This window comes from Microbacterium sp. LWH13-1.2, from assembly GCF_038397735.1.
Lineage (GTDB): Bacteria > Actinomycetota > Actinomycetes > Actinomycetales > Microbacteriaceae > Microbacterium.
Window position 1 is genome coordinate 2,810,052 of record NZ_CP151635.1, and the last position, 56,744, is coordinate 2,866,795.

The 56,744-nt window shown below is 68.1% G+C and carries 48 protein-coding genes and 3 rRNA genes (2 of these 51 cut by a window edge); 21 read left to right on the forward strand and 30 right to left on the reverse strand.

What is annotated here, in order from left to right; translation table 11 throughout:
• Window positions 1-3, forward strand: the 3' portion of a protein-coding gene (locus MRBLWH13_RS13580; RefSeq protein ID WP_341955486.1) for an aspartate aminotransferase family protein. It extends 1,392 nt beyond the left edge of the window; only the last 3 of its 1,395 coding nucleotides appear in the window; its start codon lies off the left edge, out of view; it ends in the stop codon at window positions 1-3.
• Between the two features lie 15 nt (window positions 4-18).
• Here the strand turns inward: MRBLWH13_RS13580 and MRBLWH13_RS13585 are convergent, their stop codons facing one another.
• Entirely contained in the window at window positions 19-1,557 is a 1,539-nt protein-coding gene (locus MRBLWH13_RS13585; RefSeq protein ID WP_341955487.1) for a PucR family transcriptional regulator ligand-binding domain-containing protein, read from the reverse strand.
• A gap of 99 nt (window positions 1,558-1,656) precedes the next feature.
• Here MRBLWH13_RS13585 and MRBLWH13_RS13590 point away from each other — a divergent pair, with 99 nt between their 5' ends.
• Both MRBLWH13_RS13590 and MRBLWH13_RS13595 read left to right on the forward strand, forming a co-directional pair.
• Window positions 1,657-3,141, forward strand: coding sequence for a CoA-acylating methylmalonate-semialdehyde dehydrogenase (locus tag MRBLWH13_RS13590; protein WP_341955488.1), 1,485 nt, complete (start codon window positions 1,657-1,659; stop codon window positions 3,139-3,141).
• A 36-nt stretch (window positions 3,142-3,177) separates the two neighbouring features.
• On the forward strand, window positions 3,178-4,566 hold the full coding sequence (locus MRBLWH13_RS13595) for an aspartate aminotransferase family protein (RefSeq protein ID WP_341955489.1): 1,389 nt from the start codon (window positions 3,178-3,180) through the stop codon (window positions 4,564-4,566).
• 50 nt (window positions 4,567-4,616) lie between these two features.
• On the opposite strand, the gene MRBLWH13_RS13600 is transcribed toward MRBLWH13_RS13595, so the two are convergent.
• Genes MRBLWH13_RS13600 through MRBLWH13_RS13620 form a run of 5 tightly spaced genes read right to left on the reverse strand, consistent with a single transcriptional unit; the run spans window position 4,617 to window position 9,636 of the window.
• Window positions 4,617-5,345: a GntR family transcriptional regulator gene (locus MRBLWH13_RS13600; RefSeq protein WP_341955490.1), complete on the reverse strand. Its 729-nt coding sequence runs from the start codon at window positions 5,343-5,345 to the stop codon at window positions 4,617-4,619.
• A 33-nt stretch (window positions 5,346-5,378) separates the two neighbouring features.
• A complete protein-coding gene (locus tag MRBLWH13_RS13605) occupies window positions 5,379-6,158 on the reverse strand; it encodes a 3-oxoacyl-ACP reductase (protein WP_050722693.1) in 780 nt (259 codons plus the stop codon).
• Between the two features lie 31 nt (window positions 6,159-6,189).
• Window positions 6,190-7,551, reverse strand: coding sequence for an aldehyde dehydrogenase family protein (locus MRBLWH13_RS13610; protein WP_341955491.1), 1,362 nt, complete (start codon window positions 7,549-7,551; stop codon window positions 6,190-6,192).
• Complete coding sequence (locus MRBLWH13_RS13615; protein WP_341955492.1) at window positions 7,548-8,300, reverse strand: gamma-glutamyl-gamma-aminobutyrate hydrolase family protein; 753 nt, start codon at window positions 8,298-8,300, stop codon at window positions 7,548-7,550. The genes MRBLWH13_RS13610 and MRBLWH13_RS13615 overlap by 4 nt, the downstream gene beginning before the upstream one ends.
• Window positions 8,281-9,636 (reverse strand): glutamine synthetase family protein, encoded by a 1,356-nt coding sequence (locus MRBLWH13_RS13620; protein ID WP_341955493.1) that lies wholly within the window; start codon window positions 9,634-9,636, stop codon window positions 8,281-8,283. The genes MRBLWH13_RS13615 and MRBLWH13_RS13620 overlap by 20 nt, the downstream gene beginning before the upstream one ends.
• A 156-nt stretch (window positions 9,637-9,792) precedes the next feature.
• Here MRBLWH13_RS13620 and MRBLWH13_RS13625 point away from each other — a divergent pair, with 156 nt between their 5' ends.
• Window positions 9,793-11,340: an amino acid permease gene (locus MRBLWH13_RS13625; protein ID WP_341955494.1), complete on the forward strand. Its 1,548-nt coding sequence runs from the start codon at window positions 9,793-9,795 to the stop codon at window positions 11,338-11,340.
• Window positions 11,341-11,367: 27 nt separating this feature from the next.
• Here the strand turns inward: MRBLWH13_RS13625 and MRBLWH13_RS13630 are convergent, their stop codons facing one another.
• Window positions 11,368-11,640 carry a metal-sensitive transcriptional regulator gene (locus MRBLWH13_RS13630; protein ID WP_056517673.1) on the reverse strand — a complete coding sequence of 91 codons (273 nt, stop codon included), beginning with the start codon at window positions 11,638-11,640 and terminating at the stop codon, window positions 11,368-11,370.
• A 34-nt stretch (window positions 11,641-11,674) separates the two neighbouring features.
• Here MRBLWH13_RS13630 and MRBLWH13_RS13635 point away from each other — a divergent pair, with 34 nt between their 5' ends.
• The 3 genes from MRBLWH13_RS13635 (at window position 11,675) to MRBLWH13_RS13645 (ending at window position 14,290) form a co-directional block, all read left to right on the forward strand.
• Window positions 11,675-12,952, forward strand: a complete 1,278-nt coding sequence (locus tag MRBLWH13_RS13635) for a DUF445 family protein (RefSeq protein WP_341955495.1) — start codon at window positions 11,675-11,677, stop codon at window positions 12,950-12,952.
• A gap of 15 nt (window positions 12,953-12,967) precedes the next feature.
• Window positions 12,968-13,489, forward strand: coding sequence for an AAA family ATPase (locus tag MRBLWH13_RS13640; protein WP_341955496.1), 522 nt, complete (start codon window positions 12,968-12,970; stop codon window positions 13,487-13,489).
• A gap of 204 nt (window positions 13,490-13,693) precedes the next feature.
• On the forward strand, window positions 13,694-14,290 hold the full coding sequence (locus MRBLWH13_RS13645; RefSeq protein ID WP_341955497.1) for a hypothetical protein: 597 nt from the start codon (window positions 13,694-13,696) through the stop codon (window positions 14,288-14,290).
• An 8-nt stretch (window positions 14,291-14,298) separates the two neighbouring features.
• Here MRBLWH13_RS13645 and MRBLWH13_RS13650 read toward each other — a convergent pair whose 3' ends face one another.
• The 5 genes from MRBLWH13_RS13650 to hutH form a co-directional block, all read right to left on the reverse strand.
• Window positions 14,299-14,688 (reverse strand): hypothetical protein, encoded by a 390-nt coding sequence (locus MRBLWH13_RS13650; RefSeq protein ID WP_341955498.1) that lies wholly within the window; start codon window positions 14,686-14,688, stop codon window positions 14,299-14,301.
• Between the two features lie 102 nt (window positions 14,689-14,790).
• The gene (locus MRBLWH13_RS13655) at window positions 14,791-15,696 is read right to left on the reverse strand and encodes an arginase family protein (protein ID WP_341955499.1); all 906 of its coding nucleotides are present in this window, start codon (window positions 15,694-15,696) and stop codon (window positions 14,791-14,793) included.
• Window positions 15,677-16,897 (reverse strand): imidazolonepropionase, encoded by a 1,221-nt coding sequence (gene hutI, locus MRBLWH13_RS13660; protein ID WP_341955500.1) that lies wholly within the window; start codon window positions 16,895-16,897, stop codon window positions 15,677-15,679. The genes MRBLWH13_RS13655 and hutI overlap by 20 nt, the downstream gene beginning before the upstream one ends.
• Window positions 16,894-18,561, reverse strand: coding sequence for a urocanate hydratase (gene hutU / locus MRBLWH13_RS13665; RefSeq protein ID WP_341955501.1), 1,668 nt, complete (start codon window positions 18,559-18,561; stop codon window positions 16,894-16,896). The genes hutI and hutU overlap by 4 nt, the downstream gene beginning before the upstream one ends.
• Window positions 18,554-20,095: a histidine ammonia-lyase gene (gene hutH, locus MRBLWH13_RS13670; RefSeq protein ID WP_341955502.1), complete on the reverse strand. Its 1,542-nt coding sequence runs from the start codon at window positions 20,093-20,095 to the stop codon at window positions 18,554-18,556. The genes hutU and hutH overlap by 8 nt, the downstream gene beginning before the upstream one ends.
• A gap of 91 nt (window positions 20,096-20,186) precedes the next feature.
• On the opposite strand from hutH, the gene MRBLWH13_RS13675 reads away from it, so the two are divergent.
• Window positions 20,187-20,924, forward strand: a complete 738-nt coding sequence (locus MRBLWH13_RS13675; protein ID WP_341958320.1) for an IclR family transcriptional regulator — start codon at window positions 20,187-20,189, stop codon at window positions 20,922-20,924.
• 127 nt (window positions 20,925-21,051) lie between these two features.
• Here the strand turns inward: MRBLWH13_RS13675 and rrf are convergent.
• The 11 genes from rrf to MRBLWH13_RS13730 form a co-directional block, all read right to left on the reverse strand.
• Window positions 21,052-21,168, reverse strand: a 5S ribosomal RNA gene (gene rrf / locus MRBLWH13_RS13680).
• A gap of 106 nt (window positions 21,169-21,274) precedes the next feature.
• A 23S ribosomal RNA gene (locus tag MRBLWH13_RS13685) occupies window positions 21,275-24,378 on the reverse strand.
• A 407-nt stretch (window positions 24,379-24,785) separates the two neighbouring features.
• A 16S ribosomal RNA gene (locus tag MRBLWH13_RS13690) occupies window positions 24,786-26,310 on the reverse strand.
• The 16S, 23S and 5S rRNA genes sit together here, the layout of an rRNA operon.
• 595 nt (window positions 26,311-26,905) lie before the next feature.
• Window positions 26,906-28,111: an ornithine--oxo-acid transaminase gene (rocD, locus tag MRBLWH13_RS13695; protein ID WP_341955503.1), complete on the reverse strand. Its 1,206-nt coding sequence runs from the start codon at window positions 28,109-28,111 to the stop codon at window positions 26,906-26,908.
• Complete coding sequence (gene ddaH, locus MRBLWH13_RS13700; RefSeq protein WP_341955504.1) at window positions 28,108-28,995, reverse strand: dimethylargininase; 888 nt, start codon at window positions 28,993-28,995, stop codon at window positions 28,108-28,110. The genes rocD and ddaH overlap by 4 nt, the downstream gene beginning before the upstream one ends.
• A gap of 195 nt (window positions 28,996-29,190) precedes the next feature.
• Window positions 29,191-30,219: an NAD(P)-dependent alcohol dehydrogenase gene (locus MRBLWH13_RS13705; protein WP_341955505.1), complete on the reverse strand. Its 1,029-nt coding sequence runs from the start codon at window positions 30,217-30,219 to the stop codon at window positions 29,191-29,193.
• A gap of 1 nt (window position 30,220) precedes the next feature.
• Complete coding sequence (locus MRBLWH13_RS13710) at window positions 30,221-30,451, reverse strand: helix-turn-helix transcriptional regulator (RefSeq protein ID WP_056313994.1); 231 nt, start codon at window positions 30,449-30,451, stop codon at window positions 30,221-30,223.
• Window positions 30,451-30,885, reverse strand: coding sequence for a hypothetical protein (locus tag MRBLWH13_RS13715; protein ID WP_341955506.1), 435 nt, complete (start codon window positions 30,883-30,885; stop codon window positions 30,451-30,453). The genes MRBLWH13_RS13710 and MRBLWH13_RS13715 overlap by 1 nt, the downstream gene beginning before the upstream one ends.
• A gap of 96 nt (window positions 30,886-30,981) precedes the next feature.
• Complete coding sequence (locus MRBLWH13_RS13720) at window positions 30,982-34,677, reverse strand: proline dehydrogenase family protein (protein ID WP_341955507.1); 3,696 nt, start codon at window positions 34,675-34,677, stop codon at window positions 30,982-30,984.
• Window positions 34,678-34,726: 49 nt separating this feature from the next.
• On the reverse strand, window positions 34,727-35,551 hold the full coding sequence (locus tag MRBLWH13_RS13725) for an SDR family NAD(P)-dependent oxidoreductase (protein WP_341955508.1): 825 nt from the start codon (window positions 35,549-35,551) through the stop codon (window positions 34,727-34,729).
• A 4-nt stretch (window positions 35,552-35,555) separates the two neighbouring features.
• Window positions 35,556-36,116: an acyl-CoA thioesterase gene (locus tag MRBLWH13_RS13730; protein WP_341955509.1), complete on the reverse strand. Its 561-nt coding sequence runs from the start codon at window positions 36,114-36,116 to the stop codon at window positions 35,556-35,558.
• Window positions 36,117-36,246: 130 nt separating this feature from the next.
• Between MRBLWH13_RS13730 and MRBLWH13_RS13735 the strand changes: the two genes are divergently transcribed.
• Complete coding sequence (locus MRBLWH13_RS13735) at window positions 36,247-36,753, forward strand: GNAT family N-acetyltransferase (protein ID WP_056512657.1); 507 nt, start codon at window positions 36,247-36,249, stop codon at window positions 36,751-36,753.
• Between the two features lie 112 nt (window positions 36,754-36,865).
• Here the strand turns inward: MRBLWH13_RS13735 and MRBLWH13_RS13740 are convergent, their stop codons facing one another.
• From MRBLWH13_RS13740 to MRBLWH13_RS13750, 3 genes are read right to left on the reverse strand one after another with little or no spacing between them, the layout of a single operon-like run.
• Window positions 36,866-38,680 carry a cytochrome b/b6 domain-containing protein gene (locus MRBLWH13_RS13740; RefSeq protein WP_341955510.1) on the reverse strand — a complete coding sequence of 605 codons (1,815 nt, stop codon included), beginning with the start codon at window positions 38,678-38,680 and terminating at the stop codon, window positions 36,866-36,868.
• Window positions 38,681-38,682: 2 nt separating this feature from the next.
• Window positions 38,683-39,654, reverse strand: a complete 972-nt coding sequence (locus MRBLWH13_RS13745; protein WP_341955511.1) for an electron transfer flavoprotein subunit alpha/FixB family protein — start codon at window positions 39,652-39,654, stop codon at window positions 38,683-38,685.
• Between the two features lies 1 nt (window position 39,655).
• Window positions 39,656-40,432, reverse strand: a complete 777-nt coding sequence (locus tag MRBLWH13_RS13750) for an electron transfer flavoprotein subunit beta/FixA family protein (protein ID WP_341955512.1) — start codon at window positions 40,430-40,432, stop codon at window positions 39,656-39,658.
• Between the two features lie 130 nt (window positions 40,433-40,562).
• Between MRBLWH13_RS13750 and MRBLWH13_RS13755 the strand changes: the two genes are divergently transcribed.
• The 3 genes from MRBLWH13_RS13755 to MRBLWH13_RS13765 are packed head-to-tail and all read left to right on the forward strand — an operon-like array spanning window position 40,563 to window position 42,011.
• Window positions 40,563-41,099, forward strand: a complete 537-nt coding sequence (locus tag MRBLWH13_RS13755; RefSeq protein WP_341955513.1) for a MarR family transcriptional regulator — start codon at window positions 40,563-40,565, stop codon at window positions 41,097-41,099.
• A 1-nt stretch (window position 41,100) separates the two neighbouring features.
• Window positions 41,101-41,571 (forward strand): SRPBCC family protein, encoded by a 471-nt coding sequence (locus MRBLWH13_RS13760; RefSeq protein WP_341955514.1) that lies wholly within the window; start codon window positions 41,101-41,103, stop codon window positions 41,569-41,571.
• Complete coding sequence (locus tag MRBLWH13_RS13765) at window positions 41,568-42,011, forward strand: YdeI/OmpD-associated family protein (RefSeq protein WP_341955515.1); 444 nt, start codon at window positions 41,568-41,570, stop codon at window positions 42,009-42,011. Before MRBLWH13_RS13760 ends, MRBLWH13_RS13765 begins: the two co-directional genes overlap by 4 nt.
• 127 nt (window positions 42,012-42,138) lie before the next feature.
• Here MRBLWH13_RS13765 and MRBLWH13_RS13770 read toward each other — a convergent pair whose 3' ends face one another.
• The 4 genes from MRBLWH13_RS13770 to MRBLWH13_RS13785 are packed head-to-tail and all read right to left on the reverse strand — an operon-like array spanning window position 42,139 to window position 46,597.
• Window positions 42,139-42,915, reverse strand: a complete 777-nt coding sequence (locus MRBLWH13_RS13770; RefSeq protein ID WP_341955516.1) for an enoyl-CoA hydratase — start codon at window positions 42,913-42,915, stop codon at window positions 42,139-42,141.
• 45 nt (window positions 42,916-42,960) lie between these two features.
• Window positions 42,961-43,863: a 3-hydroxyisobutyrate dehydrogenase gene (gene mmsB, locus MRBLWH13_RS13775; RefSeq protein ID WP_341955517.1), complete on the reverse strand. Its 903-nt coding sequence runs from the start codon at window positions 43,861-43,863 to the stop codon at window positions 42,961-42,963.
• Complete coding sequence (locus MRBLWH13_RS13780) at window positions 43,860-45,065, reverse strand: acyl-CoA dehydrogenase family protein (RefSeq protein WP_341955518.1); 1,206 nt, start codon at window positions 45,063-45,065, stop codon at window positions 43,860-43,862. The genes mmsB and MRBLWH13_RS13780 overlap by 4 nt, the downstream gene beginning before the upstream one ends.
• Window positions 45,066-45,094: 29 nt before the next feature.
• The gene (locus MRBLWH13_RS13785; RefSeq protein WP_341955519.1) at window positions 45,095-46,597 is read right to left on the reverse strand and encodes a CoA-acylating methylmalonate-semialdehyde dehydrogenase; all 1,503 of its coding nucleotides are present in this window, start codon (window positions 46,595-46,597) and stop codon (window positions 45,095-45,097) included.
• A 267-nt stretch (window positions 46,598-46,864) separates the two neighbouring features.
• Between MRBLWH13_RS13785 and MRBLWH13_RS13790 the strand changes: the two genes are divergently transcribed.
• From MRBLWH13_RS13790 to MRBLWH13_RS13830, 9 genes are all read left to right on the forward strand, one after another.
• Entirely contained in the window at window positions 46,865-47,674 is an 810-nt protein-coding gene (locus tag MRBLWH13_RS13790) for an ATP-binding cassette domain-containing protein (RefSeq protein WP_210095985.1), read from the forward strand.
• A 67-nt stretch (window positions 47,675-47,741) separates the two neighbouring features.
• Entirely contained in the window at window positions 47,742-48,821 is a 1,080-nt protein-coding gene (locus MRBLWH13_RS13795) for a substrate-binding domain-containing protein (RefSeq protein ID WP_341955520.1), read from the forward strand.
• A 40-nt stretch (window positions 48,822-48,861) separates the two neighbouring features.
• Window positions 48,862-49,872 carry an ABC transporter permease gene (locus MRBLWH13_RS13800; protein WP_341955521.1) on the forward strand — a complete coding sequence of 337 codons (1,011 nt, stop codon included), beginning with the start codon at window positions 48,862-48,864 and terminating at the stop codon, window positions 49,870-49,872.
• Complete coding sequence (locus tag MRBLWH13_RS13805) at window positions 49,869-50,870, forward strand: ABC transporter permease (protein ID WP_341955522.1); 1,002 nt, start codon at window positions 49,869-49,871, stop codon at window positions 50,868-50,870. The genes MRBLWH13_RS13800 and MRBLWH13_RS13805 overlap by 4 nt, the downstream gene beginning before the upstream one ends.
• The gene (locus MRBLWH13_RS13810; protein WP_341955523.1) at window positions 50,867-51,832 is read left to right on the forward strand and encodes an aldo/keto reductase; all 966 of its coding nucleotides are present in this window, start codon (window positions 50,867-50,869) and stop codon (window positions 51,830-51,832) included. Before MRBLWH13_RS13805 ends, MRBLWH13_RS13810 begins: the two co-directional genes overlap by 4 nt.
• A complete protein-coding gene (locus MRBLWH13_RS13815) occupies window positions 51,825-52,964 on the forward strand; it encodes a ThuA domain-containing protein (protein WP_341955524.1) in 1,140 nt (379 codons plus the stop codon). Before MRBLWH13_RS13810 ends, MRBLWH13_RS13815 begins: the two co-directional genes overlap by 8 nt.
• Complete coding sequence (locus MRBLWH13_RS13820; RefSeq protein WP_341955525.1) at window positions 52,957-53,958, forward strand: LacI family DNA-binding transcriptional regulator; 1,002 nt, start codon at window positions 52,957-52,959, stop codon at window positions 53,956-53,958. The genes MRBLWH13_RS13815 and MRBLWH13_RS13820 overlap by 8 nt, the downstream gene beginning before the upstream one ends.
• A 46-nt stretch (window positions 53,959-54,004) precedes the next feature.
• Window positions 54,005-56,089 carry a beta-galactosidase gene (locus tag MRBLWH13_RS13825; RefSeq protein ID WP_341955526.1) on the forward strand — a complete coding sequence of 695 codons (2,085 nt, stop codon included), beginning with the start codon at window positions 54,005-54,007 and terminating at the stop codon, window positions 56,087-56,089.
• On the forward strand, window positions 56,089-56,744 hold the 5' portion of the coding sequence (locus MRBLWH13_RS13830; RefSeq protein WP_341955527.1) for an aldo/keto reductase. 310 nt of this gene lie beyond the right edge of the window; only the first 656 of its 966 coding nucleotides appear in the window; the start codon lies at window positions 56,089-56,091; its stop codon lies off the right edge, out of view. The genes MRBLWH13_RS13825 and MRBLWH13_RS13830 overlap by 1 nt, the downstream gene beginning before the upstream one ends.

Sequence of the window (56,744 nt, forward strand, 5' to 3'; positions counted from 1 at the left end):
TGACCCAGCCGGATCGTCTCAGCCGGATGCCGCGGTGCGCCGCCTCGCCAGGAGTGCGAGGTGGAGCGCCGCGATCGTCTCGCCGTCGTCGAGATCGGCCCCCAGCAGATCGCCGATCAGCGTGAGGCGCTGGTAGAACACCGACCGCGACAGGTGGCTCGCCGCCGCTGCGGCCGATCGGTTGCCGGGGTGTGCGACGAGAGCGGCGAGCACATCGAGCAGGTCGCCGCGTCGCTCCCTGTCGTATCGGATCAGCGGCGCCAGCATCCGCTCGCTGTGCTCGTGCAGTCGGTGATCGTCGCGCAGCGTGGCGACGAGCCGTTCGAGCGGGCGGTCGTCGACACGATGCACTCGGGCTCCCGTCTCGGCCCGATCGCTGTCGGCCAGATCCCGCGCCGCGCGCAGAGAGCCGAGCAGACCGATCACGTCGTCGGCGACCGGCCCCACGAAGACCGCTCGGTCGGGGCCGGCGATGCGCAGCAGCACCTCGTCGGACAGCCCGGCGGATGCGGGCACCGACAGCAGCGCCACGTCATCGCCGTCGACGCGGGCGGCCATCGCCGCGAAGCCGGCCTGCCGCGCGCGATAGGCGAGCTCGCTGATCGAGCCGCTGCCCCGTGCCACGATCCCGTGGCAGTGGCGGCCTCGGAGCGCGAATCCTCCGGCGCGCAGCCGGGCGTCGATGTCCTCGGCCTTCGCGAAGCGCGCTCCGAGCAGGTCGTCGATCACATCACGCTGAGCCAGCAGCGACCATTCCGCATCGCCGCCGTCGGCGATGCATCCGAAGGCGAGGGCCGTCGCTCCCTGCTCGAGCACGGTCACGCGACCGGCGGGGTGTGGCGGACCCGGGAGCGCGAGGAGCGTGCCCCAGCGCACCCCGCGCGCCTGCACGGGCACCGGCTCCGCCGCACTGCGATTCTCGAGCACCTCGGCGATCGGCATCTCGAGCCCCTCGGCCGCGATCACCTCGCGCGCGAGGTTCTCGAGCACGACCGGGGCTCCGAGCGCTCGAGCGGTCTGGGAGACCACGACGTCGGCGGGAGCCCCTTGCAGGCTCAGCGCGGTGAAGAGCTCGTGCAGGTGCTGCCGTTCGCGCAGCGCCTGCGTCTGCGCGGCGATCAGCGCATGGTGCACGGCTTCGGTCACGGCGACGAACTTGACCTCGCGTGTGAGGGCGACGAGGGCCAGCCCCACTGTCGCGCAGACGTCGACGACCGGCTGCGGCACCGCCTGCCGAGCGGTCTTCAGCTCGAACACGATGCCGGCGATTCCCGCCCGATGCAGGCTCGACGCGAAGTCCCTCAGCTCGGCGTCGTCGACAGGCCACCCGGCGCCTGTGGTCAGCAGCAGCTCACCGCCGTCGAGCAGTCGCGCGACGCCTACGCTGTCGGAGACGTGCACCCAGCGCACCGCGGCGTCGAGCGCCGCACCGCCGACGAGCACGTCGGGCTCGCCCTGCTGCACGGCAGCCTCTGCGAGCACATCAGCCACCGTCAGGAAGACGGCGCCCGTCGGACGATCTGTCCGATTGTCGCCGATCTCGCTACGTTCTGACACCGCAGATGCTCCTTGCACTCTGTGATCATGGGAGGAAGCCAGCGTATCGCCACTCGGTCAGAGTGTTCGACGCGGATCTCACCCCCTCGAAGGAGTCCTGTGGACATCGTCCGTCACCTCATCAACGGAGCAGACACCGCCGACGCAGCACGCACGGGACAGGTGTTCGACCCGGCCACGGGTCAGGTCTCGAAGCAGGTCGCCTTCGCGTCCACCGCCGAGGTCGACCAGGCGATCGCCGCCGCGGCATCCGCTCTGCCCGCATGGCGCGAGACGAGCCTCATCAAGCGCGCCGACGTGTTCTTCCGCCTGCGTCAGCTGCTCAAGGAGCGCACGCCCGAGCTCGCGGCGATCGTCACCTCGGAGCACGGCAAGGTGCTCTCGGATGCCGCGGGCGAGGTGTCGCGCGGCATCGAGAACGTCGAGTTCGCCGCCGGTCTCGTGCACCTGCTGAAGGGCGAGCGCAGCGAGCAGGTCTCGCGTGGGGTCGACGTGCACTCGGTCAAGCAGCCCGTCGGCGTCGTCGCCGCTATCACCCCGTTCAACTTCCCGGTCATGGTGCCGCTGTGGATGGTCGCCTCGGCCATCGCCTGCGGCAACACGGTGGTGCTCAAGCCCAGCGAGAAGGACCCGTCGGCGTCGGTCTGGCTCGCCAAGCTCTTCCAGGAGGCGGGTCTTCCCGACGGCGTGCTCAACGTCGTGCACGGCGACAAGGAGGCCGTCGACGCCCTGCTCGAGTCGCCGCGCGTGAACGCGATCAGCTTCGTCGGCTCGACGCCGATCGCCCGGTCGATCTACCAGCGCGCGTCGACCGCGGGCAAGCGCGTCCAGGCGCTCGGCGGAGCGAAGAACCACATGGTCGTCATGCCGGATGCCGACATCGACGCCGCTGCCGACGCCGCAGTGTCGGCCGCCTACGGCTCGGCCGGAGAGCGCTGCATGGCCGTCTCGGTGCTGGTCGCTGTCGGCGACATCGCCGACGACCTGGTCGCCGCGATCGCCTCGCGCATCGAGGGCCTCACGATCGGCGCGGGCACGGATGCCGCGAGCGAGATGGGTCCGCTCATCACCCGCGAGCACCGCGACCGCGTCGCATCGTACGTCACCGGAGCCGCCGCAGAGGGCGCGACGGTCGTGGTCGACGGCACCACGAAGGAGTTCGACTCCGAGGGCTTCTTCATCGGGGTCAGCCTGATCGACCAGGTCGCTCCCGGCATGAAGGTGTACGACGACGAGATCTTCGGCCCGGTGCTCTCGGTGGTTCGCGTCGAGACCTACGCCGAGGCCGTCGAGCTCGTCAACGCGAACGCGTACGGCAACGGCACCGCGATCTTCACGCGGGACGGCGGCACCGCCCGCCAGTACGAGTTCGACATCGAGGTCGGCATGGTCGGCGTCAACGTGCCTATCCCCGTGCCGATCGGCGCCTACTCTTTCGGCGGCTGGAAGGACTCGCTGTTCGGCGACTCGCACATCTACGGCCCCGAGTCGGTGCACTTCTACACTCGGTCGAAGGTGGTCACCACCCGCTGGCCCGACCACACGCCCTCGCAGATCGACCTGGGCTTCCCGAGCAACCACTGAGCTCCCGAGCAGACACCGAGAACTGAGACACGAGACATGACGAACTACACCGACCGGCATGGCGCATCCCACCCGCTGCCTGCCCCCGAGGCCGAGGCGCAGGTGCGTGCAGACGACCGCGGCCACGTCTTCCACTCGTGGAGCGCGCAGGGCCTGATCGATCCGCTTCCCGTCGCCGCGGGTGAGGGCTCGACGTTCTGGGACTACGCCGGCAACGCCTACCTCGACTTCTCGAGCCAGCTGGTCAACCTGAACCTCGGGCACCAGCATCCCGATCTCGTGGCGGCGATCCAGCAGCAGGCCGGACGCCTCTCGACGATCCAGCCGGCGATGGCCAACGACGTGCGGGGCGAGCTCGCCCGGCTCATCGTCGAGGTCGCACCCGAGGGGTTCGAGAAGGTCTTCTTCACGAACGGCGGCGCCGAGGCCAACGAGTACGCGGTGCGGATGGCGCGTCAGTCGACAGGTCGCCACAAGGTGCTCTCGATGTACCGGAGCTACCACGGGTCGACCTCGACCGCGATCTCGCTGACGGGCGACCCGCGCCGGTGGGCGAACGGCACTCCCGACTCGGGCGCCGTGCGGTTCTTCGGACCCTACCTGTATCGCTCGCCGTTCCACGCCGAGACGCCGGAGCAGGAGTCCGAGCGCGCGCTCGCCCATCTCGAGCAGACGATCCAGCTCGAGGGCCCGCAGACCATCGCCGCGATCATCATCGAGACCGTGGTCGGAACCAACGGCGTGCTCGTGCCCCCGCCCGGCTACCTGCAGGGCGTGCGCGAACTGTGCGACCGCTACGGCATCGTCTACATCGCCGACGAGGTCATGGTCGGCTTCGGCCGGCTCGGCGAGTGGTTCGGCATCGACGCGTACGGAGGCCGCCCCGACCTCATCACCTTCGCGAAGGGTGTGAACTCGGGCTACGTGCCACTCGGCGGCGTCGTGATCTCGGAGCGCATCGCGAAGGCGTTCGACACCACGCCCTTCGCCGGCGGCCTGACGTACTCGGGCCACCCGCTCGCGTGCGCCGCGGGCGTCGCGACGTTCGAGGTGTTCCGCCGAGACGGCATCCTCGAGCGCGTGCGCGACCTCGGCGAGCGCATCGTCGAGCCGACGCTGCGCCGCTGGGTCGACACCCACCCGAGCGTCGGCGAGGTGCGCGGACGCGGCCTGTTCTGGGCCGTCGAGCTCGTGCGCGACAAAGAGACGCGCGAGCCGCTCGTGCCGTTCAACGCGAGCGGAGCGGATGCTGCGCCGGTCGCCGCCTTCGCCGCCGCCGCGAAGAAGGCCGGCGTCTGGCCGTTCACGCACTTCAATCGCATGCACGTGGCGCCGCCGCTCGTGATCAGCGAAGACGACCTGGTGCGCGGCCTCGCCGTGCTCGACGGCGCGCTGGCCGTGGCCGACGAGGCCGCCGCGAGCTGACAGCCCTGTGAGCTGACGGTGCCGTGAGGTGCAGCCGCTGCTGCGCGGGTTCAGACCAGGAAGCCGCGGAGCAGTGCCTCAGAGCCGGCGAGATGATCGCGCATCGCGTCCTCGGCGGCCTCGGGGCGGCCGGCGAGGATCGCGGTGACGATGCGCTCGTGCTGCTCGCCGGAGTGCTGGATGTTGCGCGGCATGAGGGGGAACGTGTCGAGCCAGGCGTTCACATCGGCTCGGTTCTCCGCCGCGAGCGCGACCAGCGAGGGGATGCCGGCGGCCTCGGCGATCGCGAGATGGAACAGGGTGTCCAGGCGGCGGTACTCGTCGGGTCCGGCCGGGAGCGCGGCTTCGTGGCGCGCCCACAGATCCGCCCTGATCGCCGCGTCCAGCGAACGGCTCGCGGCAGCCCGTGCGGCACCGGTCTCGAGCACACGGCGCAGCCCGAGCACGTCATCCAGCTCCGCCACGGTCACCCCGACGGACTCCGCGGGCTGCGGCAGCGGATCCGCGACGAACGTGCCGCCGTAGCGGCCGCGCCGCGCGATCAGGTAGCCGGCGTCGGCGAGCTCGCGGATCGCCTCGCGTACGGTGTCGCGGCTCACCTCGAACGAGGCGGCGAGCTCGCGCTCCGGGGGCAGCGACTCCCCCGGAGCGACCACGCCGAGACGGATCGTCTGCACCAGTCGCGCCACCGTGTCCTCCAGGGCGTTGCCCCGTCGCAGCGGCCGATAGACCGCGCGACGGACCTCCACCAGGTCGCCGTCCGCGGTGTGCTCGCTCATGCTCTCACCCTGTCACAGCGCGGTGTGCGGGTCTCACAGCGGGGTGACGTAGGCGTTGGTGATGCCGCCGTCGACGACGAAGGCGCTGGCGGTGATGAACGACGAGTCGTCCGAGGCGAGGAAGGCCACGGCGGCGGCCAGCTCCGACGGCTCCGCGAAGCGCCCCATCGGCACGTGCACGAGTCGGCGCTGTGCGCGCTCGGGGTCTTTGGCGAAGAGCTCCTGCAGCAGCGGGGTGTTGACGGGTCCGGGGCACAGAGCGTTCACGCGCACCCCCTGTCGGGCGAACTGCACACCGAGCTCGCGGGACATCGCGAGCACTCCCCCCTTCGACGCGGTGTAGCTGATCTGCGAGGTCGCAGACCCCAGCAGGGCGACGAAGGATGCGGTGTTGATGATCGATCCTCGGCCCGCCGGCACCATGTGACGAAGCGCTGCTCGGCTGCAGAGGTACACGCTCTTGAGGTTGACGTCCTGCACGCGATCCCAGGCCGGCAGCTCGGTCGTCTCGATCGAGTCGTCGTCCGCCGGTGAGATGCCCGCATTGTTGAAGGCGATGTCGATGCGGCCGAACTCCGCGGCGACGCCGTCGAAGAGCGCGTTGACCTTCGTCTCGTCGGCGACGTCGACGGGACGGAAGGCTCCGCCGACCTCGGCTGCCGCTTTCTCGCCCGTGGCGGGATCGACGTCGGCGATGACGACGAACGCGCCTTCTGCGGCGAAGCGCTGGGCCGTGGCGAACCCGATTCCGCTCGCGCCTCCGGTGATGATGGCGACGCGGTCCTTGAGGCGCTGGGTCAGATCGATGGTCATGTGTGTTCTCCGTTGCAGGGTGGGATGCGGGTCAGGATTCGTCGGTCGCGAAGAAGACGTTCTTCGTCTCGGTGAAGTGCTCGGCGGCATCCGGTCCGAGCTCCCGCCCGAGGCCTGAGGCCTTCATGCCGCCGAACGGCGTCGCGTATCGCACCGACGAGTGCGAGTTCACCGACAGCACGCCGCTCTGCACTCCGCGCGAGACACGCACGGCGCGGCCGAGGCTCTCGGTCCAGATCGAGCCGGCGAGGCCGTAGGCGGTGTCGTTCGCGAGGCGGATCGCATCGGCCTCGTCGTCGAACGGCATCACCGCGACGACCGGGCCGAACACCTCCTGCTGGGCGATGCGGTCGGACGGATCGGCGAGCACCACGGCGGGCGCGAACCAGAAGCCGTCGCCCTGGGGTGCGCTCCCCCGGAAGGCGATGTTCGCGTCGTCGAGGAACCCCGACACCGTGTCGCGGTGCGCCGCCGAGATGAGCGGCCCCATATCGGTGTCGGCGCTCGACGGGTCTCCTACTCGCCACGCAGCGACCGCCGGCTCGAGCAGTTCGAGGAATCGGTCGTACACCGATCGCTGCACCAGCAGCCGGCTGCGGGCACAGCAATCCTGACCCGCGTTGTCGAACACGGAGCCAGGAACCGCCGCGACGGCCTTCTCGAGGTCCGCGTCGGCGAAGACGATGTTGGCGCTCTTGCCACCGAGCTCCAGCGTGACGGGCTTGAGCGCTCGAGCGCATCCGGCCGCGACCTCGATGCCGACCTCGGTCGACCCGGTGAACACGACCTTGCGGACATCCGGATGCTCGACGAGCCGCTGTCCGACGACCGAACCCGACCCGGTGACGACCTCGAACAGCCCTTCGGGAAGACCCGCTTCGAGGGCGAGCTCACCGAGGCGGATGGCCGTGAGAGGGGTGAGCTCGGCGGGCTTCAGCACGACGGCGTTGCCCGCGGCGAGCGCCGGCGCGAACGCCCAGGCGGCGATGGTCATCGGGAAGTTCCACGGCACGATGACACCGACCACGCCGTAGGGGTCGTGGAAGGTGACGTCGAGTCCGCCGGCCACCGGGATCTGCCGGCCGGACAGCCGCTCGGGGTCGGCGGAGTAGTAGTTGAGCACCTGGGCGACGTGACCCGCCTCCCATCGGGCGGAACCGATCGGATGTCCGGAGTTCAGCACTTCGAGCTGGGCGAGCTCTTCGACCGCGGCCTCGACCGTGCGAGCGAACGCGCGGAGGGCATCGGCCCGAGCGACCGGGGCGAGCGCCGCCCACCGGCGCTGGGCCGCGATGGCACGCGCGATCGCGGCATCCGTCTCTGCGACGTCGGCACGCGCGATCTCGCGGATCGCTGCGCCGGTCGAGGGGTTGATGACTGTGAACGCGCTCATCGGGCGTCCTCCTTCCGCCGCGCGGCGAACGCGCGGGCCTGTGCGACGAGATCGGTGAAGAGCCGCCGATCCTCGGCGTTCTCCTCCGGGTGCCATTGGACGCCGACGATGTGGCCGGCCGAGGTGTCGACGAAGGCCTGCACGAGTCCGTCGTCGGAGTGCGCCGCCGCCACGAGACCGTCGCCGAGGCGACCGACGCCCTGGTGGTGGTAGCTGTGCACGCGCATCTCGGTCTCGCCGATGATCTCGGCGAGCGGAGTGTCGGTCGACACCTCGACGTCGTTCTCGGCGAAGACGCCGCCGCCGATGCGGTACTTCTCGGTGCCGAGTGATTCGGGCAGGTGCTGCTGCAGGGTGCCGCCGCGGGCGACGTTCACGAGCTGCAGACCGCGGCAGATCGCGAGCACCGGGATGCCACGGCGCTCCGCCGCCCGGAACAGGGCGAGCTCCCATGCATCACGGTCGACGCGGGCGGGGTCGGTGAGCGGATGCCGGTCCTCGCCGTACAGCTCGGGGGCGACGTCAGCACCGCCGGAGAGCACGAGGCCGTGCATGCCCGAGATCGCCGCGTCCGCGGCATCCGGGTCCTGGGGCGGAAGCAGAAGCGCGATACCGCCGACCGAGGTCACGCTCGTGAGGTACTGCTCGGGCAGGAAAGCCGCCCGCACATCCCACACTCCCTGCTGCGCGCGCTCCAGGTACGTCGTGACGCCGATCAGCGGCGCGGGGTCAGAGGCGCTCGAAGCCACGGATGCGCTCCCAGTCGGTGACGGCCGCGTCGTAGGCTTCCACCTCGATGCGGGCCTGGTTCAGGTAGTGCTCGACCACGTCGTCGCCGAAAGCGGCCCGCGCGATGGCCGACTCGCTGAAGAGCTTCGCCGCCTCGCGCAGGGTCGTCGGCAGATGGTCGACTCCCGCCTCATAGGCGTTGCCGGTGAACCGCTCGGGCAGCGGAAGCTCGTTCTCGATGCCGTGCAGACCGCCCGCGATGATCGCCGAGATCGCCAGGTACGGGTTCACGTCTCCCCCGGGCACGCGATTCTCGACGCGCAGACCCGAGCCCGACCCGACCACGCGCAGCGCGCACGTGCGGTTGTCGATGCCCCAGGCGACTCCCGTCGGGGCGAAGCTGCCCTTCGCGAACCGCTTGTACGAGTTGATGTTCGGCGCGAGCAGCAGCGTGAACTCGCGGAGCGTGGCGAGGATGCCGGCGATCCAGTGCTCCATCACCGGGCTGAAGCCGTGCTCGCCGTCTCCCGCCATGACGGGAGCGCCCGACTGGTCGCGCAGAGACAGGTGGATGTGGCAGCTGTTGCCCTCGCGCTCGTTGAACTTGGCCATGAACGTGAGCGCCTGGCCGTGCTGCTCGGCGATCTCCTTCGCCCCGTTCTTGTAGATCGCATGCTGGTCGGCGGTCTCTCGCACCTCGGCATAGCGGAAGGCGATCTCCTGCTGACCGAAGTTGCACTCGCCCTTCACGCCCTCGCAGTAGAGCCCTGCGCCGTCCATGCTGTTGCGGATGTCGCGCAGCAGCGGCTCCATGCGGGTCGAGGCGAGCAGGTTGTAGTCGACGTTGTAGTCGGTCGCGGGCGTCAGGCCCTCGTACTTGCGCGCCCAGGCGTCGCGGTAGGTGTTGTCGAAGACGATGAACTCGAGCTCCGTGCCCGAGTAGGCGGTCCAGCCGCGCTCGGCGAGGCGGTCGCGCTGGCGATCGAGGATCGCGCGGGGCGAGGGTCCGACCGGTTCGCCGTTCTGCCAGACGAGGTCGGCCATGACCAACGCGGTGCCGTCGAGCCACGGGATGTTGCGCATAGTCTCGACGTCGGGCTTGAGCACCATGTCGCCGTAGCCGCGGTCCCAGCCCGACATCGCGTAACCGTCGACCGTGTTCATGTCGACGTCGACCGACAGCAGGTAGTCGCAGGCCTCGGCTCCGTGAGCCAGGATGTCCTCCTGGAACAGCCGCGCCGACACGCGTTTGCCGACCAGCCGCCCCTGCGCATCCGCGAAGGCCACGATCACCGTGTCGATCTCGCCGGCGGCGATGCCGGCATCCAGCTGTTCGATGCTCAGGTTGCCCGACATCTGACGCTCCGTCCTCGTGCGGTGAAGCGATCGGCCGACCGGCTTCGCCATCAGAGTAGATCACCTTCGCGTTTAAAGGTAGACGAAACCACCATTGACTGTCACAATCGTCCGCAAGGTGCACCCGGCGCCTGCACGCATGCGAACGGAGAGCGGATGTCCCAGCAGAGCAATGAATCCCGCAAGGTCGCCGGAGCGACCTATACACGCGCCGGGAGTGACTATTTCGAGAAACGGACCCTGAAGAGGTCCGCCGGAGTCTGGGGTCTGTGGGGTCTCGCGGTCGCCGCGGTGATCTCGGGCGACTTCTCGGGCTGGAACTTCGGCATCGACTTCGCAGGCTTCGGCGGGATGCTCATCGCCTTCGCGATCCTCGTCGCGATGTACTACGGCATGATCTTCGCGATCGGCGAGATGGCGGCCGCGATGCCGCACACCGGGGGCGCGTACTCGTTCGCGCGCTCCGCAATGGGTCCATGGGGTGGCCTCGTCACCGGAGCCGCCGAGACCATCGAGTACGTCGCCACCACAGCGGTGATCGTCTACTTCTCGGCGTCGTATGCCAACGGCATCACGAGCGAGCTGCTCGGCCTCGAACTTCCCGGGTGGGCCTGGTACCTCATCCTCTACATCGTCTTCATCGCCCTGAACTCCGCGGGGGCTGCGATCTCATTCCGCTTCGCGATCGTCGTCTCGGTGATCTCGATCGGCATCATCCTGGTCTTCTCCGCGATGGCGATCTTCTCGGGTGCGTTCTCGTGGGATGCCCTGTGGGACATCGTCCCCGATGAGGGCCAGACCGCATTCCTCCCGCACGGCGTCCTGCCGATCCTGTTCGCTCTGCCGTTCGCGATGTGGTTCTTCCTCGGTATCGAAGAGCTGCCGCTCGCCGCCGAGGAGTCGCACAACCCGACCCGTGACATCCCGAAGGCGGGTTTCTGGGCCCGCGGCACGCTGATCGTCACCGGACTCCTGGTGCTGTTCCTCAACACCGGCGTGATCGGCGCCGAGGCCACCGGCACCGCGGGCGAACCTCTGCTCGATGGCTTCCGCGCGATCGTGGGCGACCAGCTCGCCGCCGTGCTGGCCCTGTTCGCCCTCATCGGCCTGCTCGCCTCGCTGCAGGGCATCATGTTCGCCTACGGACGCAACATGTACTCGCTGTCCCGCGCCGGGTACTACCCGCGCTTCCTCTCGCTCACCGGCAAGCGCCAGACGCCGTGGGTCGCCCTCACCGTGGGTGCCGCAATCGGCTTCGTCGCCCTGATCGTGCTCGACGTGCTCACCGCGGTCGACTCCGAGGGCGCGGGAACTGTCGCCGGTGCGATCGTGCTGAACATCGCGGTGTGGGGCGCGGTCGTCGCCTACGGACTGCAGCTCGTGTCGTTCATCATCCTGCGCAGGAAGTTCCCGAACGTCGCCCGTCCGTACGTCAGCCCGTGGGGCATCCCGGGTGCGGTCATCGCGCTCGTGATCGCCGCGCTGATCTTCGTCGGCTTCCTGCTGAACCCGACGTTCGGTCCCGCGATCATCGCGATCGCGATCGTCTACGCGATCATCCTGCTCGGGTTCGGACTGTTCTTCCGGCACCGCCTCGTGCTCTCCCCCGAAGAGGAGTACGCACTCTCCGGCGGCTCCCACGGCGACCCGCAGGCCGAGGGCTACGACGCCATGGAGGGCGAGGTCTTCGACGGGAAGCGGTGACGCGAGAGGAGCGCGACGGGACCTGCCCTACTTGCGGTCGAAGTCGAACGCCTTGAGAAGCTCGGCGACAGCCTTGTCGCGCTCCTCCCCGCCCTCGTCGAACATGTGCGTCACGTGAGTGCGCAGATGGTTCTCGAGCAGCAGACGGTTCAACGACTCCAGTGACCGCTGGATCGCGCGGGACTGCGTGATGATGTCCATGCAGTACTCCTCGTTCTCGATCATCCGCGCGACGCCGCGCATCTGACCCTCGAGGATGCTGGTGCGGTGCAGGGCGCGCTTCTTGATGTCTTCGATCACGCTTCGAGGGTAACGCGCGTGAAAGGATGACGTCATGCCGCGAACACCGATGGCGCTCCTGTCGCCCGCAGACCAGGTACGACTTCGCGCTCTTCGACGGATGAAGGCGGTGGCCCTCGGGGCACTGATCTTCATGGCGGTCGTGTTCGTGATCGCGTTCGCGTTCCAGGAGCGGCAGCCGTGGCTCGGCTACGTGCGTGCCGCCGCCGAGGGCGGAATGGTCGGCGCGCTCGCCGACTGGTTCGCGGTGACGGCGCTCTTCCGGCGCCCGCTCGGCCTGCCGATCCCGCACACGGCGATCATCCCGAATCGCAAGGACGAGATCGGCCGCACGCTGGGCGAGTTCGTCGAGACGAACTTCCTCGAGGCGAGCGTCGTGCGCACCAAGCTCGCCAGCACCGCGATCGCGAAGCGCGCCGGGGAGTGGCTGCGAGCGCCCGCCCACGCCGAGCGTGTCGGCGCGGAGGGCGCGACGATCGCGACCGCCGTGCTCAACGCTCTCAGCGACGACGACGTGCGCGACCTCATCACCGACCTGGCCCGTGAGCACCTCGTCTCCCCCGAGTGGGGCCCGCCCGCCGGTGCTTGGCTCGAGAAGATCGTCGAGGCGGATGCTCACCACGGAGCGGTCGACCTCGCGGCCGACAGCATCGCGCGCTGGCTGGACGCCAACGCCGAGTCGTTCTCGGGGCTCATCTCGCGGCGGCTCCCGGGGTGGGTGCCGAAGCTCGCGCACCGCTTCGTCGACGACACCGCCTACAACGAGGCCGTGAAGTTCGTGCGTGCGGTGCAGGCCGACCCGAAGCATCCCGCGCGCATCGCCGTCGACGGCTACCTCGCCCGCCTGGCCGACAGCCTGCAGAACGACCCGGAGACCAGGGCGAAGCTCGAGAACGCGAAGTCGTCGCTGTTCGACAGCCCTAGGGTCGGCGCCCTCGCCGCCGAGGCGTGGAACACCGCGAAGAACGGACTGCTCACCGCCCTCGCCGACCCCGAGAGCGGGCTGCGGGTGCGCGCGGCGCAGGCTCTGCAGGAGATCGGCGAGCGACTGACGACGGATGCCGCGCTGCAGCGCCGCGTCGACACGTGGGTGTCGGATGCGGCCGTGTTCCTCGTCGACCGCTACCGCCACGACATCGCGTCGATCATCACCGACACCGTCGAGCGATGGGACCCCGTCGAGACAACCGAGAAGATCGAGCTCATGGTCGGCCGCGACCTGCAGTACATCCGCCTCAACGGCACGTTCGTCGGCGCGCTCGCGGGCCTCGCGATCTTCACCATCGCGCACCTGCTGATCCCCGGGGTCTGACGCGTGCGGATCGCGGTGTCGGGCACGCACGCGAGCGGCAAGAGCACGCTGATCTCCGAATTCCACGCAGCTCATCCCGAATACTCGGTGCTCGGCGACCCTTTCGACGACATCGAGTCGGAGGCGCCGACTGGCGCGGCCAGCTTCGTCGCGCAGCTCCGCGTCACGGTCTCCCGCCTGCGAGAGACTGCGGGCGAGGGCTCCGTCATCTCGGAACGCGGCCCTGTGGACTTCCTCGCCTACCTCACTGCGCTCGAGATGCTGGGGCGCGGTGACGGCGCCCTGCTCTCGCGGGCGCAGGAGCTGGTCGAGTCGTCGCTGACCCACATCGATCTGATCGCCGTCGTAGCGCTGGATGCGCGGCACCCGATCGACGTTCCCGACGACGAGGACCCGGAGCTCCGAGAAGCTATGGAGAGCGCCCTTCTCGATGCGCTCGACGACCTGGAACGTGCCGGTGATGGGCCGCCGATCGTGACGCTCACGGGGAGCCCGGGCGAGCGACTCACGCAGCTGGAGAAGGCTGCCGGCCTCTGAGGACCCGCCCCGCGGCCGAGAACTACGATCACTGCATGACCTCATCACCTCAGATCTGGATGATCACGGGCGCGTAGTCCGCCAGCCCCGCATCAGGCGCAGTTGCTAGGGTCCTCACCTATGGCCGCCGATGACGCATTCACCATTTCAGGCCACAGGCGCACGGGTGGGCGTTCTTGGCAGCGAGTCGTTGCCGCGCTGTCCATGCTCGTCAGCGGCATCATCGCCTTCATCCTCGCCAGCCCCGCCCTGGATCTCGTGCGGGAGCAGCTGCACCATAACTGCGGGATGCAGCCCCCAGGCTCCGAGGGAGCGGGCACCTGGATCTGCAGCGACGGGATCGGATACCTCGGCTTCGCAGGCATCCTCGCCATCGGGTGGCTCGCTGTCGTGCTCTCCGGTTGCCTCATCGCTCTGCTCGTCCGCCCCTCTCGACAGGCGCGTCCGGCGCTCGTGATCCTCGCAGCCCTGTCTACCGCGTGGGTTCTCGGGCTGACCTGGCACGGGTCGGCGACGCAGGTTCAGGATCAGTACGCACCCATGACGGGCACCGAGTACTGGCTCGAGGCGGTCGGCCCTGCGGCCCTCGTCAGCGTGCTCGGCATCGCGACGGGGCTGCTCAGCCTTCTGCCGGTCGGGCCGCTCTCGTGGGTTCTGGGAATCCTCGCGGCAGTCCTGCTGACCGTCGCGACGGTGTTGCAACCAGGGCTGAGCCTCAACATCATCCCGGCCGTGGGACTGCTCGCCGCAGCGACCGTCCGCGCGATCGGGGTCGCCACACGAGAGGGATCGTCCACCTGACGTTCCGGTCAGAGGAACAGGGGCAGCAAGGATCCGACGAGGCCGATCACGCCCACGCCGACGAAGACGCTCCCCAACGTCATGATGACCCGGCGCAGATGCGGCGGATCCCCCACACGAGCGCGCGCGGGATCGTTCGCACTGACGACCCCCGCAGCCCAGCCCTCATCCGGGGCCGCGAACTCGTCTCGCCGCAGCGGCCTCTCGTGAAAGTCGCCCCCGGCGAACCAGCGGGCGAACACGGAGCCGTCCCGCTCGACGATCGCGATCTCGATGCTGCGCCACGGGCCTTCGATCGCACGGATCAGCGTGGCCAGCAGGAGCAGCGGCAGCCCGATCCCCAACCCCACCCACGACAGCACCTCGCCGACGAGGGCGAGGGTGTCCACAGCATCCATGGCTCCATCGTAGAGTCGCCGGACTGCTCGGCCTGGCCGGTCTCCTGACCTTCGTGATGACGAAGTCGCGATGAACGTCAGGCGTCGCAGTCATCGCCGCGGTCAGCGCATGGCGAGGCCCGCGAGCATCTCGAGCACGCAGAGGGCCGCGAGCCTGACCGTGCGCATGTCATCGGTGTCGGCCGTCGCGTCGACCTCGGCGATGTCAGCGCTCACCACGCGAGGATCCGCGACGATCGAGCGGACGAGCGCGCGCAGCTCCCACGCGGCGAACCCGCCGGGAACGCTCGCCGGACACCCGGGCGCTGCGGCCCGATCGGCGGCGTCGACGTCGACATCGAGATGGATGCGGGCGTCCGCGCCGCTTCCCGCGATGCTCGTCGCCTCGGCGACCACGTCATCGATCCCGCGGCGCCGCACCTCGTCGAGCGTGATCACGCGGATGCCCCACTCGGCGGCGCGGGCCGCATAAGCGGCGGAGTTCGCGAAGTCCGCGATGCCGATCTGCACGATCCGTGTCGGGTCGATCCGCTCGCTGTCCGGGGCATCCTCGATCAGCCGCCGCACAGGTGAGCCGTTCGACACACCGTCGCGCAGGTCGAAGTGCGCATCGATCGTGATCAGCCCGGTGGCCCCGGCTCCCCGCGCGACCGGGTACGTCAGAGCGTTGTCGCCCCCGAGTGCGATCACGAGACGCGCGGATTCGGCGAGCTCGTGCACGCGTGCGACGCTCGCCGCGATGCCGGCCTCGCCGTCAGGCTCGACCACATCCCCGGCGTCGAGCACGCGCAGCGCCTCACCGAGATCGACGACCGGCGAACCCATGAGCGTGGCGCTGTACCGCGTCAGGGCCTCGCGGACCGCGGCGGGCGTCGCATGCGCACCTGTCGGCGACAGCGAGGTGCGCCACGTCGGAACCCCGAGCAGTACGGCATCCGCATCGTCGCCGACGGCGAAGGCAGGCCAGGATCCGGCGCGCGGCCAGAGGTCATCGTGCGAGAGGGCCATGGTTCTCCGTTCCTCGTGCCGTCGACGGTGCGGTGAAGACCGCGACACCGTCCTTCCAGACCCGATCGACGAGCGGAACCCCCGGTCGATACGCGAGATGGATTCGCGTGGGTGCCTTCAACAGCACGAGGTCTGCGCGCGCTCCCACCGCGATCACGCCGACGTCATCGCGTCGCAGCGCCCGAGCGCCTCCGGCGGTCGCCGCCCACACGGCCTCGGCGGGGGTCATGCCCATGTCGCGCACCGCGATCGCGATGCAGAACGGCATCGATGACGTGAAGCTCGAACCGGGGTTCGTGTCGCAGGCGAGTGCTACCGTGACGCCCGCATCGATCAGTCGTCGTGCGTCGGGATACGGCTGCCTGGTCGAGAACTCGACGCCCGGCAGCAGGGTGAGAACGGTGGTGGACCCGGCGAGCGCCGCGATGTCGCCGTCGGTCAGGTAGGTGCCGTGATCGATGGAGGCCGCGCCGCGCTCGACGGCGAGCCGCACCCCGTCGCCCGGGCCGAGCTGGCTCGCGTGCACTCGGGGAATGAGCCCCTTCGCGGCACCGGCCTCGAGCACCCGCCGCGACTGCTCGACCGAGAAGGCGCCGGTCTCGCAGAACACGTCGATCCACTTCGAATGCGGGGCACAGGCGTCGAGCATCGGCCCCGTGACCAGATCGACGTACTCGTCGGCACGGTCGGCGTACTCGGCCGGCACGACGTGCGCCCCGAGGAACGTGACCTCCGGCGTGACCTCGGCAGCCAGTCGCACGAGGCGCTCCTCATCCGCGACGCTCAGCCCGTATCCGCTCTTGATCTCGACCGTCGTGGTGCCCTGCGCGAGCAGCTCGTCCATGAACCCGCGCAGGCGGGCGCGCAGCTCGTCGTCGCTCGCCGCTGCCGTCGCGGCGACGGTCGAGCGGATGCCACCCGCGGCGTACTTCTGCCCCGCCATCCGCGCCTCGAATTCGGCGGCGCGGTCCCCGCCGAACACGAGGTGGCTGTGGCTGTCGACGAACCCGGGGATGACCGCGCGACCACCGGCGTCGATGATCTCGTCGGCCACGGGTGCGGCATCCGCCGAGCCGACCCAGGCGATCCGTCCGCCGTCGATCAGCACGGCCGCATCGTGCAGCGTGCCGAAGCGGTCTCCATCCGGTGAGCCGACGTTGGTGGTCAGCTCTCCGATGTTCGTGATCAGCGAGGTGCTCACAGCATCGGCACCTTCAGGCCGCGCTCGCGGGCGATGTCGCGAGCGTGCTCGTATCCGGCGTCGACGTGGCGCATGACTCCGGTGCCCGGGTCGTTCGTCAGCACGCGCTCGAGCTTCTCGGCGGCGAGCGCCGAACCGTCCGCGACGCTGACCTGGCCTGCATGGATCGAGCGGCCGATGCCGACGCCGCCGCCGTGGTGCAGCGACACCCACGACGCGCCGGATGCCGTGTTGAGCAGCGCGTTCAGCAGCGGCCAGTCGGCGATCGCATCCGATCCGTCCTTCATGGCCTCGGTCTCGCGGTACGGCGAGGCCACGGAACCGGAGTCGAGGTGGTCCCGACCGATCACGATCGGCGCCGACAGCTCACCGGAGGCGACCATCTCGTTGAACTTGAGGCCGGCGAGGTGGCGCTCCTTGTAGCCGAGCCAGCAGATGCGGGCAGGGAGTCCCTCGAAGTGCACGGTCGAGCCCGCCTTCTCGAGCCACCGGTGCAGCGCCTTGTCTTCGGGGAAGAGCTCGGCGATCGCACGGTCGGTTCTGTAGATGTCCTCCGGGTCACCCGAGAGAGCTGCCCAGCGGAAGGGTCCGCGCCCCTCTTCGAACTGCGGCCGGATGTATGCCGGAACGAAGCCGGGGAACTCGAAAGCCCGGTCGAAGCCGCCCAGCTGCGCCTCGGCCCGGATCGAGTTGCCGTAGTCGAAGACCGCGGCCCCGGCATCCTGGAACGCGACCATCGCCGCCACGTGCTGCGCCATCGACTCACGAGAGCGGCGGGTGAACTTCTCGGCATCCTGTTCGGCCTCGGCCTTCCAGTCGGCGACCGAGATGCCCACCGGCAGGTAGGCGAGCGGATCGTGAGCGCTGGTCTGGTCGGTGACGATGTCGATCGGAACGCCCCGGCGCAGCAGCTCGGGGAAGACCTCGGCCGCGTTGCCGACGACGCCGACCGAGAGCGCTTCGCCGGCCTGTTTCGCTGCGACGGCCCGGGCGACGGCCGCGTCGAGGTCGGTCGTGTACTCGTCGAGGTATCCGTGCTCTACCCGGCGTGCGAGGCGCGACTCGTCGACATCGACGATCAGCACGACGCCGTCGTTGAGCGTGACGGCGAGCGGCTGCGCGCCGCCCATGCCGCCGGCGCCGCCGGTGAGGGTCAGCGTGCCCTTGAGCGAGTCCCGTCCGAGCGAGCGGGCGACGGCCGCGAAGGTCTCATAGGTGCCCTGCAGAATGCCCTGGGTTCCGATGTAGATCCACGAACCCGCGGTCATCTGGCCGTACATGATCAGACCGAGCTCTTCGAGCTTGCGGAATTCGGGCCAGGTCGCCCAATCGCCCACGAGGTTCGAGTTGGCGATCAGCACGCGGGGTGCCCACTCGTGCGTACGGAAGACGCCGACCGGCTTGCCCGACTGCACGAGCAGCGTCTCGTCGGGCTCCAGTTCGTCGAGCGTGCGGACGATCGCGTCGTATGCCTCCCAGCTGCGCGCCGCCTTGCCGGTGCCGCCGTACACGACGAGGTCTTCGGGATGCTCGGCGACCTCGGGATCGAGGTTGTTCATGAGCATCCGCTTGGCCGCTTCCGCACCCCAGCTCTTGGCGGTGCGCTGGTTGCCGCGGGCGGCGCGGACCGTGCGGGGTCCGGCGGGTGTCGTGGTGTCAGTCATTCGCGTGCTCCTTTGCGATGCGGGCGACGGCGCCGGACTGCACGAGTGCGGTCACGGCCTCCATGTCTGGTGAGAGGAAGCGGTCGGGTCCGGGACCCGCGGCGACGGTGCGCACGAGATCGCGCACGGCGCCGGTCGCAGGCCCCGCCTGCAGCGGCGCGCGCAGGTCGAGGGCGCGGGCTCCGGTGAGGATCTCGATCGCGAGCACGCGGCCCAGTCCGTCGAGGGCGCGGCGGAGTTTGCGGGCCGCCGCCCACCCCATCGACACGTGGTCTTCCTGCATCGCCGACGACGGGATGGAGTCGACGGATGCCGGAACGGCGAGGCGCTTGAGCTCCGACACGATCCCCGCCGCGGCGTACTGCGCGATCATCAGACCCGAGTCGACACCGACCTCATCGGCGAGGAAGGGCGGCAGGCCGTGACTGCGCGCGGGGTCGAGGGCGCGGTCGGTTCGACGCTCCGAGATCGAGGCGACATCGGCGACCGAGATCGCGAGGAAGTCGAGGACAGCAGCGACCGGCGCTCCGTGGAAGTTGCCGTTGGACTCGATGCGGCCATCGACGGTGATCACGGGGTTGTCGATCACGCTCGCGAGTTCACGGTCGGCGATCATCGACGCATAGCCCATGGTGTCGCGCGCGGTTCCGTGCACCTGCGGCGAGCAGCGCAGCGAGTAGGCGTCCTGCACACGGCCGTCCTCCGGGCCCTTGTGACTGTGCACGATGGGCGAGTCGCCGAGGAACGACCGCAGGTGGGCTGCGGATACGGCTTGCCCCGCCTGCGGGCGCAGCGACATGAGATCGGCCGCGAACACGGCATCCGTGCCGAGCTGCGACTCAACCGACATCGCCGCGGCCATGTCGGCGGTGAGCAGCAGCGTCTCGAGATCGTGCAGCGCCAGGACGAGCATCCCGAGCATCCCGTCAGTGCCGTTGATGAGGGCGAGCCCCTCTTTCTCGACGAGGGTGAGCGGCTCGATGCCGGCGGCGGCCAGAGCATCGGATGCCGGGATGAGCGCTCCCTCGGCGTCACGGACGTCGCCCTCTCCCATCGTCGCGAGCGCGATATGCGCGAGCGGAGCGAGATCTCCGGAGCATCCGAGCGAACCGTATTCGCGCACGACCGGGGTGATGCCCGCGTTGAGCAGCCCCGCATACGTCTCGACCACCATGGGGCGAACACCCGTGCGGCCAGAGCAGAGCGTCTGCAGCCGAAGCAGCTGCAGGCCGCGCACGACCTCGCGCTCGACCTCGGCGCCGGTACCGGCGGCGTGCGACCGGATCAGGCTCGCCTGCAGTTGAAGGCGGCGGTCAGGTGCGATGAAGGTCGTCGCGAGTGCGCCGAAGCCGGTGGACACCCCGTAGTGCGGGTGCGGGTCGGCCGCGAGTCCGTCGATGACCCGCCGGGTCTCGGCGACCCTGACTAGGGCCTCGGAGCTGATGGTGACCGGGGCGCCATGGCGGGCGACCGCGACGACCTCGGCGTGGTTCAGGGGGGCATCGCCGACGAGGACGGAGGGCAGTTCGCTCATGTCTCGATTCCACACCCGACAGGTCGCGCGCGACAGGCGATCGTGCGATCCTGTGTCTGTGATCCCAGACACGAACGAGACCGTCGCCCAGGTGCCGGCGGCCCAGAACACCCTGCGGATCCTGAGCTATCTGGCGGGACGCCCTGCACCCGTCGCCGCCTCGGCGATCGCCCGCGAGCTCGAGCTGCCACGGTCGACGGTGTACCACCTGCTCACGACCCTCGCGGCGCACGGTTTCGTGTTGCACATGAGAGAGGATCGGCGCTGGGGCCTCGGCACCTCGGCTTTCGAGCTCGCCGGGGGATACGCCCGCCAGCAGCCGCTTGCGCGGATCGGGCGGCCGCTCGTCGCCGCTCTCTCGGATCGCCTCGGCGAGAGCACCCACCTGGCGGTGATGAGTGGCGGCGACGTGCTCTACATCGTCGAGGAGCGCGCGCCGCGGAGGCAGGCTCTCGTCACGGATGTCGGCGTCCGTCTGCCCGCGCATCTGACCGCCTCGGGGCGGGCGATGCTGGCTGCTCTCCCCCGCGAACAGGTCCGTGCGCTGTATCCGAGCGCATCAGCATTCCCGGACCGCACGGGACTCGGTCCGCGAAAGCCGGGTGAGCTGCGTGAGCTGCTGCGCATCGTGAGGGAACGCGGCTATGCGACCGAGGACAGCGAGGTGGCCGACGGACTGCGCAGCGTCGGCGCCGTCGTCCGCGATCACGCCGGTTGGCCTGTGGCCGCAGTCGCGGTGACCTGGGCGGGCGGTGAGCTCGATGAGCGCACTCTCGCAGATGCCGTGATCGAGACTGCCGCGGTGCTCGAGTCCCGCCTGAAACGCTGACGTGAAGGTCGGCCTGCGTCTGCCACGACATCGCGAGTGCACGTTGGCGTTCGGACGCGACAGCGTGCAAATGTACGTTAACGCAGAAAAGCCACCCAGCATTGGGTGGCTTTTCTGTGTAAAAGAAGTCCGGCGGTGTCCTACTCTCCCACAGGGTCCCCCCTGCAGTACCATCGGCGCTGTGAGGCTTAGCTTCCGGGTTCGGAATGTAACCGGGCGTTTCCCTCACGCTATGGCCGCCGAAACACTATAGATGTTTCAATCAAAACACATAACAAAGTCATTGTCATGCGGTTCTCGACCGTACATCGAGAACCACTCAGTGGACGCGTAGCACCAACAAACGGTGTGTTATCAAGTCATCGGCTTATTAGTACCAGTCAGCTGCATGCATTACTGCACTTCCACATCTGGCCTATCAACCCAGTAGTCTGGCTGGGAGCCTCTCACCCGAAGGTATGGAAATCTCATCTTGAGGCCGGCTTCCCGCTTAGATGCTTTCAGCGGTTATCCATCCCGAACGTAGCTAATCAGCGGTGCTCCTGGCGGAACAACTGACACACCAGAGGTTCGTCCAACCCGGTCCTCTCGTACTAGGGTCAGATCCTCTCAAATTTCCTACGCGCGCAGCGGATAGGGACCGAACTGTCTCACGACGTTCTAAACCCAGCTCGCGTACCGCTTTAATGGGCGAACAGCCCAACCCTTGGGACCTACTCCAGCCCCAGGATGCGACGAGCCGACATCGAGGTGCCAAACCATGCCGTCGATATGGACTCTTGGGCAAGATCAGCCTGTTATCCCCGAGGTACCTTTTATCCGTTGAGCGACAGCGCTTCCACAAGCCACTGCCGGATCACTAGTCCCGACTTTCGTCCCTGCTCGACCTGTCAGTCTCACAGTCAAGCTCCCTTGTGCACTTACACTCGACACCTGATTGCCAACCAGGTTGAGGGAACCTTTGGGCGCCTCCGTTACTTTTTGGGAGGCAACCGCCCCAGTTAAACTACCCACCAGGCACTGTCCCTGAACCGGATTACGGTTCGAAGTTAGATATCCAGAGTGACCAGAGTGGTATTTCAACAATGACTCCACATGAACTGGCGTCCATGCTTCACAGTCTCCCACCTATCCTACACAAGCCACACCGAACACCAATACCAAGCTGTAGTAAAGGTCACGGGGTCTTTCCGTCCTGCTGCGCGTAACGAGCATCTTTACTCGTAATGCAATTTCGCCGAGTTCGCGGTTGAGACAGTTGGGAAGTCGTTACGCCATTCGTGCAGGTCGGAACTTACCCGACAAGGAATTTCGCTACCTTAGGATGGTTATAGTTACCACCGCCGTTTACTGGGGCTTAAATTCTCAGCTTCGCCTTGCGGCTAACCGGTCCTCTTAACCTTCCAGCACCGGGCAGGCGTCAGTCCGTATACATCGTCTTGCGACTTGGCACGGACCTGTGTTTTTAGTAAACAGTCGCTACCCACTAGTCTCTGCGGCCTCCAAACGCTTTCGGAGCAAGTCCTAATACGTCGAAGGCCCCCCTTCTCCCGAAGTTACGGGGGCATTTTGCCGAGTTCCTTAACCACGATTCTCTCGATCTCCTTGGTATTCTCTACCTGACCACCTGAGTCGGTTTGGGGTACGGGCGGCTAGAACCTCGCGTCGATGCTTTTCTTGGCAGCATAGGATCATCCACTTTTTATCCGCATCGTGTCTCAGCCTATGTGAGAGACGGATTTGCCTATCTCTCGGCCTACGCACTTGCGCCAGGACAACCATCGCCTGGCTTGGACTACCTTCCTGCGTCACACCTGTTAATACGCTAACCGCACCAGAATGGGGTCGTGCGCTAGGCCCAGAGCGTCACCCCGAAGGGATCAGTCACTGGGATTCAGACACTTAGCACTACTGGATTAGCTTGGGCGGTTCTTCGCCGGTACGGGAATATCAACCCGTTGTCCATCGACTACGCCTGTCGGCCTCGCCTTAGGTCCCGACTTACCCAGGGAAGATTAGCTTGACCCTGGAACCCTTGGTCTTTCGGAGGACGTGTTTCTCACACGTCTTTCGCTACTCATGCCTGCATTCTCACTCGTGTAGCCTCCACGGCTGGTTTACACCGCCGCTTCGCTGGCCACACGACGCTCTCCTACCCATCAACACGGCTGGACCACGAAGGCCTACCAATAATGTCAATGCCACAACTTCGGTGGCGTGCTTGAGCCCCGTTACATTGTCGGCGCGGAATCACTTGACCAGTGAGCTATTACGCACTCTTTCAAGGGTGGCTGCTTCTAAGCCAACCTCCTGGTTGTCAAGGCAACTCCACATCCTTTCCCACTTAGCACGCGCTTTGGGACCTTAGTTGGTGGTCTGGGTTGTTTCCCTCTCGACTATGAAGCTTATCCCCCACAGTCTCACTGCTGCGCTCTCACTTACCGGCATTCGGAGTTTGGCTGACGTCAGTAACCTTGTAGGGCCCATCGGCCATCCAGTAGCTCTACCTCCGGCAAGAAACACGCAACGCTGCACCTAAATGCATTTCGGAGAGAACCAGCTATCACGAAGTTTGATTGGCCTTTCACCCCTATCCACAGCTCATCCCCTCAGTTTTCAACCTAAGTGGGTTCGGTCCTCCACGACGTCTTACCGTCGCTTCAACCTGGCCATGGATAGATCACTTCGCTTCGGGTCTAGGACATGCGACTGAATCGCCCTATTCAGACTCGCTTTCGCTACGGCTACCCCACACGGGTTAACCTCGCCACATATCGCTAACTCGCAGGCTCATTCTTCAAAAGGCACGCTGTCACAGCTACTAAGGCTGCTCCAACGGTTTGTAAGCAAACGGTTTCAGGTACTATTTCACTCCCCTCCCGGGGTACTTTTCACCTTTCCCTCACGGTACTTGTCCGCTATCGGTCATCTGGGAGTATTTAGGCTTATCAGGTGGTCCTGACAGATTCACACGGGATTTCACGGGCCCCGTGCTACTTGGGATACTCTTCGCGCCACGGTTGGCATTTCGACTACGGGGTTGGCACCCTCTATGACCGGCCTTTCAAGACCGTTCGTCTATACCATCGTGTAACGCCGCCATCTCGGCAGAGATGACTGAAAAGTCCCACAACCCCCAACGTGCAACGCCTGCCGGCTATCACACACGCTAGGTTTAGCCTGTTCCGGTTTCGCTCGCCACTACTAACGGAATCGCGGTTGCTTTCTCTTCCTGTGGGTACTGAGATGTTTCACTTCCCCACGTTCCCTCTACCCGCCCTATATATTCAGGCGGGAGTCACTAGGTCGGCACGCCGCCCAGCGGGGTTTCCCCATTCGGACACCCTCGGATCAAAACTTGCTTATCAGTTCCCCGAGGCTTATCGCAGATTGCTACGTCCTTCTTCGGCTCCAGATGCCAAGGCATCCACCGTTTGCTCTTAAAGACTTGAAATCACATGAGTTTGAATCAGAATCGACACCAGGCCCGAAAGCCTGGCATGAAATTGACTAATGATCTTTAAGATCATCTTGTGCAACCGACCGAAGCCGGCTGCAAGATGCTCGCGTCCACTGTGTAGTTCTCAAAGTACGGGCGGTACCCCTTCTCGCCACCCCACACGGGGGAAACAACAAGAGGCCCAGAGGTACAGAAACGATCCGAAGATCGCATCCGGTCCCTCAGGACCCAACAGCGTGCAGGTGCGACATCCGAAGCCCTCCCCGTTCCCACCGCAAGCGGTGTACTAAGAGAAACCTTCATCCTTCGCACCATGTCAAATGTTCCACCCATGAGCTCCCAGCGAAGAACGTATGCCTTCGAACTGGGTTCTGGACTCCGAAGAGTCAGATGCTCCTTAGAAAGGAGGTGATCCAGCCGCACCTTCCGGTACGGCTACCTTGTTACGACTTAGTCCTAATTACCGATCCCACCTTCGACGGCTCCCTCCACAAGGGTTAGGCCACCGGCTTCAGGTGTTACCGACTTTCATGACTTGACGGGCGGTGTGTACAAGACCCGGGAACGTATTCACCGCAGCGTTGCTGATCTGCGATTACTAGCGACTCCGACTTCATGAGGTCGAGTTGCAGACCTCAATCCGAACTGGGACCGGCTTTTTGGGATTCGCTCCACCTCGCGGTATTGCAGCCCTTTGTACCGGCCATTGTAGCATGCGTGAAGCCCAAGACATAAGGGGCATGATGATTTGACGTCATCCCCACCTTCCTCCGAGTTGACCCCGGCAGTATCCCATGAGTTCCCACCATTACGTGCTGGCAACATAGAACGAGGGTTGCGCTCGTTGCGGGACTTAACCCAACATCTCACGACACGAGCTGACGACAACCATGCACCACCTGTTTACGAGTGTCCAAAGAGTTGACCATTTCTGGCCCGTTCTCGTATATGTCAAGCCTTGGTAAGGTTCTTCGCGTTGCATCGAATTAATCCGCATGCTCCGCCGCTTGTGCGGGTCCCCGTCAATTCCTTTGAGTTTTAGCCTTGCGGCCGTACTCCCCAGGCGGGGAACTTAATGCGTTAGCTGCGTCACGGAATCCGTGGAATGGACCCCACAACTAGTTCCCAACGTTTACGGGGTGGACTACCAGGGTATCTAAGCCTGTTTGCTCCCCACCCTTTCGCTCCTCAGCGTCAGTTACGGCCCAGAGATCTGCCTTCGCCATCGGTGTTCCTCCTGATATCTGCGCATTCCACCGCTACACCAGGAATTCCAATCTCCCCTACCGCACTCTAGTCTGCCCGTACCCACTGCAGGCCGGAGGTTGAGCCTCCGGATTTCACAGCAGACGCGACAAACCGCCTACGAGCTCTTTACGCCCAATAATTCCGGATAACGCTTGCGCCCTACGTATTACCGCGGCTGCTGGCACGTAGTTAGCCGGCGCTTTTTCTGCAGGTACCGTCACTTTCGCTTCTTCCCTGCTAAAAGAGGTTTACAACCCGAAGGCCGTCATCCCTCACGCGGCGTTGCTGCATCAGGCTTGCGCCCATTGTGCAATATTCCCCACTGCTGCCTCCCGTAGGAGTCTGGGCCGTGTCTCAGTCCCAGTGTGGCCGGTCACCCTCTCAGGCCGGCTACCCGTCGACGCCTTGGTGAGCCATTACCTCACCAACAAGCTGATAGGCCGCGAGCCCATCCCCAACCAATAAATCTTTCCAGTAACTGACCATGCGGTCGCTACTCGTATCCAGTATTAGACGCCGTTTCCAGCGCTTATCCCAGAGTCAGGGGCAGGTTGCTCACGTGTTACTCACCCGTTCGCCACTGATCCCACAGAGCAAGCTCCGTGTTCACCGTTCGACTTGCATGTGTTAAGCACGCCGCCAGCGTTCATCCTGAGCCAGGATCAAACTCTCCGTAAAAAAGAAATGCATACGACACCGGGAAAACGGTGACGCAGCGAGTTTGATGCTGACCAAAGAGACAAATCATTGCTGACTTTATCCGTTGCCAACCCCACAAGGAGGTTGGTCTTTGATCCAAAGGAATCTCATCCAGCCGAAGCTGAATCGAGGTTATTTGGCATTTGACAAGTGCACGCTGTTGAGTTCTCAAGGATCGGATGCTCCCACGACCCAGTCATCACAACCAGGCCCGAAGGGCAACTTCTCTATCTTATCTGTGCCTTTCGGCCTGTCAAATCGACACGCCGTGAGGCTCAGAACCAGATCTGCAGCTCGGGGCTCAAGGCCGCCGAGGCAACTTCACTAGCTTATCCGTTGCGGAGTCGCTGTCAAATCGACCGTTTCTCCGAAGTGGAAGCTCCAGGTCAGACAGAAGTATGTCTGCGATCTGCTCCGAGGAGCTGATCGAGTGGAGGTGGTTCTCCGCTTGAGGGGGGTAAGGCTCTCGGCCTCTCCGCTTCCCTGTGGGGCGAACAAGTAATAAGTTACGTGGGTTCCGGGGTTCCGGCAAATCCGGACTGTCCGCCGGGCGTGTCGCCCGGCGGACAGGGGGTCAGACCCCGAGAACCAGCTTCAGCTGCTCGACTGCCCAGTCGAGTTCCGTCGCCCGGATGACCAGCGGCGGAGCGATGCGGATGGTCTGGCCGTGGGTGTCCTTGACGAGCACTCCACGGACCAAGAGCTTCTCGGCGATCTCGCGCCCGGTGCCCTTGGCGGGGTCGATGTCGACTCCGGCCCAGAGGCCGGCGATGCGCACCTCGGTGACACCGTGACCGATCAGGGGTTCGAGGCCGGCGGCCAGATGAGCACCCAGCGCACGAGCACGCTCCTGGAACTCCCCCGACTCGAGCATCTCGACGACGCGCAGACCGACGGCGGCGGCCAGCGGGTTTCCCCCGAACGTCGATCCATGCTCGCCGGGCCGGATGACACCGAGCACATCGGTGTTCCCCACCACTGCGGAGACGGGAAGGATCCCGCCGCCGAGCGCCTTGCCCAGCAGGTACAGGTCGGGCACGACACCCTCACGGTCGCACGCGAACGTCTCACCGACGCGGCCGAGACCCGACTGGATCTCGTCGGCGATGAACAGCACGTTCCTCTCGTCGCAGATCTCGCGGATGCGGCGCAGGTATCCCTCGGGCGGGATCACCACTCCGCCCTCGCCCTGGATGGGCTCGATCAGCACGGCGGCGGTGTCATCGGTGATCGCGGCGGCGACGGCATCCGCATCTCCGTAGGGGACAACGTCGAAGCCGGGGGTGTACGGACCGAAGTCTGCGCGCGCCTCGGGGTCGTCGCTGAAGCTGACGATCGTGGTGGTGCGTCCGTGGAAGTTCCCGGCGGCGACGATGATGCGCGCCTTGCCCTCGGCGATGCCCTTGACGCGGTATCCCCACGCGCGAGCGACCTTGATGCCGGTCTCGACCGCCTCGGCTCCCGTGTTCATCGGCAGCACCATGTCTTTGCCCGCGAGCGAGGCGAGCGCCGCGGCGAACGGTTCGAGTCGATCGCTCATGAAGGCGCGACTCGTGAGCGTGACCCGACCGAGCTGCTCGGTGAGGGCCGCCACGAGAGCCGGATGCCGGTGCCCAAAGTTGACCGCAGAGTAGGCGGCGAGAAGGTCGAGGTAGCGCTTGCCCTCGACATCCGTCACCCAGGCACCGTCAGCGCGCGCGATGTTGACCGGCAGCGGGTGGTAGTTGTGGGCGACGTGCGGCTCGGCCGCGACCTCGACGCCCGGCTCGACGGCGGTCATACCTCACCGCGCAGTTCGAGGGTGCAGCACTTGATCCCGCCGCCGCCGAGCAGCAGCTCGGACAGGTCGATCATGATCGGGTTGTAGCCGCGCTCGCGCAGCTGCGCCTCGAAGCCCTTGGCGCGAGGCGAGATGACCACGTTGTAGCCGTCGCTCGCCGAGTTGAGTCCGAACACCGAGCCGTCTTCATCCGACACGAGGATCGCGTCGGGGAAGCGCTCCTCGAGGATCGCTCGGCTCGCGTCGTCGAACGCGCCGGGGAGGTACGCGATGTTCGCGCGCTCGGGGCCGCCGTTCTCGATGCCCTGCACCGGATCGAGCACCGCGATGGCGGTGTCGAGGTGGTAGAAGCGCGGGTCGACGAGGTTGAGCGATACGACCTCGCGGCCGAAGACCTCGCCGACCTCGCGGTGGCTGTCACCCGTCGAGCGGAAGCCGGTGCCGGCGAGGATCACATCTCCCACGAGCAGGAAGTCGCCCTCGCCCTCGTTGACCTCTTCGGGGATCACCGTGTCGTAGCCGGCGCCGCGGAACCAGTCGGCGAAGGCCGGGGCCTCACCCTGACGCTCGACGAAGCGGAACTTCGGCACATAGGCGCGGCCGTCGATCAGGAACCCGCCGTTGGCCGTGTAGACCATGTCGGGGTATCCGGCGAGCGGTTCGATCAGCTCGACCTCATGACCGAGTTCGAGGTACAGGTCGTGCAGCTTCTGCCACTGCTCGACGGCCCGTGCAGTGTCGGTCGGCTTCGCCGGCTCCATCCACGGGTTGATCGAGTAGTTCACCGTGAAGTGCGACGGCTTGCACATCAGGTAGTGACGGTGGTGGGCGGTGCGCACCGGAGTGGCGGTCTCGGACGACGTCGCAGTGGTTTCGACAGACATGGGGCTCCTCGAACGGATGCGGCGGACGCTGTCCAGGGGCCCGGCGGTCCTTCGACCCGCGCCGCTCGGTGAGAGCCGGCGCCCAGGGAAGATGCGACTCGGGCACGCCAGCATCCATTCTGTCACCCGCCCCCTGGACGCCGCCAGAGCGCGACGCCGCCAGAGCGCGACGCCGCCAGAGCGCGACGCCGCCGATCATGCGCCGTGGACGACGACCTTGCCGACCGCGTGCCCGGCTTCGAGGTGGGCGAGGGCGGAAGAGGCACGGTCGAAGCCGTACTCGCGCTGGATCACCGGCGTGATCCGCCCCTCGGCGGTCAGCTCCAGCAGCTTCGCGAGGACCTCGGTGCGCGGCGTCGCCGCAAGCGGGCGGATGCGACGGGTCGATCCGATCGACAGGAACGCCGCCTTGAGCATCCGTGGAATGGGCCCCAGAACGTGCCCGCCGTCTCCTGTGACGAGCACAACCGCTCCACCGGCGACGACCAGACGCTGCAGCTCGCGCAATCCGGTTCCCCCGGCGATGTCGATCACCGCGTCGAAATGGCCGGCGGGCAGTGCAGACAGGGGCGAGTGACGGTGGTCGAGCGTGCGCACGGCGCCGAGGTGCTCGACGAGCCGGGAGTTGCGCTCCCCGCACGTCGCCCAGACCTCCGCCCCCCGCAGCGCCGCGAGCTGCACCGCGAACGTGCCGACTCCCCCGGAGGCGCCGATGACGAGCACCCTCGGGACAGCGTGCTCCGAGCGATGCCGCTCGATCCGGGCCTCGGAGTGGATGCCGATGCCGGCTCGATCCAGCGCCTGCCACGCCGTGCCCGCGGCGACCGGCAGACAGGCCGCGGTCACGGAGGTGACATCGGGAGGGATCGGCACGAGACGATCGGCGGGCACCGCGACGTGGGATGCGAGTCCGCCGCCGCCGACGAGCTCGCCGACGACCCGCTCTCCGAGCTCGGCACCGATCGCGTTCGGACCGACGGCGACCACGGTGCCGGCGACCTCCATTCCTCGCACCGGGTACTTGGGGCGCGTGAGACCGAAGACCGGGCGCACCAGCAGCGGATCGCCGAGCATCAGCCGCACGTCCCCCGCGTTGAGCGACGTCGCCTCGACGCGCAGCACCACCTCGCCGCGGCGCGGCACGGGCATCGGGATCCGCTCGAGCCGGAACCCGTCGGCGGAGCCGTAGGTCGCGCGCGCCCAGGCGGGCATCGTCTCGGTCATCTCAGGCATCCTTCGTCGAAGGTTCGGGGTAGTGGAACAGATCGTCGAGCCCGACGCCGAACGCGCGGGCGATCTGGAAAGCGAGCTCGAGCGACGGGGAGTACTTCTCCTGCTCGATCGCGATGAGCGTCTGCCGGGTCACGCCGATGCTGCGCGCGAGCTCGGCCTGAGTGAGACCGGCCCCCTCGCGATGAGCGCGGATGCGATTGGAGACGAGGGTGGGCTTGACCATCAGACCAGCCCCCGGCGGTAGGCGACGACTCGAGCGATGCTGCCGACCATGGCGGAGACGGCGAAGCCTGCGAACATCGTGTTGGCGATCCAGAAGACGTCGGCATCCACCGCGCACAGGGCGATCACGCCGAGCCCCGCGATCACGACGAAGGCCTGCTCGACGCGGCTGCCCATGCGGCTGATGTCTCGGTCGCGCACGTCGGACTTGCCGACTCCGTCAGGATCCTTCGCGCCGGCGATGATCCCCCAGACGATGCTGATCGTGATCGTGGCCACGATGCCGAGCCCGATCGTCCAGAGCATCAGCGGGAGCCAGTCGACCTCTGTCACCGGTCGTCCGGCGGCCTGCTGCAGCACGACGACGACGTACGCGGTGATCACGACCGCACCGACGAGCAGGCCTGACCAGGCGTTGCGCTCTTCGTAAGCCATGATGCCTCCCATGTAAAAGATTCTTGACATGAGAGTATGCCCGCGGCATCCGTCGTGTCAAGAATTCTTTACATCGTGAGCGATGCTGCGCAAGGCTCAGATGACCGCGGCGCTCCAGTCGTCGGGGTTGCCGTAGCGGTGGGCGGTGATCGCGATCGCCTGCTCGTGCACGAAAGGCAGCAGCTCGATGCGTCCGGCCGAGGTGACCTCGCCGTCGTACACCGCGAGGTCGGGATCGCCGTCGACCGCCACGGCGAGTGCCCGATGCAGCGCCGCGACCGCGTCACGCGAGCCGACGAGCCGCACCCGGCTCGGCCGAAGAGCGTCATCCGATGACGCGAACAGGTCGCCCGAGGCGTCTTCGCGCCGTCGCATCCTCTCGATCCACTCGTCGTCGGTCTCCATGTAGACGACCGCCCCGAGGGTGCCGAGCGCGCGGCGCACCTCGGACGGCAGCCCGACGGGCGTCGACAGCACGAAGCCGGCGCCGGCGCGCACCGCGGCGACGACGACGCGCAGCAGCTCCTGCCATCCGGCATCTGCAGTCGCCCTGATCGCGACGGGCACAGGACGATAGCGGAAGAGGTTGCGTTCGACGCCGAGGCGCGAGACGTCGCGCACCTGACCGAACTCTCGGTCCCACGCGAGCGCGTCCGACAGCGCCGAGCGACGCAGCCATTCGAACGCCTCGTAGTCGAGCGAGGGCTGCGCCGACTCGATCAGCTCGGTGATGCGGGAGTCGAGGCCGCGCAGGTGCAGCGTGCTCGACACGGGACCGGATCCGCTCGAACGCCAGGAGCCGAGCCCGATCAGATAGTTCGGTCCGCCGGCTTTGGTGCCCGGGCCGACCGATGAGCGCTTCCAGCCGCCGAACGGCTGGCGCTGCACGATCGCACCGGTGATACCGCGGTTCACGTAGAGGTTTCCGGCCTGCACGCGGTCGAGCCACAGCTCGAGCTCGTCCGGATCCTGCGTGTGCAGCCCCGCGGTCAGCCCGTAGGCGACGGCGTTCTGCATCTCGATCGCGCTCTCGAGCGTCGGCGCGTGCATGATCCCGAGCACCGGCCCGAAGAACTCCTCGGTGTGGAAGCGCGACCCCGGCTGCACTCCAACGCGGATGCCGGGCCGCCACAGCCGTCCGCTCGGATCGCCGGCCGACACCGCGGGTTCGATGAGCCACTGCTCCTCGCCCTCGAGCTCGGTGAGCGCCCAGGCGAGCTTGCCCTGCGGCCGCTCGATCACGGGTCCGACTTCGGCGAGCGGGTCGGTGGGCCAGCCGACGTGCAGCGAGCGCGTGGCGTCGGCGAGCTGACGGGCGAAGCGCTTAGAGCGACCGACCGGCCCGACGAGAATCGCCAAGGACGCGGCCGAGCACTTCTGCCCCGCATGCCCGAACGCGCTGCGCACCAGGTCGGCGACGGCCAGGTCGAGGTCCGCGGATGCGGTGATGATCATCGCGTTCTTGCCGCTGGTCTCGGCGAGCAGCGGAAGGTCGGGCCGCCACGAGCGGAAGAGCGCGGCAGTCTCCCAGGAGCCTGTGAGGATGACGCGGTCGACCGACTCGTGTGCGATCAGAGCCCGGCCGAGGTCGCCCTCCTCGATGTCGACGAGCGCGAGCACATCGCGCGGCACGCCGACCTCCCACAGCGTCTCGGCGATCACGGCGGCGCACCGCCGGGACTGAGGGGCGGGCTTGAAGACGACGCCGGAGCCTGCGGCGAGCGCGGCGAGCACTCCCCCGGCGGGGATCGCGAGGGGGAAGTTCCACGGCGGCGTGACGACGGTCACGCGCGCCGGTTCGAACGCGGCACCGGCGACGGCATCCAGCTCCCGCGCCTTGGCGGCGTAGTAGCGGGCGAAGTCGACGGCCTCACTCACCTCGACATCCGCCTCGGCGAAGACCTTGCCCGTCTCAGCGGCGGCGACCTCGATGAGTTCTCCGCGTCGACCTTCGAGTGCGGCTGCGGCCCGGAGCAGCACCTCGGCGCGCTCCGCGGCAGGGCGCGCGCCCCACTGCGCGCCGGCATCCCGCACTCCGGCGATCGTGCTCTCGAGCACAGCCGTGTCGTCGATGCGGGCGGCCCCGATCGTGGCGGCTCCCAGGGTCGAATCAGCGATCCGCGCATGGATCTCGCGCGCCCACTCGCGGTTGACCGCAAGCGACGGGTCGCTGTCGGGGGTGTTGGTGAAGCCGGGGGCGCCGCCGGCTCCCTCGTCCATCTCGCGCGGGGCGTAGACCGCGGTCTCGAGGAACGGCCCGCCCGAGTCATCCGACCCTCGCGAGATGCCGAGAACGGCCTTCGTCAGCTCCTCGTCGGGAGCGACGGCCACGGGGGCCGGGCGCACCGATTCGTGCACCGGGGCTTGACGATCCTGGGTGCGGAGCGCGCCGATCTGCAGAGTCGGCGACGTCGAGCGGTCGAGCGCATCGAGGAAGCGGTCGCGCTCACGCACGAACAGCGGCTCCTCGTCGCCGAGCCGGAACGCGGCAGAGAGGAAGTTGTCGTTCGATGCGTTCTCTTCGAGCCGACGCACCAGATAGCTGATCGCCACATCGAACTCGTCGGGCTTCACGACGGGCACGTAGAGCAGCACCTCGCCGACCTCGCGAGAGACGGCCTGCACCTGCCCCTGCGCCATGCCGAGCAGCATCTCGAACTCGATCGGCGGTTGTCCTGCTCCCCCGCCCGCCGCCGAGAGTCCGTGCAGACCGCGCTCGCCCGCCAGCAGCCACGCGTACGCGATGCCGAACAGGTTGTGCCCCGCGATGCCCAGGTGCACCGCCGCGATGTTCTCGGGGCGCAGCGCCCAGTCGAGGCAGCGCAGGTAGTTCGCGTCGGTGTCGAGCTTGCTGTCGTAGGTCGCCTGCTCCCACCCGTGCATATGCGCCTCCACGCGTTCCATCGCGAGGTTGGCGCCCTTGACGAGACGCACCTTGATCGGGGCGCCGCCGTGGTCGACGCGCTCCCGCGCCCAGGCGGTGAGCTCCTGCAGCGCGGGAAGGGCGTCTGGCAGGTAGGCCTGCAGCACTATGCCGGCCTCGAGGCCCTGCAGCCGCGGATCCTCGAGGATTCGCGTGAACACCGCGATCGTCAGGTCGAGGTCGCGGTACTCCTCCATGTCGAGGTTGATGAAGGTGCGGTCGGAGGCTGCGGTGAGGTACAGCGGCAGCAGCCGCTCGACCACGGCATCGACGACCTCGTCGAACGCCCACATGGAGATGTGACTGATGATGGCCGACACCTTGACCGAGACGTAGTCGACGTCGGGTCGACGGATCAGATCGTGGATGCCGTCGAGCCGCCGCTTCGCCTCGGCTTCGCCGAGCACTGCCTCACCGAGCAGGTTGAGGTTGAGTCGCGCACCGGATTCGCGGATCTCGGCGATGGCCGGTCCGAGCTTGGCGGGGCGGGCATCGACGACCAGGTGGCCGACCATGTCGCGCAGCACTCGGCGCGCGATGGGGACCACGGGGCTCGGCAGGATCTGCGCGACCCCGCCACCGAGGCGGACGGCAGAGCGCAGGTACCAGGGCAGGAAGTCGGGGACGATCGGCGCGATGCGGTGCAGCTGGGATGCCGCGGCCCCCAGGCTCTCGGGGCGCATGACGCCGTCGACGAAACCCAGCGTGAACGGCAGACCGTTGACATCCTGCAGCACACCGGCCAGCCGCTCGGCTGCCGGGTCGACGTCGGCGGCTGCGGCCTCGATCACCCAGCGGCGGGCGAGCTCGACGGCACGATCCGCGAGAGAGGCGGATTCGGGATCCGTGGAGGGCGTCGGGTCGGCCATGCTCTCAGCCTAGGACTGAGAGGCGGGCCCGGCCTTGAGCGACGGGCGCTCAGCGCGCGGCGATCATCTCGTCGTACCCCGTGCGGAAGGTCGGATACTCCAGCTCACCGAGGAACTCCCGCAGCAGATGTCCATCGAGAACCGTCCCCCCGCCGACCTCCGGATCGACGTGCGGCGGCACCGCGACCCCGAGACGACCGGAGATGTGCGCGGCCACGTCTCCGAGCAGCACCGGCTCGGTGTCGACCGCGTGGATCAGCGGCGGTGCCGAGTCGGCCCGCAGCATGGCCTCCAGCAGGCGCACGAGATCGGTCTCGTGGATGCGGTTCGTGCGACGGGTGTGATCGATCGGCGCCCCCTCGAGCACCCGGCGGATCAGGAAGTCGCGCCCGGGTCCGTAGATGCCGGCGGGGCGCACGATGCGCGCACCGAACAGCTCCATCGCCAGGTGCTCCCCCTCGAGCAGGTCGCCGCCGCGCTCGCTCGACACGGCAGGAGTATCGCGCTCGGTCAGCGGGGTCTCACCGGGGCGCCCCTCGAACACCCGGGTCGACGACACGAAGACGACACGCGACGGCATCGCCGGCAGTGCATCCGCGAGCCCGCGGAGCGCCGGCGGATAGATCGAGTCGCCCTCGGTGCTCGGCGGCAGCGTGATCACGACGGAGTCGAAGTCAGGCAATGCGCGGTCGAGCGGCTGTGACAGATCGGCCTCGATGGTCGGGAACGGCAGGTCGCCCGCATGGCGGCGCATGGCAGTGACGGGCGCACCCTGCGCCTGCAGACGCTGCCCGAGCCGCACGCCGAGCTTGCCGCATCCGACCAGCAGGGTCGCCCCCGGCGTGCGCGTCTCGAGACCCCAGGGATCGTTCACGGCCTCAGCTCCACACGCTCGGCGCGGAGCTGCGCACGGGAGGAAGAGCGGATGCCGCGGCCCAGTCGTGCACCCACGGGTCGATCTCGGGCACGCCCTCCGGCTTGCCGACGGCGGCGAACAGCTCTTCGTTGCTCACCGTGCCGCCGGTGCGGCGCAGCATCCGCGAGCGCACGATCACCCGTGCGTAGATCTCGCCGCCGACGACGGCACGGTGCTCGAGGAACACGGCCTTGTCGTCGTGTCCGATGAACCGGGACTGCACCTCGAACCGCTGCCAGAGCTGCAGGGACTTGCGGAAGGTCACGGTCTCGCTCGACACCACGGCGTACCAGCCGTGCTCGTTCATCGCGTCGAACAGTCCCGTGCGGATCAGCAGGTCCCAGCGGCCGAGGTCGAACAGCGACAGGTATCGGCCGTTGTTCATGTGGCGCAGGATGTCGATGTCGGTGGGGAGCGTCGTCAGTCTGATGCTGCTGACGGAGGCGGCGTCGAGCGTCTTGCCTCGGCGCACTCGGCGGCGGGCGGAGAGGATAACGAGGAGAGTGCGCCAGATCACGTTCACGAGGACTGATCGTAGCCATCGACGAACGGATCGCGAACATCGTTGTGCGAACCCTCCATCGACATATCGGCGCTGTGGGAACGCTTCCGCTCGATTTCCTGATCGCGGAGGCCGCGCGTAGAGTCGCGATATGAGCGCCGAAGCCCAGCCCGAAGTCATCGTCCGTCCGGTCCGTGATGTGGATGCGGAAGCCCTGGGTCGCGTGCACGCGCAGTGCTGGCACGAGACCTACGACCACCTGATCAGCAAGGCCGCGCTCGAGAAGGTCTCGCCTCGGCGCATGGCCGAGCTGTGGACGCACTGGGCCTCTCAGGGCCCCGAGTTCACGATGCGCGCCGCCCTCGTCGACGGAGAGATCGTCGGCTTCGTCGGCTCCGGACCCGCGCGCGACAAGGATGCACCCGCGTTCCGCGAGCTGTACTTCATCTACCTGCTCGATGCGTACCACTCGACCGGCATCGGCCAGAAGCTGTTCGACGCCGCGGTCGAGAAGGACGAGTCCCTCTACCTCTGGGTCGCGGACGACAACCCCCGCGCCCACCGCTTCTATACGCGCAACGGTTTCGCGCTCGACGGCGCCAGCCACACCGAGCCGTTCCTCGGCGAGACGCTGACCGAGGTCCGCTTCGTCCGCTGAGCCCGGCGCCTCGTGAACCTCGTGTTCACGATTCCGCATGAACGGCCCCCTGCCTCAGGCAGGGGGCCGTTTCGCTGGGGCCGGGAGAGATCTGTGCTGAATCGCGAACGGGTCAGCGGCCCGATACGGTGCCGAAGAGCTTGGCGATCGGCGCGATCACGAGCGGACGCGCCGCCACCCAGCCGAGGGCGATGACCACGACGGATGCCACGAACACCCAGAATCCTGTCCAGCCGACGGCATCCGACGAGGCGTACATGTGGTTGAGGTTGCGCAGGAATCCGGTGAGGAACACCAGGGCGACATGCCCGATGATGAACACCACGAAGTAGATCATGACCGGGAAGTGCAGCGCGCGGGCCCACTCGATCGGGTACGCCCTCGACAGACGCTCGGCCTTCTTCGGCCACATGCCCGACATGCGGAAGCCGGTCGCGGCCGCGAGCGGTGCCGCGATGAACACGGTCACGAAGTAGGCGAGCTGCTGCAGGCTGTTGTAGTTCACCCAGCCGTGCTCGGTCGGCCAGTCGAACGAGACGTACTGCAGCGCGGCCGAGAGCGCGTTGGGAATGACCTCCCAGCTCGTCGGCACGATGCGCACCCAGTGCCCGGTCACGAACAGCAGCACCACGAAGATCACGCCGTTCACGAGCCACAGGATGTCGAGCGCCTGGTGGAACCAGATCGTCAGACTGACCTTGCCCTTGGGGTCGCCCCGAGGGGTCCAGAATGCGGTCGGGCGCTTCTCGTTGCGGATGCGGAGTCCCGACCGGATGATCAGCACCATCAGGAACACGTTGAAGAAGTGCGCCCAGTTGACCCACGGCGCGAAGCCGGGCTCGACCGCGATGGCGGGCGTGTACTCGCCGGGGAACGCCGCGAGGAAGTCCTGCATGAACGGGAAGCTCAGCAGCGCCCGCACGAACGCCACGGCTGCCGCGGCCAGGACGCCGAGGGCCGCAGCCCCGAGCAGTCCGGCGATCGCCTGCGTCCACGGAGGACGAGGACGAGCGGATGCCGGAGCGGCCGCGGTGATGCGCCGAGGCGCACTGCCGTTCCACACCGTGCGCGGGGCAGGCAGCGGGATCGAGGGATCACCGAGAGCGAAGGATGCGGATGCCGGGGCCACAGCTGTGGAGGCAGCGGGCGCGCGGGTGACATCGGCGGAGGGTGCAGGCGCAGCGGGGCCGGTTGCGAGGGCATCGGCAGCGGCGGACTCGGAAGCGTCCGTTGCCACGGCGATCACCGGGACGGTACCGGCCGGCGGCCACGGATCTCCGCCCGCGACTCGCGGCAGGCCGCGGCGCACGGATCCGGTCGACCCGAGCGCGGGTGACGCCGCCTGCGCGACGGCGGCGACCTCGGTGGCAGCAGCCACAGAGGTGGCAGCCGCGGCCTCGCCGATCGAGGAGGCTGACGCCGACGGGGACGACTCGTGCTCGACGACCGGCCCCGAATCGGCCAGAGCCTTGGACGAGGGCGGAGCCATGCTGTGTGTCATCGCTGCCACAGCGGCAGCGCCCGTCGCAGTGCCTGCGGGAGGCCACGCCTCACCGCCGCGGACGCGGGGCAGGCCACGGCGGAGCGATGCGCCGGTCGCCGCGGGAGCCGTGTCGTCTTCTCGCTGCACTGTGCTCTCGACGGCCGAGGACTCGATGGCCGGAGATGTGATGTCCGGAGACTCGAAGACCGGGGACTGAGCGGCCGGGGACTGAGCGACCGGGGACTGAGCGACCGGGGACTGAGCGACCGGGGACTGAGCGGCCGGGGACTCGATGCTCGCGTGCCCGACGACCGGATCGGCACCCGCCGGGGCGTCGGGCGAAGGCGACGCGCCGCTCTCCGCGCCATCGATCGCGACCCCGGGGGGCCACGGCTCACCACCGTGCACACGCGGCAGCCCGCGCCTCAGCTTCCGCGTCGCCATGTCTACTTCTTCCGCGCCTCGAGGGCCGCGATCACCTGCGGGACGACCGTGAACAGGTCTCCCACGATGCCGAAGTCGGCGACGTCGAAGATCGGCGCCTCGCCGTCCTTGTTGATCGCCACGATGTTCTTCGCGGTCTGCATGCCGGCCCGGTGCTGGATCGCCCCCGAGATTCCGAGTGCGATGTAGAGCTGCGGCGACACCGAGACACCCGTCTGCCCGACCTGGTGGGACTGCGGGATGTAGCCGGCGTCGACCGCGGCGCGCGATGCGCCGACGGCGGCGCCGAGAGCATCCGCCAGCTCCTCGACGAGCACGAACTTCTCTTTGGAGGCGAGACCTCGTCCGCCCGACACCACCCGGGTCGCTCCGCGCAGCTCGGGGCGCGACGAGGTGGCCTCGACGGCTTCGACCGCACCGACGGTCGCTCCCGCGGCACCGGATGCCGCGACGCTCAGTGCTTCGACGGTCGGCGAGGCCACGGCCTCTGCGCGCGCGTCGACGGCGCCCTGACGCACCGTGATGACCGCGGCACCATAGGTGGGCGCGGAATCGACGAGGTATGCGCCGCCGTAGACCGAGTGGTGAGCGACGACGCCCTCGTCATCGCGCGAGACGCCGACGGCGTCGACCGACAGCGCGAGCTTCGCGCGCACCGCGAGACGGCCGGCGACGTCGCGACCGGAGATGGAGTTCGAGATCAGCACGGCATCCGGGCGGACCTGCTCGAAAGCGGCCTGAAGCGCATCGACGATCGGCACCGTGAGGATCGTCGCATCGGCGTCGGCCGTGAGCACGACGGAGGCTCCGGCCTCGGCGACCTTCGCGGCGGCCTCCGCGGACCCGCCGACGACCAGCGCGACCGGCGCGCCGATGGTCGACGCCGCGCCGATCAGGGCGGCGGTGCTGCTGGCGGGGTTTCCGGCAGGGTCGAGGTCGACCAGGACGAGGATCGGGTTCTCGGGGTAGGTCATGTCACACCAGCCTGTTCTGCACGAGGTACTCCACCAGCTTCTCGGCGGCATCGCCCTCATCGACGATCTTCACACCCGCCGCGCGCGGCGGCTTCTCGGCGACCGACGTCATGATCGTGCGGGGAGCCGCAGCCGGGTCGGCAGAGACACCGAGGTCGTCGAGGGTCAGGACCTCGAGCGGCTTCTTCTTCGCCGCCATGATGCCCTTGAAGTTCGGGAAGCGCGCATCCGGCAGCGCCTCCGTGATCGAGATGACGGCGGGGAGGGATGCCGAGACCGGCTGCGCTCCGGCATCCGCCCCTCGGGTGCCCGAGATGCCCTCCGGCGTGATCTCGACGCTCGTGAGCGCGGTCGCCTGTGCCCAGCCGAGGTGCTCGGCGAGCATGGCGGCCATGACGCCGCCCGAGCCGTCGGTCGACAGATTGCCGGTGATGACGAGGTCGGGCTCGGCGCGGCGGATCGCCGCGGCGAGAACCTCGGCCGTCAGTCCGAGATCGGCTCCGGCGAGCTGCTCGTCGGCGATGTGCACGGCGGAGCCGGCTCCGATCGCGAGCGCCCGGCGCACCGATGCCGTCGAGCCGGCGGGGGCCATCGCGAGCGCGACCACCTCGGTGCCCTCGGTCTTGTCGGCGTGGCTCAGAGCGACCTCGAGGGCCCGCTCGGTGATCTCATCGAGAACCACATCGCCGGCGCCGCGGTCGGCGAGTCCGGTCTCGAGATCCAGCTTGCGATCGCCATAGGTGTCCGGGACCTCTTTGACCAGGACGAAGATCTTCATCGATTGCTCCTCACGACTGCGTCGATTCTAGCGCGTTGATACTGAGTCCCATCCGAGCAGCGACTGAGAACCAGGTGGCCGTCCCGCACCGCCTCCCCGCTCGTGCGAGCGGATGCCCTACCGTAGAACCGTGGTCCGACCCCGCCCTCTGCCCGTGGATCCGCTCGCCGAGGCGAAGCGGCAATGGCTCGCGCACGGGTGGACGGATGCCGCCGACGGGATGACGGTCGTCACCTCGGTGATGCGGGCCCAGCAGCTGCTGCTCGCCAGGGTGGATGCCGCGCTCAAGCCGTTCTCGCTCAGCTTCGCGCGCTACGAGATGCTGCGCCTGCTGGCGTTCAGCCGCTCGGGCCGCCTGCCGCTGTCGAGCGTCGTCGCGCGACTCCAGGTGCACGCGACGACCGTCACGAGCACCGCCGAGCGGCTCGTGCGCGACGGGCTGATCGTGCGCGAACCCCACCCGCACGACGGACGCGCAGCCCTGCTCGCGCTCACCGAGGCCGGTCGCCACCTCGTCGACCGTGCGACCGTCGCATTGAACGACGACGTCTTCGCCGACCCGGGCATCAGCAAGGCCGACGCCGCCGAGCTCGTCGCGATCGTGGCCCGCATGCGCAAGGCCGCCGGCGACTTCAGCGACCCGAAGCCGCAGCCGGACGCCCTCTGACATGGTCGAGTTCGTCCTCGAGCGCGTGATCTCGGCTGCTCCCGCCCACGTCTTCGCGATCGCCCTCGACCCCGGGCTGCACCTGCGGTCGATGGCACGGTACGGCGAGACGATGGTCGAGGCCCCGGCGGGCGGCGTGTTCAGCGAAGGGTCGACCGTGACGTGGAGGGCGCGGCACTTCGGCATCCCGTTCCGTCTGCGGTCGGTCGTGTACGACGTCGACCCACCGCGCGGGTTCCGCGACCGGCAGATCTCGGGCCCCTTCGGCTCCTTCTGGCACGAGCACGTGTTCGAGGAGCATGCGCAGGGCACGCTGATGCGCGACACGATCCGATTCCACTCGCCGTTCGGTCCGCTCGGCCGGCTGGTCGACCGCGTCGTGCTCGGCGCGTACATGCGCCGGCTGATCGAGGAGCGCAACGACCAGCTGGCGGTCGAGGCTGAGGGGCGCGGGCGTACACTGCCCGCATGAGCGAACTGCGCCTGCACACCGCCCTCGAAGGTCGGGGGCCCGCTGCAGCCCTCATCCTCACCGACGAGCAGGTCGCCTCGTTCGGTGCCGGCAAGGCCTTCCCCGTCGTCGTCACGATCGACGGACGCACGGCCCGCCTGCGCCTCGCCCGTATGGGCGGGCAGAACATGATCGGCTTCAGCAAGGCCGTGCGGGCCGATCTGGGGGTCGAGATCGACCAGGAGGTCGACGCGGTCATCCGGGTGGACACCGCCGAGCGCGAGGTCGAGATCCCGCCCGCGCTCGCGACGGCGCTCGCCGCCGACCCCGCGCTGCGTTCCGCCTTCGACGCCCTGTCGTACTCGGTGCGCAAGGAGCACGCCCGCACGGTCGCCGAGGCCAAGCAGGACGCGACCCGTGACCGCCGCGTCGAGAAGATCGTCGAAGCGCTGCGAGGCTGAACCGCCCGCCGCTCGTTCACAACTCAGCATCAACCGCTGTCGGGCATGCCGGATCGGCACCGGCGGGCCGATCCGGCCCCATCCATGCTGAGTTGTGAACCACGAAACCGCTCTGCTCTCGCGGAGCTCAGCGGTTCTGGAAGTCAGGCGCACGCTTCTCCCGGAAGGCCGACATGCCCTCCTTCTGGTCTTCGGTGTCGAACAGGGCAGCGAACGCCTTCTTCTCGTGCGCGAGCCCGTCGGCGAGGGTCGTCTCCATCGCGGCGTCGAGAGCGGCTTTGGCCGCGAACACCGACGGCAGTGACTTCGAGGCGATCGTCTCGGCGAGGGTCGATGCTTCATCGAGCAGATCGGATGCCGGAACGACGCGCGACACGAGTCCCGAGCGCTCCGCCTCTTCTGCTCCCATGAACCGACCGGACAGCACGAGCTCGGCTGCCTTGTAGTAGCCGACCGCACGGATCAGACGCTGCGTGCCGCCCATGCCCGGGATGACACCGAGGTTGATCTCCGGTTGACCGAACTTCGCGGTGTCGGCGGCGAGGATGATGTCGCACATCATCGCGAGCTCGCATCCTCCCCCGAGTGCGAAGCCCGAGACGGCGGCGATCACAGGAGTGCGCACTGCCGCGAACTCGTGCCAGACGCCGAAGTGATCGGTCTCGAGCATCTCGGCCGCCGACATGCCTTCCATCTCCTTGATGTCGGCACCGGCGGCGAACGCCTTCTCGGAACCGGTGACGACGATCGCACCGACACCGTCGTCGAGATCGAAGGCCACGGCCGCAGCGGTGACCTCTTCGGCGAGCTGACTGTTCAGGGCGTTCAACGCCTGCGGTCGGTTCAGGGTGATCCACCCGACGCGTCCGCGCTGCTCGACCAGGATCGTCTCGTACTCGGTCATCGTGAAGCCCTCTCGTCGTGGTCATCTCAGTATGTCGTGGGCGAATCACACGGCGTCGTCGCGGATGTCGGTGATGATGCCCGAGAAGTCCCTGTTCGCGCCGTCGCCCGAGGCGAACGCGGCGTAGAGCTGCTGGGCGAGACGCCCCATCTTCGCGTCGGTCGAGGTCTGTTCGATCGCCTGCAGCGCGAGACCCAGGTCCTTCGCCATGAGGGCACCGGCGAATCCGGGCTGGTAGTCGCGGTTCGCGGGGCTCGTCGGCACCAGTCCCGGCACCGGGCAGTTCGTCGTGATCGACCAGCACTGACCGGACGCCTGCGACACGACGTCGAACAGCGCCTGATGCTCGAGCCCGAGCCGCTCTCCGAGCACGAACGCCTCGGCGACGGCGATCTGCGAGACGGCCAGCACCATGTTGTTGCAGACCTTCGCCGCCTGCCCGAGGCCGGGGCCGCCGCAGTGCACGATCCGCTTTCCCATGATCTCGAGTACGGGGAGAGCTGCGGCGAAGTCCTCGTCGGAACCGCCGACCATGAAGGCGAGCGTGCCGTTCTCGGCGCCGACGACTCCGCCCGAGACCGGAGCATCGATGTTGCGGTGCCCCGCGGCGAGGGCGAGGGCGTGGGCCGCGCGGGCCTCGTCGACGGCGATCGTCGACGACTCGATGAACAGTGTGTCGGGCCGCGCGGCGGCGAGCAGCTCGGTGCGGTACGCGTCGATCACGTGCCTGCCCGCGGGGAACATCGTGATGACGACGTCGGCGTCGGCGACGGCATCCGCCCCGCTCGCTGCGACCGGGATGCCGGCGGCCTGCGCCGCCTCGACCGCAGCCGGCACCAGGTCGAACCCGTGCACCTCGTGCCCCGCCGCGACCAGGTTCTTCGCCATGGGCAGGCCCATGTGGCCGAGGCCGAGGAACGCGATGCGGGCCTTCGACGCCTCGGTCATGATGCACTCCGCATCCGGTCTCCGCCGCCCCGCTGGAGGGACGCCGAGCCTGCCGGTCGCAGCATCTCTCGACCGACGATCAGGCGCATGATCTCGTTGGTGCCCTCGAGGATCTGGTGCACACGAAGGTCACGGACGACCCGCTCGATGCCGTAGTCCTGCAGATATCCGTAGCCGCCGTGCAGCTGCAGCGCGCGGTTGGCGACGTCGAAGCCGGCATCCGTCGCGAAGCGCTTGGCCATCGCGCAGCGCATCGTGGCATCGGGGGCATGCTCGTCGACCGCCAGCGCCCCGTCGCGGACCATGAGACGCGCGGCCTGCAGGTCGGTGCGCATGTCGGCGATCGCGAAGAGGATCGACTGCTTCTCGGCCAGCGGCTCGCCGAACGCCACGCGCTCGTGCACGTACTGCACGGCACGGTCGAGTGCCCACTGGGCGCCGCCGAGCGAACAGGCGGCGATGTTGAGGCGACCGCCGTTGAGCGCCGACATCGCGATCGCGAAGCCGCGGCCCTCGTCGCCGAGCATGCCGGATGCCGGGACGCGGACGCCGTCGAGGATCACCTGACGGGTGGGCTGGGCGTGCCAGCCCATCTTCTTCTCGGGGGCGCCGAAGCTGAGCCCCTCGGCGTCTCCCGGCACGAGGAAGGCGCTGATGCCGCGGGCACCCGGCTCGCCGGTGCGCGCCATCACCACGTAGACCGCGGCCTCGCCGGCGCCCGAGATGAACTGCTTCACGCCCGTGAGCAGGTAGTCGTCTCCGTCGCGCACCGCACTCGTGGCGACGTTCGCGGCATCCGATCCGACGCCCGGCTCCGTCAGGCAGTACCCGCCGAACTCCTGCATCGCGGTGAGCTTCGGCAGCCATTCGCTGCGCTGCGCGTCGTCACCATAGGTGTCGATCATCCAGACGACCATGTTGTGGATCGAGATGTAGGCGGCGACCGCGGGGTCGCCCTTGGCGAGCTCCTCGAAGATCGCGACCGTGTCGGTGCGGCTGAGGCCCGAGCCTCCGAACTCCTCGCGCACGTAGATGCCGCCGAGGCCCAGTTCCCCGGCCTTGCCGAGCGACTCCCGGGGGAAGATGTGCTTCTCGTCGCGCTCGGTGGCGAACGGAGCGAGCTCGGTGTCGGCGAACTCGCGGACGGCGTCGAGGATGGCCTCGCGCTCTTCAGCGGTGGTGGTGACGGTGGTCATGGTCATCGTGGTTCCTTGTGGGAGGTTGCGGCGGATCAGTGCATGGTCGGGATGACGAAGCTGGCGCCCTCGCGGATCCCCGCGGACGGCCAGCGGCTCGTGACGGTCTTGGTCTTCGTGTAGAAGCGGAACGCGTCTGCGCCGTGCTGGTTGAGGTCTCCGAATCCGCTGCGCTTCCAGCCGCCGAACGTGTAATAGGCGATCGGCACGGGAATCGGCACATTGACACCGACCATGCCGACCTCGACCCGGGCGGCGAAGTCGCGGGCGGCGTCGCCGTCGCGCGTGAAGATCGCGACGCCGTTGCCGTACTCGTGCTCGGATGCCATGCGCAGCGCCTCTTCGTAGTCGGCGGCGCGCGCGATCACGAGCACGGGGCCGAAGATCTCCTCGCGGTAGATCGCCATGTCGGTCGTGACGTGGTCGAACAGCGTCGGTCCGAGATAGAAGCCCTGCTCGTGCCCCGGCACCGAGAAGCCTCGGCCGTCGGCGAGCAGCGTCGCCCCCTCGTCGACGCCCTGCTGGATGTAGCCCTCGACGCGCTCCACGGCCGCGCGGGTGACGAGGGGACCGTAGTCGACGTCGGCCGCGAGCGAGGGGCCGATGCGCAGCTGCGCCACCCGTTCGGTGAGCCTGGCGGCGAGAGCATCCGCGGTCTCCTGTCCGACCGGCACCGCGACCGAGATCGCCATGCAGCGCTCGCCCGCCGAGCCGTAGCCCGAGCCGATCAGCGCGTCGACGGCCTGGTCGAGGTCGGCGTCGGGCATCACGATCATGTGGTTCTTGGCACCGCCGAAGCACTGCGCCCGCTTGCCGTGCGCGGCCGCCGTCGAGTAGATGTACTCGGCGATCGGGGTCGATCCGACGAAGCCGACCGCCCGGATGCGGTCGTCTCTCAGCAGCGCATCGACCGCCTCTTTGTCGCCGTGCACGACGTTGAGGACGCCGGCGGGGAGGCCCGCCTCGAGGAACAGCTCGGCGATGCGCACGGGGACGGAGGGGTCGCGCTCACTGGGCTTGAGCACCACGGCGTTGCCCGCCGCGAGAGCAGGGCCCGCCTTCCAGAGCGGGATCATCGCGGGGAAGTTGAACGGGGTGATCGCGGCGACGACTCCGAGCGGCTGCCGCATCGAGTAGACGTCGATGCCCGCGCCGGCGCCCGTCGAGTACTCGCCCTTCAGCAGGTGCGGCGCGCCGGCTGCGAACTCGATGACCTCGAGGCCTCGCTGGATGTCGCCCTTCGCGTCGTCGACCGTCTTGCCGTGCTCGCTCGCGAGGAGCTCGGCGAGAGAGGTCATCTCGCGCTGCACCAGATCGAGGAACCGCAGCAGCACCCGAGCGCGCTTCTGCGGGTTGGTCGCCGCCCACTCGATCTGCGCGGCCTCGGCGTTCGCGATCACGCGGCCCACCTCTTCCGCCGAGGCGAGCGGAACCCGCGCCTGCACGGATCCGGTGCTCGGATCGAACACGTCGGCGAAGCGGCCGCCCTCGGGGGTGAGATGCGATCCGCCTACGAAATGGGGAATGGTACGAGTCATTGTGCGATGTCCCTTCGTGCCGTCGTTGGCACTATGAGAATGGTACTTCGGCATCCTGAGATTTACTAGGGCGTCCTTGTATATCCCCTTTCGGGTCGCACGAATGGCCCGATTCGGGGGCCATATCGGGTCAGGTGCGCGATTCGAACATGTCCCGGCGAGAAAAGTCCTTGCCCGATCCGAAGATCCGGTTGTAGAGTCTGAAACGTTTTAAACACCTGAAACGTTTAAAGTCGACGTTCCAGCCCTTCGACAATGAGGTTGATCATGGCACTCGCTGCTGACCAGGACCTGGTTCTCCACGCTCGCAACATCTCGCGCCGCTACGGCGCGGTCACGGCCCTCGCCGACGCTTCCCTCACCCTGCGCCGCGGAGAGGTCATGGGCCTCGTCGGCGACAACGGAGCCGGCAAGTCGACGCTGCTGAAGGTGCTCTCCGGAGCCGTGATCCCCGACGGCGGCACGATCGAGGTCGAGGGCGCGCCCGTGGACTTCCGCCGCCCGACCGACGCCCTCGCCGCCGGGATCGAGACGGTGTATCAGGATCTCGCGCTCGTCGACACGATGTCGGCCGTGCAGAACGTGTACCTCGGTCGTGAAGAGCTCTCGACCAACCCGTTCCTCAAGGCGCTGAACATCGTGAACGACCGCGGCATGCGCGCCAGGTCTCGCGAGGTGCTCGCCGAGCTCGGCGTCGGCATCCAGTCGGTCAACGTGTCGGTCAAGGGCATGTCGGGCGGACAGCGCCAGTGCCTCGCGATCGCCCGCGCACTGCTCTGGGGCCGCAGCATCGTGATCCTCGACGAACCCACCGCCGCCCTGGGCGTGCGTGAATCGCAGCAGGTGCTCGACCTGATCGGCCGCCTGCGCGAGCACGGCGTGAGCGTAATCCTCGTCAGCCACAACATGCAGCAGCTGCACACGGTGGCCGACCGCGTGACGGTGATGCGCCTCGGCCGCTCGGTCGCCGTGCGCGACATCGCCGACGTCACCGCGCAGGACATCGTCGGCCTGATCACCGGGGCGATCCCGGCAGACGTCCCCACCCCGGAAGACACCGAGACCCTCGTCAGCTGACGACGACCAGACTTCACCACCCGAACACCGCACCACCCGAACACACCCACTCAAGAGGAGCACTGCAATGACGCATCACTCACCCCGCACCGCCCTGCGCCTTCTCGGCGCCGGCGTGGCACTCGTCGCCGGAATCTCGATGGTCGGTTGCGCCGATCAGCCCGCGGGCGGCTCCGCAGGCGGCGACGACACCTTCACCCTCGGGTTCGCCGTCGGCGGCCAGGCCGACGCCGATTGGCAGGACTACCAGGGCGACGTCGCCCAGGCCCTGGCCGAGCAGCGCGGCTGGAAGTACGTCGAACTCAGCAACGACGGCGACGAGGCCACGGCCGTCAAGAACGCCGACCTCTTCGTGCAGCAGGGCGTCGACGCCGTGATGATGTTCAACGGCCGCCCCGAGGCGAACCCCGTCATCGCGAAGAAGTACAAGGATGCCGACATCCCCGTCATCACGTTCGACATCGCCCAGGAGGGCTGGTACTTCGTCGGCATCGACAACGCCGCGGCAGGCACCGAGGGCGGTACGGCTCTCGGCGAGCTCGCCAAGAGCGAGTGGGACTGCGATGTCGACCTCGTGATCTCGGCACAGGGCACCGCGGCCGGACAGATCGACACCTGGCGCACCGGCAACGCCGCGACCGCCGTCGGCGAGGTCTGCCCCGACATCCCCGAAGACGCATACGTCGCGTACGAGGCCGACGGCAACCTCACCACCTCGCTGCAGAACGCGCCCGGCGTCTTCGCCGCGCACCCGGATGCCGAGAACATCCTCGTCGTCGGACTCAACGACCAGGCGGTCGTCGGCGCCCTGCAGGCGGCGACGCAGCTCGGTCGCGACGCGCACATCATGGGCTGGGGTCAGGACGGCGGCCTGATCACGGGCGACAACGTCGACCCGAACCTCGCCGGCAGCGTCATGTACTTCCTCGAGGGGTACGCGGCCTACGCGTTCGAGATCGCGGATGCCATCGCCGCCGGCGACCCGCCCGCCGTCAAGGACTCCGGCGATGACGCGGCCGTGAGCGTGCAGCCGTGCGCCGTCACCCAGGAGCAGGCCGCGGCCATCCCCGGTATCGAGGAGCGCGTCGCCGCGATCTCCGAGGCCGACGAGGGCACCACGCTCTACGACCTCTACTGCAAGAACTAACCGTTCCTCCCGGATCGGTCTCGAGAAGAACGAGACTCTCATGACGACTCCCACCCTCACGGCCGATCCGGCCGCCCCGCGTCCGAGCGTGCGCACATCGCGCTCGGACGCGGGGAGCCGCACCACGCTGCGGGATGCCCTGAGCATCGCCGCCGTGTGGTTCCTCCTCGCGGCGGCGACCACGATCGTCCGCCCCGACTTCCTGTCGAGCCAGTCGCTGCTGGCGATCACGTTCACGATGGCGATCTCGGGCGTGCTCTCGGTCGCCCAGGGCATCGTCGTCATCGGCGGCGGCCTGCTCGACCTCAGCCTCCCGGTCTCGCTGGTGGTCAGCGCCTGGGCGACAGTGACCCTGCTCGCCGCCGGTGTGCCCGACCTCCTCGCGGTGGTCGCCGGCATCGTCGCTGGTGCCGCGTGGGGCCTGCTGAACGGTCTGATCATCGTCTTCGGCAAGCTGAACCCCATCATCGTGACGCTCGCCACCGGCTTCGGCGGCCTCGCGATCATGATGATCGGGTTCAAGTCGGCGCAGATCCCCTCGGGGCCCGCGCTCCGGGCCTTCGGCCTGGGGCAGTTCCTCGGGCTCCCCAACATCTTCTGGCCCATGCTCGCGATCGTCGTGCTCGCCGGTCTCGCGATCGCGTGGACCCGCTGGGGTCGGCGGCTCACCGCGGTCGGCGGCAACCCGCAGGCCGCCCGCGCTCGTGGTGTCTCGCTGCGTCGCGTCCGCCTGGCCACGTTCTCGGGCGCCGGCGCGGTCGCGGGACTCGCCGGGGTGCTGTTCGCCTCGGTGACGCCGAGCTTCACGCCCAACGCCGGAGCGAGCTACCAGCTGATCGTGATCGCCGCGGTGATCCTCGCGGGCATCAGCCTCTCCGGCGGCAAGGGCAACTTCCTCGTGCTGCTGCTCAGCGTCGGATTCCTCTCGACCATCCCGGTGTCGATCGCCTTCTTCGGACTCCCGCCGGCATTCGCGCTGATCTTCCAGGGCGCTCTCCTCATCATCGCCGTCGGCATCGACGGCTTCCGCATCAAGAGAGGTGCACGATGACCACGGCATTCGCCCCGGCATCCGACGTCGAGTCGCCCCGGGCTCTCCCCCAGCTGCTCTCGTATCTCAAGGGCCCCGTCGGCAGCATCGGCCTGATGCTCGCTGCCGTCATCATCATCGGTGCGATCGCGGTCGGGCCCGCGTTCTTCTCGGTCTCGAACGTGCGCATCGTCGGCGTCGCGGTCGCGATCCCCCTCATCGTCGGCGTGCTCGCGTCGTTCGCGCTGCTCGCCGGTGTGGTCGACCTGTCGATCGGATCGATGGTCGGCTTCGGCGCCGTCGCGTTCAACCAGCTCGTCGCGTCGGGGATCGATCCGTGGATGGCCGCGGGGGTCACCGTCCTGCTCGGCGTCGTCGTCGGCTCGATCAACGCGTTCGTGATCGTGGGTCTCGGCGCCGAACCGCTCGCCGTCACCCTGGGCATGCTGACGCTGCTGCGGGGCGTGTGCCAGGCGATCGTCGTGCAGGCTCCGCCGACCACGCTCATCGAACCGCTCTACGACGTCACCCAGGGCACCACGTTCGGCATCCCGACCCTGCTGCTGATCGGCGTCGGCCTGACGCTCGTCGCGGCGGGCGTGGTCTCGAAGACCCGGGTCGGACGCAAGATCCAGGCCGTCGGCGGCGACCCTCGGGCCGCCCAGCGCGCCGGCATCTCGGTCGTGAAGGTGCGCACGGTCGCGCTCATCGTGAGCGCAGTGGGAGCCGCGATCGGTGGCATCTTCTACGTGGGGCAGCTCGGCTCGGCATCCAACATCCTCGGCACCGGACTGGAGTTCCAGATCTACGCGGCGCTGATGATCGGCGGATACTCGATCACCCGCGGCGGCGTCGGCAACCCGATCGGCGCGCTTCTGGGCCTGCTGGTCGTGGCCGGCATCACGAACATCCTGAACGTGAGCTTCATCGACCCCGACTACCTCGACCTCATCGTGGCGGTGATCCTGCTGGCCGCCGTGCTGGTCGACCGCTTCCGCGGAGGGGACGCCTTCGAATGAGCACCGACCATCCGCTCACGCTCGAGCGCAAGATCCTGGGCCGCACCGGGCTCGCCGTCTCGCCGATCTGCATCGGCACCGCGGCGTGGGGAGTCTCGTCCCCCGTGCACGGCCTGACGGTGCCGGAGGAGGATGCGGTGCAGCTGACGCTGGCTGCATTCGAGAGCCCCGTCACCTTCATCGACACCTCGAACAACTACGGCGACGGCGAGAGCGAGCGGCGGATCGGTCTGGCGGTTCGTCGGGCGGGAGGCGTACCGGAAGGTTTCGTGATCCAGACGAAGCTCGACCGCGACCCCGAGAGCGACTCGTTCGACCCCGACCGCATGCGGCGTTCGCTCGACGAGAGCCTCGAGCGGCTCGGCATCGACCGGGTGCCGATCCTGCACCTGCACGACCCCGAGCACATCGGCTTCGACGCGGCGATGGCACCGGGCGGCCCCGTCGAGATGCTGCAATCACTGCGTGATGAGGGATACGCCGACTTCATCGGGATCTCGGGAGGGCCGGCGCGGATGCTCACGCGATTCGTCGAGACGGACGTCTTCGACGTGCTGATCACGCACAACCGGGCCACACTGGTCGACCGCACGGCGGATGCCCTGCTCGACGCCGCCGCCGCGGCGGACATCGGCGTGGTGAACGCGGCGATCTACGGAGGCGGGATCCTCGCGAGCTGGCCCCGCACGTCCGATCGCTATCACTACGCCCCCGCGTCGACCGAGATGCTCGCAGCGATCGACGCGATGGGCGCGGCGTGCGAACGCCACGGAGTGCCCCTGATCGTGGCGGCGCTGCAGAGCTCGCTGCGCGATCCGCGCATCCACTCCACCGTGTGCGGGCTGGTCACACCGCAGCAGCTCGACGAGACTGTGCGCATGGCCGAGACCGTCATCCCCGACGCACTCTGGGAGGAGCTCGACGCGCTCCGCCCCTCACGGGAATCGTGGATCGATGACTGACCGCCCCGCCCTGCTCGTCACCGGCGTCGGCGCGCACGCCGACCCCTGGCACGGTCTGGCCGCGACCGGCGAGGCGCTCGCGGCGGTGCTCGTCGAGCGGATGCCGGTGCGCCGCCTCGACACCGACGACGTGGCCGATGGAGCGACTCTGACGGACGCCGCGCTGCTCGTCGTGAACATCAGCGCCGATCTGGGCGTGGATGCCGCTGCGGCGAGCGCCGTGCTCGATCCTCTGCTCGACGCCGTGGCCTCGGGCATCCCGCTGCTCGCGGTGCACTCCTCGTCTCTCGCCTTCCGTGACGATCCCCGCTGGGCCGAGCTGCTGGGTGGGCGATGGGTGCCGGGGGTGACGATGCATCCGCAGATCGGCTGGAGCGTGGTGCAGCCGTCCGCTCCGCTCCCCCCGTTCCGGGTCTACGACGAGCGGTACTCGCACCTCGAGGTCGGCGACGGTTCCGCGGTGCGGGCGATCCACACCGACGACGGCATCACCCACGCTCTCGCCTGGTCACGCCACGGCGCTGACGGACACGGCGGCGTCGCGTACTCGGCACTCGGCCACGGCGTCGAGGCCTATCGGGCCGACGGCACGCGCGCGCTGCTCCATGCGCTGGTCGACGAACTGGTCGGTACCGACCATGCGCTGGACCCGGCCCCGTCGGCGATCCCGCCGGAGCGGGCGTTCGAGGCCGCCGCGCTCGATTACGAACTCATCGCGATCGCACCGCACGGCGGCGATGTCGGAGTGGCCGGCTTCGCTGATCACTTCGACGACGGTGAGCTGCTGGCATCCGGCTACCTCCTGCTCGAGCGCCTGCGCGACGGCGGTGCCGCCCTGCACAGCCACGGCCGCGAGGTCGGTCGGCTCGCGTCCGTCGACGTCGGTCTGCGTGTCGACCTGCCCGGAGCCGCGATCGACGGACGGATGCTGCGTTCCGCCGACGCGGGGATCGCACTGGTCGCCGAACACGGGCGTTGGCAGGGCGGCGGCGACGGATCTGCCATCCTGCTCGGAGACGACTGGCGCGTCGTCGTGGTCCACGGCCCGGCGCGCGTCAAGCTCGATAATCGCGTCCGACTGCTCGACGACCTGCGGGCTCTGACTCGGACGCAGGAGGAGCGGCATGCCTGACATCGGCCTCCGAGACGTCGCCGAGCGCGCCGGGGTCTCGATCGGAACCGTCTCGAACGCGCTGAACCGCCCGGAGCTCGTCTCCGAGTCCGCGGCCGCCCGCGTCGCCGAGGCCGTCGACGAGCTCGGCTACGTGCCCAACATCGCCGCCCGACAGCTCAAGGCGGGTCGCAGCGATGCGATCGGGTTCTCGGTGATCAACATCACCAACCCGTTCTTCGCCGACCTCGCGTTCGGCGCCGAGGAGCAGGCGCTGACCGCCGGCTACTCCGTGCTCGTGGGCAACGGCTTCGACTCGGCCGAGCGCGAGTCGCGCTACCTCGACCTGTTCGAGCGGCAGCGCGTCGACGGCGTGCTCATCGCCCCGGTCGAGTACCACGAGGAGTACCTGCAGCGCTTCCGCCGCAGAGGGGTGCCCGTCGTGCTCGTCGACCAGCGGCATCCACGCGGCGAGTTCTCCTCCGTGTCGGTCGACAACCGGCTCGGCGGACGCATCGCGGCTCAGGCGCTCCTCGACGGCGGATGCCGACACCTGGCGTTCATCGGCGGACCGAAGTCGCGCGAGCAGATGAACGAGCGTCTCACCGGACTGCACGAGGTGGCGGATGCCGCAGGTGTGCGCACCACGCTCATCGAGACGACCACGCTGAACACCGGACTCGGCCGTGAGATCGGCGAGCAGATCGCCGATCTGCCCGCAGCGGACCGCCCCGACGGGATCTTCGCCGGTAACGACCACCTCGCCCTCGGCCTGCTGCAGGGGCTCGTCGGGCGGGGCCTGCGCGTGCCCGAGGACATCTCGCTGGTCGGCTACGACGACATCGAGTTCGCCGGCGCCGCGGTCGTGCCCCTGACCTCGGTGCGCCAACCCGCCCGAGAGATGGGCGCGCGGGCCATCGAGCTGCTCATGCACCACCTCGCAGGCTCCGACGATCCGATCGAGGCGCGCTTCGTGCCCGAGCTCGTGGTTCGGGCCTCGACCCGCTCCCACTGACCTTCCCCACCCATCCGGTCCTCGCGACCACCGACCCAGGAGATCCATGCATTACGGCGCCGACTACAACCCCGAGCAGTGGCCACGAGAGGTGTGGCCCGAAGACGTGCGGCTCATGCGCGAAGCGGGTGTGACGCTCGTGAGCCTCGGGATCTTCTCGTGGTCGCGGATCCAGCCCGCCGAGGGCGAGTTCGACTGGGAATGGCTCGACGAGATCATCGGGCTGCTGCACGAGGGCGGCATCCAGGTCGACCTCGCCACCGCCACCGCATCCCCACCACCCTGGGCCTCCGCCGCGTACCCCGAGATGCTGCCGCAGGATGCCGACGGATCGACCTTCTGGCCCGGCAGCCGCCAGGCGTACGCGCCCGCTTCGCCCGTCTACCGTCGCCTCGCGTCGGAGCTCGTCACCGCCCTCGCGGAGCGCTACGCGCAGCATCCGGCCGTCGTGCTCTGGCACGTCAACAACGAGTACGGATGCCACCTGCACTACGACTACTCCGACGCGGCGCGCGACGCGTTCCGCGTGTGGCTCGAGCGCAGGTACGCGACGATCGACGCCCTCAACCACGCCTGGGGCACGGACTTCTGGTCGCAGCGCTACACCGCGTTCGACCAGATCGTGCCGCCGCGCAAGGCGCCGTACAGCATCAACCCCACCAGCGTGCTCGACTTCAAGCGGTTCACCTCCGACACCCTGCTCGAGCTGTACGTGATGGAGCGCGACATCATCCGCGCCTCCGGGGCGACGCAGCCGATCACCACGAACTTCATGGGGGCGTTCCCGCCGGCCGACTACTGGAAGTGGGCGGATGAGGTCGACGTCATCTGCGACGACAACTACCCCGACCCCAACGACCCCGAGTCGTTCCGCGGCGCGGCGTTCGCACGCGAGCTCATGCGCGGGCTCAAGCCGGGTGTGCCGTGGCTCCTCACCGAGCAGTCGACGAACGCGCTGAACTGGCGCCCGACCAACGCGCCGAAAGCGCCGGGTCAGATGGCGGCGATCAGCGCCCAGGCGGTCGGGCGCGGTGCCGACGGCATCATGTTCTTCCAGTGGCGCCAGTCCCGCCGCGGCAGCGAGAAGTTCCACTCGGCGATGGTGCCGCAGGCCGGGCTCGACACACGTACGTGGCGGGAGGTCACAGACCTCGGCGGTCAGCTCGCGCAGCTGCCCGACCTGCCGGATGTCGCCTCGGGGGCGAAGATCGCCCTCGTGTTCGACTGGGAGAACTGGTGGGCCATCGACGGCCGCGACCACCCGATCGTGCTCGACTACCTCACGCTCTCGCACCGCTGGCACGCGGCTCTGCACCGCCAGAACCTGGCCGTCGACATCGTGAACACGACCAGTGACCTGAGTGCGTACTCGCTCGTCGTGGCGCCCCAGCAGTACCTCCTCGGCGACGAGGGCGCGGCCAACCTGACCTCGTATGTGCGCCACGGCGGCACCCTCTTCGTCTCGGCGTTCAGCGACGTGGTCGACCAGGACGACGCCTTCCGCGAGGGCGGTTTCATCGTCTCGCTGCGGGATGCTCTCGGTGTGGCCCTCGAGGACTTCGGAGCGATGGTGCCGCCCGAGTCCGTGCGCTCGGCCGACTCGGCCGGCGAGGTCGCCCTGCACGCGGTGCCCGACGGGCCCGGTCAGTCGGAGGCCCCGCTCGACGGGCCCGCCGGCCGGATCATCGGCCAGTACTTCGCCGAGGAGCTGCTCGTGCAGGATGCCGAGGTGCTCGGCCGCTTCACCGAGGGCCGCACCGAGGGCCGGGCGGCGTTCACCCGCAAGGACTTCGGCGCAGGTCACGGCTACTATCTCGCGACGATCCCCGACGACGACGGCATGGCCGCGGTGCTGGGCTGGCTCGCGGCCGAGGCCGGGGTCACCGCCGAGATCGAAGGACTTCCCGAGCACGTCGAGATCGCCCGCCGCGGCGGCATCCTCACCGTCATCAACCACAGCGCCGAGCCGTTCGCGGTCGAGGTGGCCGGTACCGATGTGCTCACCGGCTCGACCGACGCGCGCCGCGAGCTCGGGGCGTACGGATGGGTGTTCGTCGACACGAGCGACTCGCCGTCGTCGGTTTCGCAGAACTCGCAGGACTCGCAGGACTCGCAGAAGGAGAACAGCTGATGCACTACACACGTCTCGGACGAGCAGGCGCCCGCGTGAGCCGCCTGGCCCTCGGCACCATGAACTTCGGCCCTGTGATCGATGAGGAGGCCTCGCGCGCCATCCTGGATCGCGCGGTGGAGGCGGGAATCGACTTCATCGACACCGCCGACGTCTACGGCGGCGGCCGGTGGGGCGACCACCCCGGGCAGTCGGAGGAGATCCTCGGACGCTGGATGCGCGACCGCGGCAACCGCGACGACCTGATCGTCGCGACCAAGGTGTTCGGCGTGATGGGTCCCCGATCGAACGACCGAGGGCTGTCGGCGGTGCACATCCGCGCCTCGGTCGACGCGTCGCTGCGACGACTCGGCACCGACCACATCGACCTGTACCAGATGCACCACATCGACCGCGATGTGCCGCTCGACGAGACGCTCAGCGCCTTCGCGACGCTGCGCGAGCAGGGCAAGATCACCTACCTCGGCAGCTCGAACTTCGCCGGCTGGCACCTCGCGCGCGTGCACGAGGTCGCCGCGGCATCCGGCTATCCGGCCCCGGTGACGGAGCAGTCGCTGTACAACCTCACCGAACGCACCGTCGAGCTGGAGGTCGTGCCCGCCGCGGAGCAGTACGGCATGGGGCTGCTGCCCTGGTCTCCGCTCGCCAGCGGGCA

Excerpts from the sequence above, each read along its gene's own strand:
- MRBLWH13_RS13595 (WP_341955489.1), top strand. The coding sequence starts at position 3,178 with ATGACGAACTACACCGACCGGCATGGCGCATCCCACCCGCTGCCTGCC.
- MRBLWH13_RS13600 (WP_341955490.1), bottom strand. The coding sequence starts at position 5,345 with ATGAGCGAGCACACCGCGGACGGCGACCTGGTGGAGGTCCGTCGCGCG.
- MRBLWH13_RS13605 (WP_050722693.1), bottom strand. The coding sequence starts at position 6,158 with ATGACCATCGATCTGACCCAGCGCCTCAAGGACCGCGTCGCCATCATC.
- MRBLWH13_RS13610 (WP_341955491.1), bottom strand. The coding sequence starts at position 7,551 with ATGAGCGCGTTCACAGTCATCAACCCCTCGACCGGCGCAGCGATCCGC.
- MRBLWH13_RS13620 (WP_341955493.1), bottom strand. The coding sequence starts at position 9,636 with ATGTCGGGCAACCTGAGCATCGAACAGCTGGATGCCGGCATCGCCGCC.
- MRBLWH13_RS13625 (WP_341955494.1), top strand. The coding sequence starts at position 9,793 with ATGTCCCAGCAGAGCAATGAATCCCGCAAGGTCGCCGGAGCGACCTAT.
- MRBLWH13_RS13635 (WP_341955495.1), top strand. The coding sequence starts at position 11,675 with ATGCCGCGAACACCGATGGCGCTCCTGTCGCCCGCAGACCAGGTACGA.
- MRBLWH13_RS13645 (WP_341955497.1), top strand. The coding sequence starts at position 13,694 with ATGCTCGTCAGCGGCATCATCGCCTTCATCCTCGCCAGCCCCGCCCTG.
- MRBLWH13_RS13650 (WP_341955498.1), bottom strand. The coding sequence starts at position 14,688 with ATGGATGCTGTGGACACCCTCGCCCTCGTCGGCGAGGTGCTGTCGTGG.
- MRBLWH13_RS13655 (WP_341955499.1), bottom strand. The coding sequence starts at position 15,696 with ATGGCCCTCTCGCACGATGACCTCTGGCCGCGCGCCGGATCCTGGCCT.
- hutU (WP_341955501.1), bottom strand. The coding sequence starts at position 18,561 with ATGACTGACACCACGACACCCGCCGGACCCCGCACGGTCCGCGCCGCC.
- hutH (WP_341955502.1), bottom strand. The coding sequence starts at position 20,095 with ATGAGCGAACTGCCCTCCGTCCTCGTCGGCGATGCCCCCCTGAACCAC.
- rocD (WP_341955503.1), bottom strand. The coding sequence starts at position 28,111 with ATGACCGCCGTCGAGCCGGGCGTCGAGGTCGCGGCCGAGCCGCACGTC.
- ddaH (WP_341955504.1), bottom strand. The coding sequence starts at position 28,995 with ATGTCTGTCGAAACCACTGCGACGTCGTCCGAGACCGCCACTCCGGTG.
- MRBLWH13_RS13705 (WP_341955505.1), bottom strand. The coding sequence starts at position 30,219 with ATGACCGAGACGATGCCCGCCTGGGCGCGCGCGACCTACGGCTCCGCC.
- MRBLWH13_RS13710 (WP_056313994.1), bottom strand. The coding sequence starts at position 30,451 with ATGGTCAAGCCCACCCTCGTCTCCAATCGCATCCGCGCTCATCGCGAG.
- MRBLWH13_RS13715 (WP_341955506.1), bottom strand. The coding sequence starts at position 30,885 with ATGGCTTACGAAGAGCGCAACGCCTGGTCAGGCCTGCTCGTCGGTGCG.
- MRBLWH13_RS13720 (WP_341955507.1), bottom strand. The coding sequence starts at position 34,677 with ATGGCCGACCCGACGCCCTCCACGGATCCCGAATCCGCCTCTCTCGCG.
- MRBLWH13_RS13735 (WP_056512657.1), top strand. The coding sequence starts at position 36,247 with ATGAGCGCCGAAGCCCAGCCCGAAGTCATCGTCCGTCCGGTCCGTGAT.
- MRBLWH13_RS13740 (WP_341955510.1), bottom strand. The coding sequence starts at position 38,680 with ATGGCGACGCGGAAGCTGAGGCGCGGGCTGCCGCGTGTGCACGGTGGT.
- MRBLWH13_RS13745 (WP_341955511.1), bottom strand. The coding sequence starts at position 39,654 with ATGACCTACCCCGAGAACCCGATCCTCGTCCTGGTCGACCTCGACCCT.
- MRBLWH13_RS13750 (WP_341955512.1), bottom strand. The coding sequence starts at position 40,432 with ATGAAGATCTTCGTCCTGGTCAAAGAGGTCCCGGACACCTATGGCGAT.
- MRBLWH13_RS13760 (WP_341955514.1), top strand. The coding sequence starts at position 41,101 with ATGGTCGAGTTCGTCCTCGAGCGCGTGATCTCGGCTGCTCCCGCCCAC.
- MRBLWH13_RS13765 (WP_341955515.1), top strand. The coding sequence starts at position 41,568 with ATGAGCGAACTGCGCCTGCACACCGCCCTCGAAGGTCGGGGGCCCGCT.
- MRBLWH13_RS13770 (WP_341955516.1), bottom strand. The coding sequence starts at position 42,915 with ATGACCGAGTACGAGACGATCCTGGTCGAGCAGCGCGGACGCGTCGGG.
- mmsB (WP_341955517.1), bottom strand. The coding sequence starts at position 43,863 with ATGACCGAGGCGTCGAAGGCCCGCATCGCGTTCCTCGGCCTCGGCCAC.
- MRBLWH13_RS13780 (WP_341955518.1), bottom strand. The coding sequence starts at position 45,065 with ATGACCATGACCACCGTCACCACCACCGCTGAAGAGCGCGAGGCCATC.
- MRBLWH13_RS13785 (WP_341955519.1), bottom strand. The coding sequence starts at position 46,597 with ATGACTCGTACCATTCCCCATTTCGTAGGCGGATCGCATCTCACCCCC.
- MRBLWH13_RS13790 (WP_210095985.1), top strand. The coding sequence starts at position 46,865 with ATGGCACTCGCTGCTGACCAGGACCTGGTTCTCCACGCTCGCAACATC.
- MRBLWH13_RS13795 (WP_341955520.1), top strand. The coding sequence starts at position 47,742 with ATGACGCATCACTCACCCCGCACCGCCCTGCGCCTTCTCGGCGCCGGC.
- MRBLWH13_RS13800 (WP_341955521.1), top strand. The coding sequence starts at position 48,862 with ATGACGACTCCCACCCTCACGGCCGATCCGGCCGCCCCGCGTCCGAGC.
- MRBLWH13_RS13805 (WP_341955522.1), top strand. The coding sequence starts at position 49,869 with ATGACCACGGCATTCGCCCCGGCATCCGACGTCGAGTCGCCCCGGGCT.
- MRBLWH13_RS13810 (WP_341955523.1), top strand. The coding sequence starts at position 50,867 with ATGAGCACCGACCATCCGCTCACGCTCGAGCGCAAGATCCTGGGCCGC.
- MRBLWH13_RS13815 (WP_341955524.1), top strand. The coding sequence starts at position 51,825 with ATGACTGACCGCCCCGCCCTGCTCGTCACCGGCGTCGGCGCGCACGCC.
- MRBLWH13_RS13820 (WP_341955525.1), top strand. The coding sequence starts at position 52,957 with ATGCCTGACATCGGCCTCCGAGACGTCGCCGAGCGCGCCGGGGTCTCG.
- MRBLWH13_RS13825 (WP_341955526.1), top strand. The coding sequence starts at position 54,005 with ATGCATTACGGCGCCGACTACAACCCCGAGCAGTGGCCACGAGAGGTG.